48 protein-coding genes (2 of these 48 running past the window's edge) are annotated in these 57,671 nt (G+C 64.5%); 31 read left to right on the top strand and 17 right to left on the bottom strand.

The window, feature by feature from the left end:
• The 5 genes from AC1RB9_RS14460 to AC1RB9_RS14440 all read right to left on the bottom strand — a co-directional run.
• Positions 1 to 68, bottom strand: the 5' portion of a protein-coding gene (locus tag AC1RB9_RS14460; protein ID WP_003089049.1) for a hypothetical protein. It extends 409 nt beyond the left edge of the window; only the first 68 of its 477 coding nucleotides appear in the window; the start codon lies at positions 66 to 68; the stop codon falls past the left edge of the window.
• A gap of 81 nt (positions 69 to 149) precedes the next feature.
• Positions 150 to 1,097 carry a LysR family transcriptional regulator gene (locus AC1RB9_RS14455; RefSeq protein ID WP_003089050.1) on the bottom strand — a complete coding sequence of 316 codons (948 nt, stop codon included), beginning with the start codon at positions 1,095 to 1,097 and terminating at the stop codon, positions 150 to 152.
• Positions 1,098 to 1,164: 67 nt separating this feature from the next.
• The gene (locus tag AC1RB9_RS14450; RefSeq protein ID WP_003450659.1) at positions 1,165 to 2,685 is read right to left on the bottom strand and encodes a tripartite tricarboxylate transporter permease; all 1,521 of its coding nucleotides are present in this window, start codon (positions 2,683 to 2,685) and stop codon (positions 1,165 to 1,167) included.
• On the bottom strand, positions 2,682 to 3,212 hold the full coding sequence (locus tag AC1RB9_RS14445) for a tripartite tricarboxylate transporter TctB family protein (RefSeq protein WP_003123453.1): 531 nt from the start codon (positions 3,210 to 3,212) through the stop codon (positions 2,682 to 2,684). Before AC1RB9_RS14445 ends, AC1RB9_RS14450 begins: the two co-directional genes overlap by 4 nt.
• 27 nt (positions 3,213 to 3,239) lie before the next feature.
• Positions 3,240 to 4,253, bottom strand: a complete 1,014-nt coding sequence (locus AC1RB9_RS14440; RefSeq protein WP_003111000.1) for a Bug family tripartite tricarboxylate transporter substrate binding protein — start codon at positions 4,251 to 4,253, stop codon at positions 3,240 to 3,242.
• A 266-nt stretch (positions 4,254 to 4,519) separates the two neighbouring features.
• Between AC1RB9_RS14440 and AC1RB9_RS14435 the strand changes: the two genes are divergently transcribed.
• From AC1RB9_RS14435 to AC1RB9_RS14385, 11 genes are all read left to right on the top strand, one after another.
• The gene (locus AC1RB9_RS14435; protein ID WP_003111001.1) at positions 4,520 to 5,845 is read left to right on the top strand and encodes an MFS transporter; all 1,326 of its coding nucleotides are present in this window, start codon (positions 4,520 to 4,522) and stop codon (positions 5,843 to 5,845) included.
• Complete coding sequence (locus AC1RB9_RS14430) at positions 5,838 to 6,797, top strand: amidohydrolase family protein (protein ID WP_003123451.1); 960 nt, start codon at positions 5,838 to 5,840, stop codon at positions 6,795 to 6,797. The genes AC1RB9_RS14435 and AC1RB9_RS14430 overlap by 8 nt, the downstream gene beginning before the upstream one ends.
• Complete coding sequence (locus AC1RB9_RS14425) at positions 6,794 to 7,807, top strand: 4-hydroxythreonine-4-phosphate dehydrogenase PdxA (protein WP_003123450.1); 1,014 nt, start codon at positions 6,794 to 6,796, stop codon at positions 7,805 to 7,807. The genes AC1RB9_RS14430 and AC1RB9_RS14425 overlap by 4 nt, the downstream gene beginning before the upstream one ends.
• A 172-nt stretch (positions 7,808 to 7,979) precedes the next feature.
• Positions 7,980 to 9,230, top strand: coding sequence for an OprD family porin (locus AC1RB9_RS14420; RefSeq protein ID WP_003123449.1), 1,251 nt, complete (start codon positions 7,980 to 7,982; stop codon positions 9,228 to 9,230).
• Positions 9,231 to 9,415: 185 nt separating this feature from the next.
• Complete coding sequence (locus tag AC1RB9_RS14415; RefSeq protein ID WP_003123448.1) at positions 9,416 to 10,738, top strand: MFS transporter; 1,323 nt, start codon at positions 9,416 to 9,418, stop codon at positions 10,736 to 10,738.
• 30 nt (positions 10,739 to 10,768) lie between these two features.
• Positions 10,769 to 11,944: an L-lyxonate dehydratase gene (locus tag AC1RB9_RS14410; protein ID WP_003113703.1), complete on the top strand. Its 1,176-nt coding sequence runs from the start codon at positions 10,769 to 10,771 to the stop codon at positions 11,942 to 11,944.
• Positions 11,945 to 11,971: 27 nt separating this feature from the next.
• Positions 11,972 to 12,967: an AraD1 family protein gene (gene araD1 / locus AC1RB9_RS14405; RefSeq protein WP_003123447.1), complete on the top strand. Its 996-nt coding sequence runs from the start codon at positions 11,972 to 11,974 to the stop codon at positions 12,965 to 12,967.
• Between the two features lie 128 nt (positions 12,968 to 13,095).
• Entirely contained in the window at positions 13,096 to 14,679 is a 1,584-nt protein-coding gene (locus tag AC1RB9_RS14400) for an aldehyde dehydrogenase (NADP(+)) (RefSeq protein WP_003144232.1), read from the top strand.
• Positions 14,680 to 15,340: 661 nt separating this feature from the next.
• The gene (locus AC1RB9_RS14395; protein ID WP_003089139.1) at positions 15,341 to 15,961 is read left to right on the top strand and encodes a paraquat-inducible protein A; all 621 of its coding nucleotides are present in this window, start codon (positions 15,341 to 15,343) and stop codon (positions 15,959 to 15,961) included.
• Entirely contained in the window at positions 15,954 to 18,257 is a 2,304-nt protein-coding gene (locus tag AC1RB9_RS14390; RefSeq protein WP_004349721.1) for a PqiB family protein, read from the top strand. The genes AC1RB9_RS14395 and AC1RB9_RS14390 overlap by 8 nt, the downstream gene beginning before the upstream one ends.
• Before the next feature lie 79 nt (positions 18,258 to 18,336).
• Positions 18,337 to 18,819 (top strand): transcriptional regulator, encoded by a 483-nt coding sequence (locus AC1RB9_RS14385; protein ID WP_223309047.1) that lies wholly within the window; start codon positions 18,337 to 18,339, stop codon positions 18,817 to 18,819.
• Between the two features lie 65 nt (positions 18,820 to 18,884).
• On the opposite strand, the gene AC1RB9_RS14380 is transcribed toward AC1RB9_RS14385, so the two are convergent.
• Positions 18,885 to 20,837: a sigma-54-dependent Fis family transcriptional regulator gene (locus tag AC1RB9_RS14380; RefSeq protein WP_003144202.1), complete on the bottom strand. Its 1,953-nt coding sequence runs from the start codon at positions 20,835 to 20,837 to the stop codon at positions 18,885 to 18,887.
• 238 nt (positions 20,838 to 21,075) lie between these two features.
• Between AC1RB9_RS14380 and AC1RB9_RS14375 the strand changes: the two genes are divergently transcribed.
• The 7 genes from AC1RB9_RS14375 (at position 21,076) to AC1RB9_RS14345 (ending at position 28,200) form a co-directional block, all read left to right on the top strand.
• The gene (locus AC1RB9_RS14375; RefSeq protein ID WP_003162813.1) at positions 21,076 to 22,089 is read left to right on the top strand and encodes a phosphotransferase family protein; all 1,014 of its coding nucleotides are present in this window, start codon (positions 21,076 to 21,078) and stop codon (positions 22,087 to 22,089) included.
• Entirely contained in the window at positions 22,086 to 22,442 is a 357-nt protein-coding gene (locus tag AC1RB9_RS14370; RefSeq protein ID WP_003162814.1) for a DUF6285 domain-containing protein, read from the top strand. The genes AC1RB9_RS14375 and AC1RB9_RS14370 overlap by 4 nt, the downstream gene beginning before the upstream one ends.
• A gap of 50 nt (positions 22,443 to 22,492) precedes the next feature.
• Positions 22,493 to 23,665: an acyl-CoA dehydrogenase family protein gene (locus AC1RB9_RS14365; protein ID WP_003123439.1), complete on the top strand. Its 1,173-nt coding sequence runs from the start codon at positions 22,493 to 22,495 to the stop codon at positions 23,663 to 23,665.
• Positions 23,665 to 24,432: an SDR family NAD(P)-dependent oxidoreductase gene (locus AC1RB9_RS14360; RefSeq protein ID WP_003123438.1), complete on the top strand. Its 768-nt coding sequence runs from the start codon at positions 23,665 to 23,667 to the stop codon at positions 24,430 to 24,432. Before AC1RB9_RS14365 ends, AC1RB9_RS14360 begins: the two co-directional genes overlap by 1 nt.
• 86 nt (positions 24,433 to 24,518) lie before the next feature.
• Entirely contained in the window at positions 24,519 to 26,165 is a 1,647-nt protein-coding gene (locus AC1RB9_RS14355) for an acyl-CoA synthetase (RefSeq protein ID WP_011666659.1), read from the top strand.
• A gap of 56 nt (positions 26,166 to 26,221) precedes the next feature.
• On the top strand, positions 26,222 to 26,545 hold the full coding sequence (locus AC1RB9_RS14350; RefSeq protein ID WP_003089157.1) for a DUF485 domain-containing protein: 324 nt from the start codon (positions 26,222 to 26,224) through the stop codon (positions 26,543 to 26,545).
• Positions 26,542 to 28,200, top strand: coding sequence for a cation acetate symporter (locus tag AC1RB9_RS14345; protein ID WP_003158805.1), 1,659 nt, complete (start codon positions 26,542 to 26,544; stop codon positions 28,198 to 28,200). The genes AC1RB9_RS14350 and AC1RB9_RS14345 overlap by 4 nt, the downstream gene beginning before the upstream one ends.
• 303 nt (positions 28,201 to 28,503) lie before the next feature.
• Here the strand turns inward: AC1RB9_RS14345 and AC1RB9_RS14340 are convergent, their stop codons facing one another.
• The 8 genes from AC1RB9_RS14340 to AC1RB9_RS14305 form a co-directional block, all read right to left on the bottom strand.
• Positions 28,504 to 29,424, bottom strand: coding sequence for an NAD(P)-dependent oxidoreductase (locus AC1RB9_RS14340; protein ID WP_003122778.1), 921 nt, complete (start codon positions 29,422 to 29,424; stop codon positions 28,504 to 28,506).
• 88 nt (positions 29,425 to 29,512) lie between these two features.
• Positions 29,513 to 30,766, bottom strand: coding sequence for an aspartate aminotransferase family protein (locus AC1RB9_RS14335; RefSeq protein WP_003089166.1), 1,254 nt, complete (start codon positions 30,764 to 30,766; stop codon positions 29,513 to 29,515).
• 45 nt (positions 30,767 to 30,811) lie between these two features.
• Positions 30,812 to 32,236: a gamma-aminobutyraldehyde dehydrogenase gene (locus AC1RB9_RS14330; protein ID WP_003122777.1), complete on the bottom strand. Its 1,425-nt coding sequence runs from the start codon at positions 32,234 to 32,236 to the stop codon at positions 30,812 to 30,814.
• A gap of 78 nt (positions 32,237 to 32,314) precedes the next feature.
• Positions 32,315 to 33,646 carry an APC family permease gene (locus tag AC1RB9_RS14325; protein WP_003122776.1) on the bottom strand — a complete coding sequence of 444 codons (1,332 nt, stop codon included), beginning with the start codon at positions 33,644 to 33,646 and terminating at the stop codon, positions 32,315 to 32,317.
• Positions 33,647 to 33,658: 12 nt separating this feature from the next.
• Positions 33,659 to 34,816 carry an iron-containing alcohol dehydrogenase gene (locus AC1RB9_RS14320; protein WP_003122775.1) on the bottom strand — a complete coding sequence of 386 codons (1,158 nt, stop codon included), beginning with the start codon at positions 34,814 to 34,816 and terminating at the stop codon, positions 33,659 to 33,661.
• 230 nt (positions 34,817 to 35,046) lie between these two features.
• A complete protein-coding gene (locus AC1RB9_RS14315; protein ID WP_003122774.1) occupies positions 35,047 to 35,922 on the bottom strand; it encodes an alpha/beta fold hydrolase in 876 nt (291 codons plus the stop codon).
• Positions 35,919 to 37,445: a flavin-containing monooxygenase gene (locus AC1RB9_RS14310; protein WP_016253449.1), complete on the bottom strand. Its 1,527-nt coding sequence runs from the start codon at positions 37,443 to 37,445 to the stop codon at positions 35,919 to 35,921. Before AC1RB9_RS14310 ends, AC1RB9_RS14315 begins: the two co-directional genes overlap by 4 nt.
• Positions 37,446 to 37,805: 360 nt before the next feature.
• Positions 37,806 to 38,387, bottom strand: coding sequence for a TetR/AcrR family transcriptional regulator (locus AC1RB9_RS14305; protein ID WP_003122773.1), 582 nt, complete (start codon positions 38,385 to 38,387; stop codon positions 37,806 to 37,808).
• A 448-nt stretch (positions 38,388 to 38,835) separates the two neighbouring features.
• On the opposite strand from AC1RB9_RS14305, the gene AC1RB9_RS14300 reads away from it, so the two are divergent.
• The 7 genes from AC1RB9_RS14300 (at position 38,836) to AC1RB9_RS14270 (ending at position 48,952) form a co-directional block, all read left to right on the top strand.
• Positions 38,836 to 39,723, top strand: coding sequence for a phytanoyl-CoA dioxygenase family protein (locus AC1RB9_RS14300; RefSeq protein WP_003158799.1), 888 nt, complete (start codon positions 38,836 to 38,838; stop codon positions 39,721 to 39,723).
• Positions 39,724 to 39,784: 61 nt separating this feature from the next.
• Entirely contained in the window at positions 39,785 to 41,152 is a 1,368-nt protein-coding gene (locus tag AC1RB9_RS14295) for an NAD(P)/FAD-dependent oxidoreductase (protein WP_003122771.1), read from the top strand.
• Between the two features lie 110 nt (positions 41,153 to 41,262).
• A complete protein-coding gene (locus AC1RB9_RS14290) occupies positions 41,263 to 41,910 on the top strand; it encodes a hypothetical protein (protein WP_003122770.1) in 648 nt (215 codons plus the stop codon).
• Positions 41,911 to 42,464: 554 nt separating this feature from the next.
• Positions 42,465 to 43,889, top strand: coding sequence for a DUF1329 domain-containing protein (locus tag AC1RB9_RS14285; protein ID WP_003089182.1), 1,425 nt, complete (start codon positions 42,465 to 42,467; stop codon positions 43,887 to 43,889).
• Positions 43,890 to 43,912: 23 nt separating this feature from the next.
• The gene (locus AC1RB9_RS14280) at positions 43,913 to 45,559 is read left to right on the top strand and encodes a DUF1302 domain-containing protein (RefSeq protein WP_003089183.1); all 1,647 of its coding nucleotides are present in this window, start codon (positions 43,913 to 43,915) and stop codon (positions 45,557 to 45,559) included.
• 8 nt (positions 45,560 to 45,567) lie between these two features.
• Positions 45,568 to 47,970: an efflux RND transporter permease subunit gene (locus AC1RB9_RS14275; RefSeq protein ID WP_004349754.1), complete on the top strand. Its 2,403-nt coding sequence runs from the start codon at positions 45,568 to 45,570 to the stop codon at positions 47,968 to 47,970.
• A gap of 10 nt (positions 47,971 to 47,980) precedes the next feature.
• Positions 47,981 to 48,952 carry a WD40/YVTN/BNR-like repeat-containing protein gene (locus tag AC1RB9_RS14270; RefSeq protein ID WP_003122767.1) on the top strand — a complete coding sequence of 324 codons (972 nt, stop codon included), beginning with the start codon at positions 47,981 to 47,983 and terminating at the stop codon, positions 48,950 to 48,952.
• Between the two features lie 84 nt (positions 48,953 to 49,036).
• Here the strand turns inward: AC1RB9_RS14270 and AC1RB9_RS14265 are convergent, their stop codons facing one another.
• Positions 49,037 to 49,903, bottom strand: coding sequence for a phytanoyl-CoA dioxygenase family protein (locus AC1RB9_RS14265; protein ID WP_003089190.1), 867 nt, complete (start codon positions 49,901 to 49,903; stop codon positions 49,037 to 49,039).
• 294 nt (positions 49,904 to 50,197) lie between these two features.
• Here AC1RB9_RS14265 and AC1RB9_RS14260 point away from each other — a divergent pair, with 294 nt between their 5' ends.
• Positions 50,198 to 51,397 (top strand): PucR family transcriptional regulator, encoded by a 1,200-nt coding sequence (locus AC1RB9_RS14260; protein WP_003160255.1) that lies wholly within the window; start codon positions 50,198 to 50,200, stop codon positions 51,395 to 51,397.
• A 22-nt stretch (positions 51,398 to 51,419) separates the two neighbouring features.
• Here the strand turns inward: AC1RB9_RS14260 and AC1RB9_RS14255 are convergent, their stop codons facing one another.
• Positions 51,420 to 51,962, bottom strand: coding sequence for a hypothetical protein (locus AC1RB9_RS14255; RefSeq protein WP_003122765.1), 543 nt, complete (start codon positions 51,960 to 51,962; stop codon positions 51,420 to 51,422).
• Positions 51,963 to 52,670: 708 nt separating this feature from the next.
• Entirely contained in the window at positions 52,671 to 53,765 is a 1,095-nt protein-coding gene (locus tag AC1RB9_RS14250) for an MBL fold metallo-hydrolase (protein ID WP_004343548.1), read from the bottom strand.
• Between the two features lie 349 nt (positions 53,766 to 54,114).
• On the opposite strand from AC1RB9_RS14250, the gene AC1RB9_RS14245 reads away from it, so the two are divergent.
• The 5 genes from AC1RB9_RS14245 to AC1RB9_RS14225 form a co-directional block, all read left to right on the top strand.
• Positions 54,115 to 54,477, top strand: a complete 363-nt coding sequence (locus AC1RB9_RS14245) for a hypothetical protein (protein WP_003450803.1) — start codon at positions 54,115 to 54,117, stop codon at positions 54,475 to 54,477.
• Positions 54,478 to 54,526: 49 nt separating this feature from the next.
• On the top strand, positions 54,527 to 55,267 hold the full coding sequence (locus tag AC1RB9_RS14240) for an SDR family NAD(P)-dependent oxidoreductase (protein ID WP_481864887.1): 741 nt from the start codon (positions 54,527 to 54,529) through the stop codon (positions 55,265 to 55,267).
• Positions 55,268 to 55,482: 215 nt separating this feature from the next.
• The gene (locus tag AC1RB9_RS14235; protein WP_003450804.1) at positions 55,483 to 56,202 is read left to right on the top strand and encodes an MOSC domain-containing protein; all 720 of its coding nucleotides are present in this window, start codon (positions 55,483 to 55,485) and stop codon (positions 56,200 to 56,202) included.
• 117 nt (positions 56,203 to 56,319) lie between these two features.
• Positions 56,320 to 56,916, top strand: coding sequence for a transglycosylase SLT domain-containing protein (locus AC1RB9_RS14230; RefSeq protein ID WP_003089218.1), 597 nt, complete (start codon positions 56,320 to 56,322; stop codon positions 56,914 to 56,916).
• 532 nt (positions 56,917 to 57,448) lie between these two features.
• On the top strand, positions 57,449 to 57,671 hold the start of the coding sequence (locus AC1RB9_RS14225) for an undecaprenyl-phosphate glucose phosphotransferase (RefSeq protein WP_003111160.1). The gene runs 1,214 nt beyond the window's last position; 223 of the gene's 1,437 nt are visible here — the first part of the coding sequence; its start codon is at positions 57,449 to 57,451; its stop codon lies beyond the right edge, outside the window.

The following is a 57,671-nucleotide window of genomic DNA, read 5'->3' as shown; positions in this document are numbered from 1 at the left end:
CCGAGGGAGGCGCAGGCGCTGAGACCGAGGACGAGCAGGGCGAGACCGAAGGGCTTGATCGAGGGCATGGCATTCACTCCGTTGAAATGCCGCAGGATGTTAGAGGTCCAGCCGGCTCGCGGCTATTAGCTCATTTGTGCTAGTGCCGCTCACTTCGCCAGGTGCCGCGCCTGTTCGGCATGTACGCTGGCCATGAAGGTCTGCATGGCCGAGGAGTGGACCCGGTTGCGTCGGGTGATCAGGCCGTAGGGCGGCAGGCGCGGCTCCAGCTGGATCGGCAGGATCGCCAGCAGGTGCTTGCCCGGGTAGTCCTCGATCACCGAGCGTGGAGTGATGCCGATCATGTCGGTCTGTTGCAGCAGGGAGAGCAGGGTCATGATCGAGGTGGTCTCGACGATACTGCTCGGCAGGTCGATGCGCGCATTGTGGAAGGCCTGGTTGACGATCCCGCGCATCGGGCTGGGGTGCTGCTGCAACACCCAGGTCAGCTCCTGCAACTCGCCCCAGTCCAGCTTGCGTGCCTGCGACAACGGGTTCTGCGCGCCGACCACCACGCAGAGTTCTTCCTCGCCGAGGCTGTCGAACACCAGGTCGTCGGTGCGCGCGCCGCTGGGGATGCGTCCGAGCACCACGTCCAGCTGGTCCTGTTGCAGGGCCTGGACCAGCACGTCGCTGGTGTCCACCTGGATGCTCATCGACAGCCGTGGATGACTCTGCTTCAGGGTGGCGATGGTGCGCGTCAGCAGGCTCGAGGCCAGCGCCGGGATCGCTCCGACGGTGACCCGGCCGAGGTTGCCGGACTCCAGCGCGACCAGTTCCTCGCGCATCCCGGACAGCTCGGCGAAGATCATCCGCGAGTAATAGATCAGCGTCTCGCCGAAAGGCGTCGCGCGCATGCCGCGCGGCAAACGCTCGAACAACTCGACGCCGAGCAGGTCTTCGGCCTCGTGGAGCATCTTGGTCGCCGCCGGCTGGGTCATGCCGATCTCGTCGGCGGCGCGGCGCAGCGAGCCGAGTTCCTCCAGGGCCAGCATCAGGCGCAACTGGCGCAGGCGCAGGCGGCTGTGGATGATGCTGGCGTCGGGAATCCGGGACATGGCGTATCTCGCTGGCGGCGGGGAGACCCAGGGTGACAAGAAATCCACCCCGCCGCCAGACGCAGGCTCAGGCGGCATGCCGGAGACTCCGCCGGCCACGCCGGAACAGCGCCCCGGCGCACCGCGCCAGCAACGGCCAGAGCAGCATCGCCAGCGCCGCGCCGGTCAGGCCGGCCACCAACGGGTTGGACCAGAACACCGAGAGTTGCCCGTCGGAGAACAGCATCGACTGGCGGAACGCGTCCTCGGCCTTGTCGCCGAGCACCGCGGCGAGCACCAGCGGGGCGATGGGGTAGCCGAGTTTCTTGAACAGGTAGCCGAGCGCGCCGAACAGCAGCATCAGGACCACGTCGAGCATGGCGTTGTGCACCGAGTAGGCCCCGATGGCGCAGACCATGACGATGATCGGTGCGACGATGGCGAACGGAATCCGCAGGATCGAGGCGAACAGCGGCACGGTCGCCAGTACCACGATCAGGCTGACCACGTTGCCCAGGTACATGCTGGCGATCAGGCCCCAGACGAAGTCGTGCTGTTCGACGAACAGCGTCGGCCCGGGATGCAGCCCCCAGATCATCAGGCCACCGAGCATCACCGCGGCGGTCGCCGAGCCGGGGATGCCGAGCGTCAGCATCGGCAGCAGGGCGCTGGTGCCGGCGCTATGGTCGGCTGTCTCCGGAGCGATCACGCCTTCCACCTCGCCCTTGCCGAAGTTCTCGCGGTTCTTCGAGAAGCGCCGCGCCAGGCTGTAGCTCATGAACGAGGCGGCGGTGGGGCCGCCCGGAGTGACGCCCATCCAGCAGCCGACCAGCGCGCTGCGCAGCCAGGTCAGCCAGTAGCGCGGCAGCCTGGCCCAGGTACGCAGGATCACCATCGGCGTGATGTGTGCGCGCTCGCCGCGAAACACCAGGCCTTCCTCCACCGTGCAGAGGATCTCGCCGATGCCGAACAGGCCGATCACCGCCACCTCGAAACTCAGCCCGGAAAGCAGCCAGGGCTGGTCGAAGGTCAGGCGCAGGTCGCCGGACACGGTATCCATGCCCACGGCGGCCATGGCGAAGCCGATGGTCATCGCCACCAGGGTCTTCAATGGCGGGTTGCGGCTCATGCCGATGAAGGTGCAGAACGCCAGCAGGTAGACGGCGAAGAACTCGGGCGAGCTGAACGCCAGGGCGAAGCGAGCGATATGGGTGGACAGGAAGGTCAGCAGCAGCACGCCGACCAGCGCCCCGAGGAGCGCCGAGGTGAAGGCGGCGGTCAGCGCTTCGCCGGCCTGGCCGTTGCGCGCCATCGGGTAGCCGTCGAAGGTGGTGGCCACCGACGACGGCTCGCCGGGGATGTTGAACAGGATCGAGGTGATCGAGCCGCCGAACAACGCGCCCCAATACATGCAGGAAAGCAGGATGATCGCCGACACCGGCGACATGCTGAAGGTCAGCGGCAGCAGCAGCGCCACCCCGTTCGGCGCACCGAGGCCCGGCAGCACGCCGACCAGGATGCCGAGCAGCACGCCGATCACCATCAGGCCGAGGTGATGGGCGCTGAGGACCAGGCTCATGCCCTGCATCAGGGAATCGAATTCGCTCATGGCCTGGCGCTCCCGACGAAGGCCGCGAGGTCGGCCAGTATTCCGGCATCCAGCGGCACCTTGAACCAGACGGCGAAGACCAGGTAGCTGGCCAGCGCCGCGCCGCAGGACAGCGTGACGATCAGCGGCACGCCGTAGGGTTTGTCGCGGCTACGGTCGCGCCACATGAACCAGGCGATGAACAACGCGGAGGCGAGGTAGATCCCGGCGAACGGCATGGCCGCCACGTAGGCGGCGATCGGCAGGAACACCGCAAGCACCCGGCGAAAGGCCGTGCGGGCGACGAACGAGGTACCCAGCGCCCGCCAGCGGCACAGGGCCAAGAGCAGGTTGCCGAGGCTGGCGGCGCTCAGCAGCAGGCCGATGTAGAAGGGGAAATAGCCGGCCTCGGGGCCGCTGTCGCCCCAGCCGATGCCGATATCCTGGCTGCCGTACATGACGATCGCGCCGAGCGCGGCGGTGAACAGCGCCAGGCCGATCTCCACCCAGCGGGTGGCGACCAGCGGCGCATTGGATGAGCTGGACATGTTCGTCTCCTGGTCGCGCTACGCGGGTTACTGGCGAAGCCAGCCGGCTTCCTGGAACAGCGGGATGACGCGCTGGCGGTCCTTCTCGATGTAGCTCACCAGGTCTTCGCCAGCGAGGAAGGTCGGCGCCAGCGCCGAGCGTTCGACATAGTCCCTGAACTCGGCGGTCTGGCTGACCTTGCGCATCAACTCGACGTAGAAGGCGCGCTGCTCGTCGCTGACTCCGCCGGGCAGGAACACGGTGCGCGGGAAGCGGTACTGGTCGATGCCCAGGCCCTGTTCGTGGCAGGTGGGGATGTCCGCCCAGGACTGCTCGGCAGCGACCTTGGCGGTGTAGATCATGCGCTCGTGGCTGAACACGCAGAGCGGCCGGACCTGGCCGCCGCGCCACTGGCTGAGGCTTTCCGCCGGGTTGTTGAGGTTGGCGGCGATGTGCCTGCCGGCCAACTGGATGGACGCCTCGCTGCCGCTCTTGAAGGGGATGTAGGTCAGCTTGCCGCCGACCTGCTTGCCGAGCAGCAGGCTTAGAGTCTGGTCGACGTCCTTCGACTGGCTGCCGCCGAAGCGCATGCCTGCCGCGTCCTTCTTCAGATCGGCGAGGAACGCCGCGGCGTCCGCCCACGGCGCCGCCTGGTAGGTCCAGAGGATGAAGTCGTCCTCGGCCACCGCCGCCACCGGCGTCAGGTCGGTCCATTGGTAGCCCAGCCGGGCCACCAACGGCAGCAGGTAGACATTGTTGGTGCCGATCACCAGCTTGTGCGCGTTGCCCTTGGCCAGCTTCAGGTCGAGGAAAGCTTCGGCGCCGTTGCCGCCGCCCTTGTTCAGCACCACGGTGTTGACGTCGAGCAGCTTGTTCTGGCTGATCGCCGACTGGACCAGGCGGGCGAGTTGGTCGGTGCCGCCACCGGGACCGCCGGCGACGACGATCTCCAGGTTCTCTTCGGGTTTCCAGGCAGCCGCCAGGGCGGGCAGGGCAGTGCAGCAGAGCAGGGCGCAAGCGGCCAGGAAGGAGGGGACGGAGCGCGCATATGCGGTACGCATGGAGGACCTCTGGTTGTCATTGTTGTTATGGGTAGAGCGGAGTGTGCGAAGCGCACCGATAAGCGTCCACTCAAAATAAGGCATACACCGATAGCCTGGGGTTATGAGTGGAAGCGGATGTCGGATACCTGGAGCGATAACCGTAGGAAATGGCCGTATGAGCAGCTTTGATTAGACGGTTATCGATGGAAAGCCGGATAGTGAGCCTGCCGGACCTGCCAACCCAGTTCCGCAGCACAAGAACAACAATAAAAGAGGTACGACCCATGGCTCAGGCACAGACCGCCGTGCTCCAGGCTGATCCTGCCCAGGACAAGGCCACTGCCGCAAAACCCAGCAACGTCCGCTGGCGCATCTTCGCCATCGTCTTCGCCCTGACGGTGATCAACCTGGTCGACCGGGTCTCGCTGTCCATCGCCATGCCCACCATCGCCGGTGAATTCCAGCTCACGCCGAGCATGCAGGGGCTGATCCTCAGCAGCTTCTTCTGGGCCTACGCGCTGTTGCAGATTCCCGGCGGCTGGCTGATCGACCGCTACGGCCCGCGCCGGGTGATCGGCTGGTCCACCGGCCTCTGGGGAGCCTTCCAGACCCTCGCGGCCTTCGCCAGCGGCGGCCTGTCGCTGATGTTCGCCCGGGTCGCCCTGGGCGCGGCGGAAGCGCCGCTGTTCCCCTCCGGCGGCAAGCTCAACTCGCTGTGGCTGGGCTCCAGCGAACGCAGCCGCGGCGCCGTGCTGATGGACTGCGGAGGGCCGCTTGGCGTCGCTCTCGGCGGACTGGTCATCGCCTACCTGATCGCCGTGCTCGGCTCCTGGCGCAGCGCCTTCTTCATCGCCGGCATCGCCACCCTGGCCATGGCCTGGCTGGCCTGGCACTACCTGCGCGACGACCCGGCCGAGCATCCCGGGGTCAACGCCGCCGAGCTGGACCGGATCAACGCCGACCGCACCACCCCGCTCGCCGAAGCGGACTGCCAGGCCGGCGGAAGACTGGGCATCGCCGGCCGCTCCCTGGTCGGTATCGTCCTCGGCCGCGCCAGTTGGGCCATGGTGTTCTTCGGCCTGCTGACCTGGGGTCCTAGCTACCTGGCGCAGGCGCGCGGCTTCGATATCAAGGGTATCGGCGCCGCGACCTTCGTCATCTTCCTCTGCGGCGCCGTCGGTTCCCTGGTCGGCGGCTTCCTCTGCGACCTGCTGATCCGCAAGGGCGTGCGCCGCGGCCTGGCGGCCAAGGGCCTGCTGACGGTCTCGGGCCTCGCGGCGCTGGTCGCCTTCCTGCTGTTGCCGAGCCTGGAAGATGCCTATGCCGCCGTGACCCTGCTGGCGCTGACCGCCTTCTTCCTGATGTGGGGCAGCCTGTACTGGAGCTTTCCGGCCTTGCTCGCCGCTCCGGCCCGGGTCGGCCTGGTCGGCGGGGTGATGAACATGGCCGGCAGCCTCGGCGGCATCGCCGTGCCGATCCTGGTCGGGCTGCTGCTGCAACACCTGGGCGGATATGCCGCGGTGCTGGGCTTCTTCGCCCTCTGCTCGGCAGCCTTCATCGCCGGCACCCTGCTGATTTCCCTGGACAAGACCGAGGCAAAGCATGGCTGAGCTGTACGACGGGCCGATCGTCGACGCCCATCATCATTTCTGGGACCCGCAGGCGAACTACCACCCCTGGCTCGCGGAGGACGCCAAGATTCCGTTCCGCTACGGCGACTACAGCGCGATCAAGCGCCGCTACCTGCCGGCGGACTACTTCGGCGACGTCGGCGCACACCGGGTGGTCGAGACGGTCTACGTGGAAACCGAGTGGGACCCGCGCGATCCGCTCGGCGAAACCCGCTTCGTGCATCACCTCGCCGAACGCCATGGCGCGCCCCACGCGGTGGTGGCGCAGGCCTGGCTGGACGCGCCGGACGCCGCCGAGGTGCTGGCGGCGCAGGCGGGCTTCGCACGGGTCCGCAGCGTCCGCCACAAGCCCGGCGGTCCGCAACGCCCGCAACAGGTCGGCGAGCTGCGCAGCCTGATGAGCGACGAGCGCTGGCGTCGCGGCTATGCCGAGCTGGCCCGGCACGGCCTGCACTTCGACCTGCAGACACCCTGGTGGAACCTCGCCGAGGCCGCATGCCTGGCGCGCGACTTCCCCGATACGCTGATCGTGCTCAACCACGCCGGCCTGCCGTCCGATCGCAGCGAGGAGGGGCTGGCCGCCTGGCAACGGGCCATGGCGCGCTTCGCCGAATGCCCCAACGTGGCGTTGAAGATCTCCGGCATCGGCCAGGCCGGCCGGCGCTGGAGCGTCGAGGACAACGCCTGGATCGTCCGCGAAAGCATCGCCCTGTTCGGCGTCGAGCGGGCGATGTTCGCCAGCAACTTCCCGGTGGACAGCCTGTGCGGCTCGTTCGACGACATCTATGGCGGTTTCAAACGCATCGTCGTCGACCTGCCGTACGCCGACCAGGAACGGCTTTTCCATAGCAACGCGCGGCGCATCTACCGCACCGTACCCGACACCGTGCGCCTGCAGCAGGCGTCGCCCGACCCGAGGACTTCCCCATGAACGCTCCATCCCTACCGCGACTGGCCATGGTCCTGGGCGATCCGGCCGGCATCGGCCCGGAACTGATCGCCCGCCTGCTGGCCGACACTGAGGTGCGCGAGAAGGCGCACATCGTGCTGATCGCCGACGAAGCGGAAATGCGCCGCGGCATGCGCATCGCCGGCTGCGAATTCCCCTACCGACGCATCGACGCGCTGGAGACCCTGGATTTCGCCGACGCCACGCCACTGCTGCATCCCTGGCTCAGCCAGGGCGGGGACGAGTTCCCACGCAGCGAAGCGAGCGCCGTCGGTGGCCGCTACAGCCTGGAAACCCTCGCGCTGGCCCTCGAACTGACCCGCAGCGGCAGGACCGACGCGATCCTCTTCGGCCCGCTGAACAAGACCTCGCTGCACATGGCCGGCATGGACCACAGCGACGAGTTGCACTGGTTCGCCGAGCGCCTGGGGTTCGGCGGCCCGTTCTGCGAGTTCAACGTCCTTGACGACCTCTGGACCTCGCGGGTGACCTCCCACGTAGCCCTGGCCGAGGTGCCGGGCCTGCTCAGCCAGGAGCGGGTAGGGGAGGCGATCCGCCTGATCGACGACGCGCTGCGCCGCAGCGGCCTGGCGCGGCCGCGCATCGGCGTCTGCGGACTGAACCCGCACAACGGCGACAACGGCAGCTTCGGCCGCGAGGAGTTGGACATCATCGCTCCGGCGGTGCAGAAGGCGCGCGAACAGGGGATCGCCGCCGACGGCCCGTATCCCGCCGACACCATTTTCCTCAAAGTGCAAGGCGACGCCCGTGCCTTCGACGCGGTGGTGACCATGTACCACGACCAGGGGCAGATCGCGATCAAGCTGATGGGCTTCTCCCGCGGCGTGACCGTCCAGGGCGGCCTGCCGATCCCCATCGCTACGCCGGCCCACGGTACCGCCTTCGATATCGCCGGGCAGGGAAGGGCCGACGTCGGCGCCACCCGCCAGGCGTTCGAGATCGCCTGCCGGATGGGCAGGCGCAAAGCCTGATCGCCTGCATGCGACGCGACAACCAGAGCGCCGCACCTTCGTAACGCGCTCCCTGGCGCCTCCCTGTACCGTCGCGGCGGGGCAGGAGGCGTCGCACCTTCGACGAGAGACACATCGCCTGGAGCCGCAGCGCTCCACGGCTCGCTTCGGCCTGGGAAAAGGAAAAACAACAATGACCCGTTCCGCTCCGAACCTGCTGAAATCCGCCTCGCTCGCCCCGGTGCTGCTGGCCGGCCTGCCGTCGCTCGCCGGCGCCGAGGGCTTTATCGAAGACGCCAGCGTCAGCCTCGGCCTGCGCAATCTCTATTTCAATCGCGACTTCCGCCAGCCCGGCGCGGCGCAGTCGAAACAGGAGGAGTGGGCCCAAGGCTTTCTCCTACAGGCGAAGTCCGGCTATACCCAGGGCACCCTGGGCCTCGGCGTCGAGCTGCTCGGCCAGCTCGGCCTGAAGCTCGACAGCAGCCCTGATCGTGCCGGCTCCGGGCTGCTGCCACGCCACGCCGACGGACGCGCAGCGGACGACTACGCGCGACTGGGCGTGGCGCCGAAGCTGAAGCTGTCGAATACCGAGCTGAAGCTCGGCGAACTGCTGCCGGAACTGCCAATCCTCCTGCGCAACGACGGCCGCCTGCTGCCACAGACCTTCCAGGGCGGCATGCTGACCTCCAGGGAAATCGCCGGCCTGACCCTGCACGGCGGGCAGATGCGTTCGCTCAGCCAGCGCAACTCCAGCGACCACCAGGACCTTTCGGTGGATGGGCGCGGCGGGGCGTTCTCCGACCGTTTCGACTACCTGGGCGCGGAGTACCGCTTCAATGCCGAGCGCAGCCAGGTCGGGCTGTGGCAGGCGCGACTGCAAGACATCTACCGGCAGGACTACTACAGCTTGAGCCACAAGCAGAGCTTCGGCGGCTGGCGCCTGGGCGCCAGCGTCGGGCTCTTCGACACGCGCGACGAAGGTGCCGCGAAGCTCGGTGAACTGGAGAATCGCGCGCTGACCGGTTTCTTCAGCGCGACCCGCGGCGGCCACAGCCTCGGCGCAGGCTACCAGCGCATGTACGGCGACGACGGGATGCTCTACATCGCCGGCACCAGCACCCCGTTGGTCAACGACATCCAGGTGCGCAACTTCACCAGCGCCGGCGAGCGCTCCTGGCAACTGCGCTACGACTACGACTTCGTCGCCCTGGGCATTCCCGGGCTGACCGCCATGGCCCGCTACGCCAGCGGCGCCCATGCCCGGACGAAGGCGATGGACGACGGCCGCGCCTGGGAACGCGACGTGGACGTCGCCTACGTGATCCAGAGCGGCCCGCTGAAGAACCTCGGCCTGCGTTGGCGCAACGCCATGCTGCGGTCCAACCATGCCGCCGATGTCGACGAGAACCGCCTGATCCTCTCGTATTCCCTGCCGCTGCTCTGAGCGCAGGGCCGCTCTCGCTGCTGCCCGATAACCGGCGATTGGCTGATTGGTGAAAAGGTATTGCCTGGGGTTATCGATGAATGCGCAGAAGTGATTATCCGCGCGGGAGCGGCCTGGCTACAGTCGGCCCAACGCAAGCGGCCATGCCACCTCCGCGTCGAACAACAACAAGAAGGAAGCCCTCCATGAGCGCCATGAACGACCACGCCAGGCTGCTGTCCTCGGCGATCGCCACCAGCCGCCTGCGGCTCCTGCCTTTCCTGGTCCTGATGTATGTACTGGCTTTCATCGACCGGGCCAACGTCGGCTACGCGCGGGCCTTCCTGCAAGCCGACACCGGCCTCGGCGATGCCGCCTTCGCGTTCGGCGCGAGCATCTTCTTCATCGGCTACGCCTGCTTCGAGGTACCCAGCAACCTGATGCTGCACCGCCTCGGCGCCAGGGTCTGGCTGTGCAGGATCATGGTCACCTGGGGCCTGGTCTCGGCGGCGATGATGTTCGCCGACGATGCCATGACTTTCTATGTCCTGCGCTTCCTGCTGGGCGTCGCCGAGGCGGGCTTCTTCCCCGGCATCATCCTCTACCTCACCTACTGGTTCCCGCAGCGCAGCCGTGCCCAGGCGCTCGGCCTGTTCTATTTCGGCCTGCCGCTGGCGCTGGTGCTGGGCGGTCCACTGTCCGGCTGGCTGCTGGAGTTCCACGGCATCTTCGGCCTGGCCAACTGGCAGTGGCTGTTCGTCACCGAGGGCCTGCTGGCCTCGCTGGTCGGCATTGCCGCCTACTTCTACCTGGTCGACCGCCCGCGCGATGCCGGCTGGCTGAGCGACGAGCAGAAGCGGGCGCTGGAAGGCGAGTTGGCCGAAGAAGACACCCGCAAACAGGCACGCGGCCCGCACGGCTTCCTCAGCGCTCTGCGCAGCGGCCAGGTGCTGAAGTTCTGCCTGGTCTACTTCACCATCCAGATGAGCGTGTACGGCGTGGTGTTCTACCTGCCGACCCGCATCGCCAGCTTCCTCGACGGCCAGGTCGGCCTGAACGTCGGCCTGATCACCGCGATTCCCTGGGCTTGCGCCCTGGTGGTAACGCGCCTGGTGACCCGCCAGGCCGACCGCAGCGGCCAGCATCGCCAGCTCGCGGTGGCCATGCTGGGCATGGCCGCAGCCGGTATCGCCGCCTCGGCGCTGGCCGGCAACCTGGGCCTGGCGGTGATCGCCTTCTGCTTCGCCGCGTCCGGCTTCGTCTCGGTGCAGCCGCTGTTCTGGACCCTTCCCACCGGCTACCTGAGCGGTGCGGCCGCGGCCAGCGGCATCGCCCTGATCAACTCCCTGGGCAACCTCGGCGGCTTCGTCGCGCCGAACCTCAAGACCCTCATGGAAAGCCAGTTCGCCGACCCGCGCGCCGGCATGTTCGCCCTGGCCGCCGTCGGCCTGCTCGGCGCCTGCCTGCTGGCCCGGCTGAAGACCTCCGGATCGTCGTCCGTCCCGCTGCGAGCGCGGCAGGCCGGCTGACCCACACTACGCACCGATAGGAGCTGCGACATGAAAATCAAATCCGTCCGTACCCGCGTCTTCGAATGGAAGGGCAAGGTCGTCCCGCCGCAGGCGCACTTCTGCACCAATGCCAGCGACATCCTGTTCGAGAAGGGAGACGCCATGGGCTCGTTCCGCTTCCACGGCTGGCTGGTGGTGGAGATCGAGACCGACGACGGCCTCGTCGGCATCGGCAACTGCGCCCTGGCGCCGCGCGTGGCGAAGGAAATCGTCGACCTCTACCTGGCGCCGATCTGCATCGGCGAAGACCCGTTCGACAACGAGTACATCTGGCAGAAGATGTATCGCCGCACCCACGCCTGGGGCCGCAAGGGCATCGGCATGGCAGCCATCTCGGCGGTGGACCTGGCGATCTGGGACATCATGGGCAAGGCGGTGAACAAGCCGGTGTTCAAGCTGCTCGGCGGCCGCACCAAGGAGAAGATCTGGACCTACGCCTCGAAGCTCTACGCCAACGACAACCTCGACGCCTTCCTCGAAGAGGCCCAGGGCTACCTGAACCAGGGCTTCACCGCGCTGAAGATGCGCTTCGGCTATGGCCCCAAGGACGGCCCGACGGGCATGCGCAGGAACATCGAGCAGGTCCGCGCGCTACGCGAACTGGCCGGGCCGGACATCGACATCATGCTCGAATGCTACATGGGCTGGACCCTGGAATACGCCCGGCGGATGCTGCCGAAGCTCGCCGAGTTCGAACCGCGCTGGCTGGAGGAGCCGGTGATCGCCGATGACATCGAGGGCTACGTCGAGCTGAAGAAGATGGGGATCATGCCGATCTCCGGCGGCGAGCACGAATTCACCGGCCACGGCTTCAAGGACCTGCTGGAGCGCCGCGCGGTGGACGTCATCCAGTACGACACCAACCGCGTAGGCGGGATCACCGCCGCGCGCAAGATCAACGCCATGGCCGAGGCCTGGTCAGTGCCGGTGATCCCGCACGCCGGACAGTTGCACAACTATCACCTGACCATGGCCAGCACCGCCTCGCCGATGGCCGAGTTCTTCCCGGTGTTCGACGTCGAGGTCGGCAACGAGCTGTTCTACTACGTGTTCAAGGGCGAGCCGCAGCCGGTCGACGGCTATATCCAGCTGGACGACCACAAGCCCGGCCTGGGCCTGGAGATATCCGAAGAGCACCTCAAGGATTTCATCATCATCGAGTGATAGTCGGAGCCCACAGGAGGAGCCGAGATGCGGCTGATTCAATTCGAGGACCGGGCAGGGCAGCGCCGGGTCGGCGTCGTCGAAGGCGCCGGGATACAGGTGCTGCGCGGCGTGCGCAGCACGCGCGAACTGGGGCTGGCGGCGATTCGCGCGGGCAGCGGCCTGCAAGACGAGGTGCTGCGCCGAGGCAGCGAGCCAGGCCCGGACTATGCCGGGTTGCTGGAGGAGGGAAGGGTGCTGCCGCCGCTGGATCATGACGACCCGGCCCATTGCCTGGTCAGCGGCACCGGCCTGACCCACCTGGGCAGCGCCGCGACGCGCGACCGCATGCACCAGCAGAACCAGGGCGACGAGACCGCGCTGACCGACACCATGCGCATCTTCAGGTGGGGCCTGGAGGGCGGCAAGCCACCGGCGGGCCAGGTCGGCGCGCAGCCCGAATGGTTCTACAAGGGCGACGGCGGCATCGTCGTGCGCCCCGGCGCGGACTTCCCGCTACCGGCCTTCGCCGAGGACGCCGGCGAGGAACCGGAGCTGGTCGGGCTCTACCTGATCGGCGATGACCGCCGGCCTTACCGGCTCGGCTACGCCCTGGGCAACGAGTTCTCCGACCACCTGATGGAGCGCCGCAACTACCTGTACCTGGCGCATTCCAAGCTACGCGCCTGCTGCTACGGGCCGGAGCTGCGAGTCGGCGAACTGCCGCGCCACCTGCAGGGCGAGAGCCGGATCCTGCGCGACGGCGAAGTGCTCTGGCAGCAGGCGTTCCTTTCCGGCGAGGACAACATGTGCCACAGCCTGGAGAACCTCGAGTACCACCATTTCAAGTACGCGCAGTTCCTCCGTCCGGGCGACGTCCACGTGCATTACTTCGGTACCGCCACGCTGTCCTTCGCCGACGGGATCAAGGCTGCTCCGGGGGATGTCTTCGAGATCGCCATGGCCGAGTTCGGCGCGCCGCTGCGCAATGGCATCGCCGCCGTCGAGACCGCACTGACGCCGGGGCGGGTGGTAGCGCTCTGAAGCCCCACCGCCGTGCATAGGCCGGAGCTCCACGAGAGACCCGCGGCACGGTTTCCTTCATTCCTGCGGAGCCTTGGCTCCAACCCCGCCGGCCATCCCCGGCGGGGCTTCCCCTGTATGAGGTCGACATGACAGCCATCCTCGGACACAACTTCATCGGCGGCGCCCGCAGCGCGGCCGGCACGCTCTTCCTGCAAAGCCTCGACGCCGCCAGCGGTGAGGCGCTGCCGTACCGCTTCGTGCAAGCCACCCCGGAAGAAGTGGACGCCGCCGCCGAAGCCGCCGCCAGCGCCTACCCGCACTACCGGCAACTGCCGGCCAGCCGCCGCGCGGAATTCCTCGATACCATCGCCGCCGAACTCGACGCGCTGGACGCTGATTTCGTCGCCATCGTCTGCCGTGAAACCGCGCTACCGGCCACGCGCATCCAGGGCGAACGCAGCCGCACCAGCGGCCAGCTGCGCCTGTTCGCCGAAGTCCTGCGGCGCGGCGACTTCCATGGCGCGCGCATCGACCGCGCCCGGCCCGAACGCAAGCCGCTGCCACGCGTCGACCTGCGCCAGTGCCGGATCGGCCTCGGCCCGGTGGCGGTGTTCGGCGCGAGCAACTTCCCCCTGGCGTTCTCCACCGCCGGCGGCGATACCGCCGCGGCCCTGGCCGCCGGCTGCCCGGTGGTGTTCAAGGCGCACAGCGGACACATGGCCACCGCCGAACGGGTCGCCGCAGCGATCCTCCGCGCGGCCGAGCGCACCGGCATGCCGGCGGGCGTGTTCAACATGATCTACGGCGGCGGAGTAGGGGAGCGGCTGGTCCGCCACCCCGCGATCCAGGCGGTCGGCTTCACCGGTTCGCTGAAGGGCGGCCGCGCCCTCTGCGACATGGCGGCCGCCCGGGCGCAACCGATCCCGGTGTTCGCCGAGATGAGCAGCATCAACCCGGTGGTGCTGCTGCCGGCGGCGCTGAAGAAGCGCGGCGAGGCCGTGGCCGACGAACTGAGCGCCTCGGTGGTACTCGGCTGCGGCCAGTTCTGTACCAATCCGGGCCTGGTCATCGGCATCCGCTCTGCGCAATTCTCGGCGTTCCTCGAACGCTTCGCCGCCCGCATGGACGACCAGCCGGCGCAGACCATGCTCAACGCCGGCACGCTGGCCAGCTATGAAAAAGGCCTGGCGGCGCTGCACGCCCACCCGCGCGTCCGCCATCTCGCCGGGCAACCGCAGGAGGGCCGCCAGGCCCGGCCGCAACTGTTCCAGGCGGACGTCAGCCTGCTGCTGGAGGGCGACGAGTTGCTGCAGGAAGAAGTCTTCGGCCCGGCCAGCGTGGTCGTCGAGGTCGCCGACCACGCCGAACTGAAGCGCGCGCTGCATGGGCTGCACGGGCAGCTCACCGCGACCCTGATCGCCGAAGCGGAAGACCTGGCGTCCTTCGCCGACCTGGTACCGCTCCTGGAACAGAAGGCAGGACGCCTGCTGCTCAACGGCTACCCGACCGGCGTGGAAGTCTGCGACGCGATGGTCCACGGCGGCCCGTACCCGGCCACTTCGGACGCCCGCGGCACCTCGGTGGGCACCCTGGCCATCGACCGTTTCCTGCGCCCGGTGTGCTACCAGAACTACCCGGACGCGTGGCTGCCGGAAGCGCTGAAGGATGGCAACCCATTGGGGATTGCGCGGTTGGTGGACGGGGTTGAGACGCGGGCGGCGATTGACTGAAAGAGGAACCGGGCAAAGACGAGGTTCGGAGGATATCGAAGCCTCAGAGGTGTGCAGCAGGACACTGGAGGAGCCCCGGAAGAGGCCCGCCGGTGTTCCTGCCTGTACCCCGAATGAGCAAAGCGAGTATCGATCCAGGGCTACCCGAGCGCTCCTATCGTCCCATGCCTGGACGCGGAAAAGCCGCTTCTCGGTGTCGAGGGATTCTCGTCCGATACCGCCACTTGCATCGGCATGAGACAGGAGGCGCGCCACAATCTCTCCGGGGGTCCTTCCTTCCGTGGCGAATGCCATGATGCCTCCCTGGCAGGATCGCCGCTTGGCTCCGTATAGCGCGATGGTGAAAAACACATGAGACAATATTGACTCATGTGAACTATATAAGCATCATGCGATCCCAGCGCTCGATCGTCGTCCAAGCGGCATGAATAGCGAGTCCGGCCCAGCCTGGCCAGATCGAGCCGAGCGGACAACTGATGCGCGTGAGTGGCCGAACCCATGCCATCGCTGTAACGCCCCGAACAGAATCGTCTTCCGACGGCAGCCTCCCCCGACAGGTGGTTTCCCCGTGCCCATTCCCTGCCGGGCAAGGCACAGGTTGGCCGCCGTGCTGGATGACGACAAACCATCACCGTCCCGGCAGAGATCCTGGAGAACGACAATGCGTGCGATCGATGCCGGCATTCTGGTCTGCGGCGAGTGCCACCAGTTGAATCGCGCCGACGGGAACGAGCATCCGCGTTGCAGTCGCTGCGGCGCGAAGCTGCATCCTCGGCGGCCGAACAGCATTGCCCGTACCTGGGCGTTGCTGATCTCGGCGATGATTCTCTACGTTCCCGCCAACCTGTTGCCGATCATGACCGTCAACATGCTCGGCAAGGGCTCCCCGGCGACCATCATGGGCGGGGTCGTGACCCTGATCCAGGCCGACATGTTTCCCATCGCTCTGGTGGTGTTCGTCGCCAGTATCGTCGTCCCCACCTTCAAGCTGGTCGGCATCGCCCTGTTGCTCTATTCGGTGCAGCGGCACCAGCCGATGTCGGCCCGCCAGCGAATCATGATGTACCGCTTCATCGAATGGGTCGGGCGCTGGTCGATGCTCGATATCTTCGTCATCGCCATCCTCGTGGCGCTGGTCAATTTCGGCAACCTGGCGAGCATCGAGGCCAATCTCGGCGCCGCCGCCTTCGCCAGCGTGGTGGTGCTCACCATGCTCGCCGCCGTGACGTTCGACCCCCGGCTTATCTGGGACAACACCAATCTGGACGACGAGAATGAGTGATTTGCCAAGCCCGAAGAAACACAAGACCTCGAACTGGTCGGCGATCTGGGTGCTGCCGCTGGTGGCCCTGGCTATCGGGGCCTGGCTGGGCTGGCGCGCCTACGACCAGGCAGGGGTGCTGATCCAGGTGCGCTTCGAGAGCAGCGATGGCATCCAGGCGAAGAAGACCGAGGTGCTGTACAAGGGCATCGCGGTCGGCAAGGTCGTCGCGCTGGATGTCAGCGAAGATATCAAGGGCGTGGTGGCCACCATCGAAATGGATAAGGAGGCGCGCCAGTACCTGAGCAAGGGTACTCGCTTCTGGCTGGTCAAGCCGCGGGTTTCCCTGGCTGGCGTCACCGGCCTGGAAACCCTGGTATCCGGCGTCTACATCGCGGTCGATCCGGTGAAGGGCGAGAAGGAAGAACGCAACTTCACCGCGCTGAAGCAGCCGCCCCCCCTTTCCGACAGGCTGCCCGGCCTGCACCTGACCCTCAAGGCCGATCGCCTGGGCTCCCTGGAGCAGGGCAGCCCGGTGTTCTACCGGCAGATCCAGGTCGGCCAGGTGAAGAGCTTCCAGTTGGGCGATGACCAGAGGACCATCGAGATCAAGGTGCACATCGAGCCGGCCTACGCCGACCTGGTGCGCAAGCACACGCGATTCTGGAACGCCAGCGGCATCTCCATTTCCGGCGGCCTGTCCGGCTTCAAGGTGCGTAGCGAATCGTTGCTGACCCTGGCGGCCGGCGGCATCGCTTTCGCTACTTCCGATAGTCGAGGCGACAGCCCGCCGACCGATCCGAGCAAGCCGTTCCGTCTGTACGACGACTACGACGCGGCCCAGGCCGGTCTGCGCGTGAAGCTGAAGATGAACGACGTCAGTGGTATCGATCCGGGCCGCACCCCGGTGATGTTCAACGGCGTGCAGGTCGGCCTGGTCAAGTCGATCGACATGGGCAAGGACTACAGCAGCGCCACTGCCGACCTGGCGATGGATCCGCGGGTCGAGGACATGCTGCTGGAAGGCACCGAGTTCTGGACCGTCAAGCCAAGCATCTCCCTGGCCGGCATCACCGGCCTCGAGGCCCTGGTGAAAGGTAACTACATCGACGTGCGCTTCGCCAAGAGCGGCGCGCCGAGTCGCGAGTTCACCATCCGCCCGAAAGCGCCGCCGCTGAACACCGACGCGCCCGGCCTGCACCTGGTGCTGACCAGCGACAAGCTCGGCTCGATCGATATCGGCGCGCCGATCCTCTACCGCCAGGTCCGCGTCGGCAGCGTGCAGAGCTACCAGCTGTCGCGCGACCGCCAGCGAGTGGTGGTGGGTGTGCACATCGAGCCGGAGTACGCGCACCTGGTGAATACCTCGACGCGCTTCTGGAACTCCAGCGGGATCACCCTGACCGGCAACCTCAGCGGCGTGCAGGTGAAGAGCGAGTCGCTACAGACCCTGATCACCGGCGGGATTTCCTTCGACACCCTCGATCCGAAGGCGCCGACCGTGACCAAGGTGCGGCGCTTCACCCTCTTCGACAGCGAGGAGGCGGCGATGGCCCGTGGCGTGGAGATCCAGCTGAGCATCGACAATGCCGACGGCCTGCGCGAAGGCACGCCGATCCGTTTCAAGGGCCTGGACATCGGCAAGATCGAAAGCGTCGAGCTGAACCCGGACCTCTCCGGGGTACTGATGAAGGCCCGCCTGACTTCCGCCGGCGAGCGCGTCGCCCGCAGCGGAACCCGCTTCTGGGTGGTGCGTCCGGCGCTCGGCCTGCTGCGTACCGAGAACCTCGGAACCCTGGTCAGCGGCCCCTATATCGAGGCGCTGCCGTCGAGCACGCCGGGCGAGCGCCAGGCACGCTTCCAGACTCTCGCCGAAGCGCCCAACCTGCTGGGTCGGGAAAACGGCCTGCGGCTGACCCTCAGCGCGCCGCGCAAGGGCTCGATCAAGCCGGGCAACCTGGTGACCTACCGGCAGATCCCGGTGGGCAAGGTCGTCGACCTGGCCTTGGGCGAACAGGCCGACCGGGTGCTGATCAGCATCCTCATCGAACCGCGCTACGTACCGCTGGTGCGTACCGGCAGCCGTTTCTGGAATGCCAGCGGCTTCGGCGTCGACGCCAGCCTGTTCAAGGGCTTGTCGCTACGCACCGAGTCGATGGAGGCGCTGATGGAGGGCGGCATTGCCTTCGCCACCCCGAACAATGCGCAGATGGGCGAGCCCGCCAAGCCGGGGCAGACCTTCGCCCTGTTCGATTCGGCCAATGACGAATGGCTGGAGTGGGCGCCCAGGATCGCCCTGAGGAGCGGGGCCCGTTGATGTCGCATCGCACCGCGGCAGCATGAATCCATTCGATCAACCCAGAAGGAGAACGCCGATGTCCAGGCGCTTGCTTTTCGTGGCCACCCTGGTCGCGACCCTTTCCCTTGCCGCTCATGCCGACGAACCCCTGCCATCGGTCGAGCAGGTGATGAACGAGCACAAGGAAAAGATCAGGAACCAGCTGGAAACCATCAACTACAAGCGCAAACGGATGGTCGAGGCAAACATGGCGCTGGACGGCACCGAAGCCGAGACGTTCTGGCCGATCTATTCACGCTACCGAGGCGAGACGGACAGCCTGCACAAGGAGACATTCCAGCTCCTGCTCGAATATGCCCGCGCCTATGGTTCCGGCAGCATTACCGACGCGGAAGCTTCGAGGATGGTCGACCTCTATCGGGGATTGCAGGAGAAACAGCTGGCCGTGCTGCACCGGTACGTGCAGGAAGTGGCCGAGAAGATGTCACCTCGGCGGGCCATGCGCTTCCTGCAGATCGAAGCGCAGCTGGACGCGCTGGAGGCGTTGCAGATCGGCAAGCAGGTTCCGCTGATCAATTGAGTTTCACGGCACCGGCCGCGTCCATGCCTGGGCGAGTTCCGCATCGCCCAGGCGCATCGTTTTGCTCAGCGTGCCGAGCGAAGCCGCCGCCACAGCGTGGTCCGGCTGATCCCGAGCCGACGCGCAGCCTCGTCAAGGCTGCCCTGGCAGCTGTCCAGCGTCTCCTGTATGTAGCGCAACTGCGCGGTTTTGCCGATGGCGTGCAAATCCTTTGTGCGCGATGGCTCTTTCCGGGACCTGGGCTGAGGCTGGCCTTCGAATAGCTCGGGCAGCACGCGAGCCAGGTAATGCTCATCCACGCCGTGCTCATGGAAGATTTCGCTGGCGGAGAGCATCGCCCGTTCGATGACATTCTCCAGTTCCCTGACGTTTCCGGGCCAGGAATGGCGGACGAGGTAGGGTAGCAGGAGCGTCGTTATGCCTGCGGCACCCGGTGGCTGGCCCTGGACCAGCAGGCGCTGGCTGATTCCCTGGCAAATCAGAGGAATGTCCTCGGGCCGCTCGCGCAGGGGAGTGGTCTGCAAGCGCAGGATATTCAGCCGGTAATACAGGTCGGTGCGAAACTCGCGATCCTTCATGGCGGCCCCCAGGTCCTTGTGGGTGGCGGCGACGATGCGCACGTCGATGGAGATCGGCTCGGTGCCGCCCAGGCGCAAGACCTCTCGCTCCTGCAATACACGAAGGAGGCGAGTCTGCAGCGACACAGGCATGTCGCCGATCTCGTCGAGGAACAGCGTGCCACGGTGCGCCGCCTCGAACAGGCCGGGCTTGCCGCCTTTGCGCGAACCGCTGAAGGCGCCTTCCTCGTAGCCGAACAGTTCGCTTTCCAGTAGCGACTCGGGAAACGCCGCGCAGTTGATGGCGACGAAAGGCCCGTGCCGGCGAGGGCTCTCGTTATGGATCCCTTGGGCGAGCAGTTCCTTGCCGGTGCCGCTTTCGCCAGTGATCAGGATGGTCGAATGGCTGGCGGCAAAGCGCTTGGCCAGCTGCAACATCTCACGGTTGGCCTTGCTCGCGCCGTTGAGTTGTTCGAGCCGGTAACGCGCGGTGAAGGCACCTGGACGGCGAGTGGAGCGGATGCGTTGATCCGCGCGCTGCACGGCGGTGATGTCCTGGCAGGTGAGCACCAGGCCGGTACGCTCGCCATTCTCCAGGATCGGCAGGAGATTGCTGACCACGGCGTGCGAGCCCAGCCGGATCACCCGGTTTTCCTCGCCACCGCCATCCTCTAGCGCCTGTTGCAGGTCAAGCTCCGGGCATAGCTGCTGTAACGGTCGACCCAGAGCCGAGCTGACCGGCAACTCCAGCAACTGGGCAAGGGCAGGGTTGAGCGATTGCACCACACCCTGGTTGTCGACCGCTGCCACACCGCTTGGAATGTGTTGCAGCACCGCGTCCAGATGCCGCCGCTTGGCGATCTCCAGGCGCTGGCTGTCGAGGACTCCCATGGCTTCCTCGAGCGCCTTGCGCGCAGTGTCTTCGCTCAGCGACAGCACGCCGTGCAGGCCTGCCTGTTCCGCCAGCTCCACCACCGTCGACGAACCGATGATGCTGCGGCAACCCAGCCGGGCTACCTCCAGGACAGCCTGGCGAGCCTCTTCCAGGGTGGTGTAGGCGACCTGGTGAACCTGCACCGTGAACAGCGTTCGCATGGCTTGCAGGTCCCGGTCGATGCGGTTGTAGCTGAGCAGGGCGACATGGGAGGAGTGTTCGCGGGCTTGCTCCAGCGCACGCAACAGGTCTCCGCCGCCAACGCGCATCGTCAGAACCGGACGTGCCAGGTGTCTACGCAGGTAGGCGGCAGTGGCGCCAGCACAGACGAACACGTCGGCCTTGCCGCGCTGTTCGAGATCGCGGGCGGTTTGCAGGGCTTCGGATACCGAGGTGTCGAGCACCTCGATATGGACGTCCGGGTAGCCCGCCGCCAGGCCGGCCACCAGGCTGGCGAGGCGACTGCGCTGCCGAGGTCGTTGAAGGTGACTGACCAGCACGACGACCTGGGAAAGGGGAGGACGCATGTCGAGACCTGTTCAGGATTGAATTGTTTCGATACTGAATCAGTTCGTTGCAAAAGTGAAACCCGGATTGCTTCGTCGAGCGCCATGGAAAAACCTGGCGCCAGAGAGCGCGCGGGTTACAGGCATATCCCGAAAATTGGCCCAGGCGTTGCTAAAGCTGTCTGACAACATGACTACAGGCAGGCCCTACAACCCCATGAGCACTCCTCCTACGACCGTACGGGACGGCGAGACATTCGTGGCCCCGGACGACCAGCCACTGGTCGAGTTCATCCGCGAGCACGCCGCAGCTAAGCGGTTGGTCATCCAGGCACGCCAGCGCCTGAGCGGCGGCGCCATCCAGGAAAACTGGCTGCTGGACCTGCTGATCGAAGGCGGCCCCTGGGCTGGCGCCCGGCGTTGGGTGCTGCGCAGCGATGCGCTTTCCGCGCTACCCGCCAGCCTTGACCGAGAACAGGAGTTCGCGGTGCTGCAAGTGGTTCATCAGGCCGGTGTGAAAGTACCGCGCCCGCTGTGGCTGTGCCGCGATATGCGCGTGCATGGGCGGGTGTTCTTCCTGATGGAGTACGTGCCGGGTGTCGCCGCCGGTCGCTTGCTCAGCGCTGGCGCCGGCACCCAGGGCCGGGCGCAGCTGGCGGCGCAGCTTGGCGCCAACCTGGCGCGCCTGCATCAGGTTCGCCCGCCGTGCGCCGCGCTGGATTTCCTGCCGATGCCAACCCGCTCACCGGCCTTGGCGACCATCGACGCCTATCGCCACTACCTCAACACCCTCGCCGATGCCTATCCGGTGCTGGAGTGGGGCCTGCGCTGGTGCGAGCTGCACGCACCGCGCAACAGCATCCTGTGTCTGTTGCACCGTGACTACCGCACCGGCAACTACCTGGCCAGCGAACAGGGACTCGAAGCCGTACTCGACTGGGAGTTCACCGGCTGGGGCGACCCGTGCGAAGACCTCGGCTGGTTCACCGCCCGCTGCTGGCGCTTCACCCGCCCAGACCTCGAGGCCGGCGGTATCGGCCAACTGGAGGACTTCCTGGGGGGCTACCACGAGGTGTCTCCGCTGCGTATCGAGCGCAGCCAACTGCACTACTGGCAGGTCATGGCCACCCTGCGCTGGGCGGTGATCGCCCTGCAGCAAGGCCAGCGCCACCTGTCCGGCGAAGAGCCGTCCATTGAGCTGGCACTGACCGCACGACTGCTGCCGGAGCTTGAGCTCGACATCCTGCACATGACCGGAGCCGAAGCGCCATGACCCAGCCCGATGCCCATGAACTGCTCGACATCGCTCGCTCGACGCTTCTGGAGCAACTGCTGCCAGCGCTGCCCGGCGAGCTGCGTTACCCGGCCCTGATGATCGCCAATGCCATGGCCATCGCAGCCCGCGAAAGCCGCCTGGGGGCTCTGGCCGAGGACCAGGAGCGGACACGTCTGGCCGCCTTGGTCGACGAGGCGCCCGCAGCCTTGCCCGACCTGCGCCGCCAACTGGCACGGGCCATTCGCCTGGGCAGCCATGACGCCCCGCAAAACCATAGAACCCTGCTCGAGACATTGCGCCAGGTCACCCTCGCCCGATTGGCCATCAGCAATCCCAAGGCCTTGCCCTGAACGGCGTCAGCCATCTCATTCCCGACAGACAAGCACCCAGAAGGACAACCATGAACTTCACCCTCCCGGACGAACTGCTCGCCTTGCAGGCCAAGACCCGAGACTTCATCGCCGAACAGGTCATCCCGCTCGAGAACGACCCCCGCCAGGACAGCCACGGCCCCAGCGACGCCCTGCGCCAGGATCTGGTGGCCCGCGCCCGCGCGGCCGGCTTGCTGACGCCCCACGCCAGCCGCGAAATGGGTGGCCTGGCGCTGAGCCACGTGGCCAAGGCGATCGTCTTCGAAGAGGCCGGCTACTCGCCGCTGGGCCCGGTGGCGCTGAACATCCATGCCCCGGACGAAGGCAACATCCACCTGATGGACGTGGTCGCCACCGAGGCGCAGAAAGACCGCTGGTTGCGCCCGCTGGTCCAGGGCCATGCCCGTTCCTGCTTCGCCATGACCGAGCCTGCGCCAGGCTCCGGCTCGGACCCCTCGATGCTGCGCACCACCGCCACCCGCGATGGCGACGACTACCTGATCAATGGCCGCAAGTGGCTGATCACCGGCGCAGAAGGCGCCGACTTCGGCATCGTCATGGCGCGCATGGAGGATGGTACGGCGACCATGTTCCTGACCGACATGAAACGCGACGGCATCATCCATGAGCGTCAGCTGGACTCGCTGGACAGCTGCTTCACCGGTGGCCACGGGCAGCTGCGTTTCGACAACCTGCGTATTCCGGCGAGCGATGTGCTCGGCGAGATCGGCAAGGGGTTCCGGTATGCCCAGGTGCGCCTGGCGCCGGCGCGGCTCACCCACTGCATGCGCTGGCTGGGCGCCGCGCGTCGCGCCCACGACATCGCCTGCGACTATGCGCGCACCCGCGACGCCTTCGGCAAGCCGCTGGGCGAGCACCAGGGTGTGGGCTTCATGCTGGCCGACAACATGATGGACCTGCACGTGGTGCGCCTGGCGGTGTGGCACTGCGCCTGGGTGCTCGACCAGGGCCGGCGGGCCAATGTCGACTCCAGCATGGCCAAGGTGATCAGCGCCGAGGCGTTGTGGCGGGTGGTCGATCGTTGCGTCCAGGTACTGGGCGGGCGCGGGGTGACCGGAGACACCGTGGTGGAGCGGATCTTCCGCGACATTCGCCCGTTCCGCATCTATGACGGCCCGAGCGAGGTGCACCGCATGAGCCTGGCGAAGAAACTGCTCGACCAGCGCCTGGAGGCCCGCTGATGCAGCCGAACCTGACCCGACTGTTCGCCCTCGACGGGCGCCGCGCCCTGGTGACCGGAGCCTCCAGCGGCCTGGGCCGCCACTTCGCCATGACCCTGGCCGCCGCAGGCGCCGAGGTGGTGGTGACTGCCAGGCGCCAGGCGCCGCTGCAGGCACTGGTGGAGGCCATCGAGGTGGCGGGAGGGCGGGCGCAGGCCTTTGCCCTCGATGTGACCTGCCGTGAGGATATCTGCCGGGTGCTCGATGCCGCCGGCCCGCTGGATGTGCTGGTCAACAATGCGGGGGTGAGCGACAGCCAGCCCTTGCTGGCCTGCGACGATCAAAGCTGGGACCGCGTGCTCGACACCAACCTCAAGGGCGCCTGGGCGGTGGCCCAGGAAAGCGCCAGGCGCATGGTCGCGGCGGGGAAGGGCGGCAGCCTGATCAATGTCACTTCGATCCTCGCCAGCCGTGTGGCCGGCGCCGTCGGCCCCTACCTGGCGGCCAAGGCCGGCCTGGCCCACCTGACCCGCGCCATGGCGCTGGAGTTGGCGCGCCATGGCATCCGGGTGAACGCCCTGGCGCCCGGCTACGTGATGACCGACCTGAACGAGGCCTTCCTGGCCAGCGAGGCCGGCGACAAGTTGCGCTCGCGTATCCCCAGCCGCCGCTTCAGCGTGCCGGCGGACCTGGACGGCGCCTTGCTGCTGCTCGCCAGCGATGCCGGGCGGGCCATGAGCGGCGCCGAGATCGTGGTCGATGGCGGCCACCTGTGCAGCAGCCTGTAACGCGCCCTGGCGCAATAACAACAAGAACAGGAGGTATGTATGTGCGTGCAAGACCCGAGCAATGTGTCGATGAGGTGGCTGCCATGATGGTTCCGACCCTCGAGCACGAGCTTGCTCCCAACGAAGCCAACCATGTCCCGCTGTCGCCGCTGTCGTTCCTCAAGCGTGCCGCGCAGGTGTACCCGCAGCGCGATGCGGTGGTCTATGGCGCAAGGCGCTACAGCTACCGCCAGTTGCACGAGCGCAGTTGCGCCCTGGCCAGTGCCCTGGAGCGGGTCGGCGTACAAGCGGGCGAGCGGGTGGCGATACTGGCGCCGAATATCCCGGAAATGCTCGAGGCCCACTATGGCGTACCCGGTGCCGGGGCGGTGCTGGTATGCATCAACATTCGCCTGGAGGCACGCAGCATCGCCTTCATCCTGCGCCACTGCGCGGCCAGGGTGCTGATCTGCGACCGTGAGTTCGGTGCCGTGGCCCAGCAGGCGCTGGCCATGCTCGATGCGCCGCCCTTGCTGGTGGGCATCGACGATGATCAGGCCGAGCGCGCCGACCTCGCCCACGACCTGGACTATGAGGCGTTTCTGGCCCAGGGCGACCCGGGGCGGCCGCTGAGTGCGCCGCAGAACGAATGGCAGTCGATCGCCATCAACTACACCTCCGGCACCACGGGGGATCCCAAGGGCGTGGTCCTGCATCACCGCGGCGCCTACCTCAACGCCTGCGCCGGCGCGCTGATCTTCCAGTTGGGGCCGCGCAGCGTCTACCTGTGGACCTTGCCGATGTTCCACTGCAACGGCTGGAGCCATACCTGGGCGGTGACGCTGTCCGGTGGCACGCACGTATGCCTGCGCAAGGTCCAGCCAGATGCGATCCACGCCGCCATTGCCGAGCATGCGGTGACCCACCTGAGCGCCGCGCCGGTGGTGATGTCGATGCTGATCCATGCCGAGCATGCCAGCGTCCCTGCCGTGCCGGTATCGGTGATCACCGGCGGCGCCGCGCCGCCCAGCGCGGTCATCGCCGCCATGGAAGCACGCGGCTTCAGCATCACCCACGCCTACGGCATGACCGAAAGCTACGGCCCCAGCACCCTGTGCCTGTGGCAGCCGGGGGTCGACGAATTGCCGCTGGAGGCCCGGGCCCAGTTCATGAGCCGCCAGGGCGTCGCCCACCCGATGCTCGAGGAGGCCACGGTGCTGGATACCGACACCGGCCGTCCGGTCCCGGCCGACGGCCGCACCCTTGGCGAACTGGTAGTGCGGGGCAACACCGTGATGAAAGGCTACCTGCACAACCCCGAGGCCACCCGTGCCGCGTTGGCCGACGGCTGGCTGCACACCGGCGACCTGGCCGTGCTGCATCCGGACGGCTACGTGGAAATCAAGGACCGGGCCAAGGACATCATCATTTCCGGCGGCGAGAACATCAGCTCGCTGGAGATCGAGGAAGTGCTCTACCAGCACCCCGAGGTGGTCGAGGCCGCGGTGGTGGCGCGCCCGGATTCGCGCTGGGGCGAGACACCCCACGCGTTCGTCGCCTTGCGGGCGGATGCCTTACCCAGAACCACGGGTGACGATCTGGTCCGCTGGTGCCGCGAGCGCCTGGCGCACTTCAAGGCACCGCGGCATGTGACGCTTACCGAACTGCCCAAGACCGCCACCGGCAAGATCCAGAAGTTCGTCCTGCGCGAGTGGGCCCGGCAGGAGGAGGAGGCCGGCGACGCCGGCCGCTGATGGCGCTGCCGCACCCGCATATTCCATAACAATAACTAGGTTGCCCGAGGTGTCCCATGTCCAGCCTGCTATACGCGCGTATCCGCGCCAGTGCCCGGTTCCAGCAACTGGTGGCGCGCCGAAACCGTTTCACCCTGAGCCTGCTCCTGCTGATCCTGGCCACGTTCCACGGCTACATCGCGCTGGTATCGTTCTGCCCCGAGCTGATTGCCAGGCGTCTGGCGCAGGGCTCGAACATGACCTTCGGCGTCGCGGCCGGCGTGTTCCTGTTCGTGTTTTTCTGTGCCTTGTCGGCGCTCTATGTGTACCGCGCCAACGGCGAATTCGATCGCCTGACCCAGGCTCTGGTCGCTGGGCTGGAAGAGGAGCAGGGCGCATGAAGAAGCTCCTTCCCCTGGCGTTGTCGCTGCACTCCGGCCTGCTGTTGGCCTCGCCCGCGTTGGACGCTGGCCAGCGCCAGCCGCTCAACCTGCATGCCATCGGCATGTTCATGGTGTTCGTGCTGTTCACCCTGTGCATCACCTGGTGGGCGGCGCGACGGACCCATTCGACGGCGGATTTCTATAGCGCCGGTGGCGGTATCCGGGGCTGGCAGAACGGCCTGGCGCTGGCCGGCGACTACATGTCCGCCTCCACGCTGCTGGGAATCACCGCGCTCATCTACAGCTCCGGGATGGATGGCTACATCTATCTCATCGCCTTCTTCGCGGGCTGGCCGGTACTGCTGCTATTGATGACCGAGCGGCTGCGCAACCTGGGCCGCTTCACCTTCGCCGACATCACCTCGTACCGTCTCGACCAGGGCAAGGTGCGCACCATGGCCGCCATCGGATCGCTGACCGTGGTGTGTTTCTACCTGGTGGCGCAGATGGTCGGGGCCGGGCAGTTGATCAGGCTGCTGTTCGGCCTGGACTACCAGATCGCCCTGGTGATCGTCGGTGCGCTGATGATGCTGTATGTGACCTTCGGCGGTATGGTGGCAACCACCTGGGTGCAGATCGTCAAGGCATTCCTGCTGCTGGTCGGCGGCTCGCTGGTGCTGTTCCTAGCGATGCGCGAATTCGACTTCAGCTATGACAGGCTGGTCAGCCAGGCGATGGATAGCCATGCCCTGGGCGAACGCCTGCTGGCCCCTGGTGGCTTGCTGGCCGACCCGTTGACCGCGCTATCGCTGAGCCTGGGGCTGGTGTTCGGCACCGCCGGGCTGCCGCACATCCTGATGCGTTTCTTCACCGTCGGCGATGCCCGGGAGGCGCGCAAGTCGGTGCTCTACGCCACCGGGTTCATCGGCTACTTCTTCAATGTCATTTTCCTGCTGGGCCTGGCGTCGATCGTGATCGTCAGCCAGCAGCCCCGGTTCTTCGAGGGCGGGGAAGCGGGAGGCAAGCTGCTGGGCGGGGGCAACATGGTGGTCATGCACCTGGCCCAGGCAGTGGGAGGCAACCTGCTGCTGGGCTTCCTCTCCGCCGTGACCTTCGCCACCATCCTGGCCGTGGTGTCAGGCCTGGCCCTGGCCGGGGCGTCCGCCATCGCCCATGACCTGTATGCGCGGGTGATCATGAAGGGCGCGGCCAGCGAGGCGCAGGAGCTGCGGGTAACCAAGCTGGCAACCCTGGGCCTTGGCTTGGTGGCGATAGCCCTGGGCATCGTGTTCGAGAACATCAACGTGGCCTTCATGGTCGCCCTGGCCTTTGGCATCGCCGCTTCGGCCAACTTCCCGGTGCTGTTCCTGTCGATGTTCTGGTCGGGGCTGACCACCCGTGGCGCGTTGGCCGGTGGCTACGTCGGGTTGTTCAGCGCCATGGGCTTCGTGGTTTTCTCCAGGCTGGTGTGGGTGGATGTGTTGCACTTCGCCGAGCCGCTGTTCCCCTATACCCAGCCTGCGCTGTTCTCCATGCCGTTGGCGTTCCTGGTGGCGTATGGCGTTTCCCGCCTGGACCGGACCAAGCGGGCCATGGCGGAAAGGGCAGCCTTCGCCGACCAATACGTACGAGGCCAGACCGGCCTTGGCGCCAGCGGAGCCATAGACCACTGAGGCGCACACGGTCGCTGTCGAACGGGTGGCAGCGACCGCATGGCAGGCTTTGAGGCTGTCTGTCGCCCGAGGCCTGGCTAGTGCCCCCGGAAGATGTCTCCGATACCGACGGTGGGGTAGTGCTCCATGCGCTGAGCCGTCCCGCGGTTGACGACGGAAGGCTTCGAAAACAGTGCACTCAGGAAGATGACCAGTACAAGGACAGCCAGTAGAAAACCGAATCGGCGCATATGATTCTCCAGCGATTTTTTATAGTTGTTGTCTTCGGGCGCTATCCACGAGGACCTTAGAAGCGCAGCGCAGTCACTGTCCCGCCGCGCTTGCGGTGTCGCATTCGCGGGCGAACAGGCGGGTGACGGCTACGATGTCCTGGTCGCCATAGCCCATGGCTGCCGCGCGTTGCACGGCCTGGCACAGCGCGTCGAAGACCGGCGTCCAGGCCCCTTGTGCGTGCAGGGCTCCGGCGATATGGGCGAAGGCCTGGGCATGCACATCGAGCCTCGCCTGATCGCCTGCGAAATCCTGCGCTTCCAGCCGACGGACCGCTTCCTCGAGTGCATCGGCGACGAAAAAGCGCGACGTGTCGAGCATGAGCCGAGCGGTCTTCGAAGGCGGCAGGCCGAAGTGGACACCAGCCCCCACGGCCTCGAAGAAAGCCACCATCGCGGCAAACGCATGCGCGTGGAGCACGGTGGCGAAGGCCAATGCTTCGTCCCAGGGGAGGAACGTCGTATGACCGGCAAGCCCCTCAAGCAGCGCCCGATGCCGTTCGAAGGCCTCAGGATCACCGGTATGAATGCTGTGGCTTTCGCGACGACCAACGTTGCGCGGGTAGGCCACGATCATCCCTTTGACGTAATGGCCGCCCGCGCGGTTGACGAGACTCTGAAGCGCCAGGCCCTCGTCCCGGGCGTTGGTCGTGTAATCGACGATCGTACGGTTGGCCAGCGCCTGCATCACACCTGGCATCCCGAGCACCTCGTGGGTCGCCTGGTTGTCCAGGAGCACGAAGATCGTGGCCGGGCTTGCAGCCAGCGCGGCTTCGGCGCTCTCGCACAGGTGAGCGCCAGCGGCGACGAGCGCCGCGGCCTTGCCGGGTGAGCGGTTCCAGATCGCCACGCGCCTGCCTTGCCTGAGCAACGCTTGGGCCATGATGGTTCCCATGGCTCCGAGCCCGATCACGGACACTTCGAACTCGAAGCTTTCATCATTGTGTTCACGCACGCTCGAGGTCTCCTGATTATTGTTCTGGCTGATGTCCAACAGGTCTCCGGCCTGCGCTTCAACACAGGCCGAAGGGTGACCCTGGCAGCTATTCGCCCAGCGCTGCCGCGACCGATTCGCCGAAGGCCCTGAGGCCGTCTTCGAGTTGGTCGGTCGGAGTGTTCAGCGGTGGCATCAGCTTGATGATTTCGCCATTCGGGCCGCAGCGGTCGACCAGCACGCCCGCTTGCAGCACGCGCTGCTGGGCGTCCTTGGCGACCTCGACGTTGCCGCGGCCGAAATCGATGCCGGCGATCATGCCGCGACAACGCGCGGACGCGACGCCTGGAATTTCCGCAAAGCCGGCAACTGCGCGCTCCATGGCCGCGCAGTTGTCGGCCAGCAATTTCAGGAACTGCTCATCGTGCCAATAGCTGAGCGCGATGCGGGCGGTCAGGAACGCCAACTGGTTGCCGCGGAAGGTGCCGATGTGATCGCCCGGTTGCCATACATCCAGCCCGGCACGAAGCAACACGATCGCCATCGGCAGGCCGAAGCCGCCGATCGATTTGGCGCAGGTGATCAGGTCCGGCACCACCCCGGAGCGCTCGAAGCCGAAGAAGTCGCCGGTGCGGCCGCAACCGGCCTGGATCTCGTCGCAGATAAGCAGCACGCCGTGGTCGGTGGTCCACTTGCGCAAGCGTTGCAGCCATTGGTTGGAAGCCGGGTAGACGCCGGCCTGGATCTGCACCGACTCGACGATCACCGCCGCCGGCAGCTCCGAGCCGCTGCCCTGGTCGTTGGCCAGGCGCTCGAGGAAGCCAATGCTGTCGAATTCGCCATAGGGGCTGTCTTCGTAGGGCACGAACACCACGTCGGTGGAAAGCCCGGGGCCACGGCGAGTGCGGTTGCCGGTGACGGCCAGGGCGCCGGCGGTCATGCCGTGGTAAGCCCCGTAGAACGATACGACCTTGGTACGCCCGGTCGCCTTGCGCGCCAGCTTCAACGCCGCCTCGACGGCGTCGGCACCGGTCGGGCCGGTGAACTGGACCTTGTAGTCCCAGCCGCGTGGCTTGAACAGGTCGCGCTCGATCGCTTCCAGGAACTGGCGCTTGGTGGTGGTGTGCAGGTCGAGGGCGTGGGTCACGCCGTTGGCCGACAGATACGCGATCAGCGCATCGCGCATGCGCGGGTCGTTGTGGCCATAGTTCAGGGCGCCGGCGCCGGCGAAGAAGTCCAGGTATTCGCGGCCATCTTCGCCGCGGATCCTGCTGCCTTGGGCGGTATCGAACACCAGGGGCAAGTCGCGGCAGTACATCCGCACGTTGGACTCGAGCCTTTCGAACGTCTCGATGTTGTTCATGCAAACCTCTTGAAAAATGATCTGGGTAGTCCGGGGTGTGGGCGGTCAGTGCTTGAACATCACGTGGCGCACCACGGTGTAGTCTTCCAGGCCGTACATCGACAGGTCCTTGCCGTAGCCGGACAGCTTGACCCCGCCGTGGGGCATTTCGCTGACCAGCATGAAGTGGGTGTTGACCCAGGTGCAGCCGTATTGCAGGCGGGCGGCCAGGCGATGAGCGCGCCCCACATCGGCGGTCCATACCGAAGACGCCAGGCCGTAATCGGAGTCGTTCGCCCAAGCCAGCGCCTGGGCTTCATCCTCGAACGGCGAGACGGTCACCACCGGGCCGAAGATCTCGCGGCGCACCACCTCATCCTCCTGCGTAGCGCCGGCCAGGACCGTCGGCTCGAAGAAGAAGCCGGCACCCTCGGCGCGCTTGCCGCCGGTGACCACTTCGATGTGCGGCAACTCCCTGGCCCGGTTCACGAACCCCTCGACACGCTCCAGATGCTCCTTGGTGATCAGCGGTCCCATCTCGGTCGCCGGATCGTCCGGCAGCCCGCACCGGATGCTGGATACGGCCTCGCCGAGCTTGCGAACGAACTCCTGGTAGACCCCTTTCTGCACATAGAGGCGGCACGCGGCGGTACAGTCCTGGCCGGCGTTGTAGAAGCCGAAGGCGCGGATGCCTTCGACGGCGGCATCGATGTCGGCATCGTCGAAGATCAGTACAGGAGCCTTGCCCCCCAACTCCATGTGCATGCGTTTCACGCTCTCGGCCGTACCTTCGATGATCCGGCTGCCGGTGCGCACGGAGCCGGTCAGCGACACCATGCGCACCTGGGCATGGCTGGTCAGCGGCTCACCCACCGAGGCACCTCGACCGTGGACGATGTTGACCACGCCGGCGGGGAAGATCTCGGCAAGCAGCTCGCCCAGTTTCAAGGTACTCAGCGGCGTGTGCTCCGACGGTTTCAGCACCACGGTGTTGCCGCCGGCCAATGCCGGGCCGAGTTTCCACGCTGCCATCAACAACGGATAGTTCCACGGCGCGATGGAGGCGACCACGCCCACCGCGTCGCGGCGGATCATCGAGGTATGCCCCGCGACGTACTCTCCCGCCGCCGAGCCCTGCAGGCAGCGTACGGCGCCGGCGAAGAAACGGAACACGTCCGATACGGCGGGCAGTTCGTCCAGCAGCACGGCGTTGAAAGGCTTGCCGCAGTTGTCCGCCTCCAGGCGAGCGAACACGTGCGCCTGGGCATCGATGCGCTCGGCGAGCTTGAGCAGCAGGGCCGCGCGATCCTTGGGCGGCGTTTGCGACCAGGCGTCGAAGGCCGCATCCGCGCTCTGCACCGCGGCATGGACCTGGGCACCGCTGGCCTCGGTAATTCGCACCAGGACGTTGCCCTGGGACGGGTTGTACACCGCGTGGCTCTCGCCTTCGCCGGCCACCAGAGCACCATTGATCAGAAGTTTGGTTTGCATATCGATTCTCGCCATTGAAGGGCAGGCTCGAAGCCGGCCTTGTGGTTGTTGTCAGAGCGTTCGATAGAAGGGTGGTCACTACGCCAGCGCGTCGGGCACCGGGTTGCGGAAGAAGCTGGTCCGGCAAGCGAGATAGACCGCCCCCAGGCCCAGCCAGCTACAGCCCATGATCAGCGCGTCTTTATCCAGGCTGACCAGCATCCACCCGGCCGTGACCAGGCCAACGAGCGGGCAGAGCACCCCGCGCAACAAGCCCGCCCCGTCTCCGAGGCGGGTATCGAAGGAGAGCCGCAACGCGCAAAGGTTGACTGCGCTGAAGGCGAGAAACGCGCCGAAATTGACCAGGGACGTCGCGGTGGCGATCGTCAGGGCAAAACCCGCGCAGCCGAAAATGCCGCAGAGCAGAATGTTGAAGGCCGGGGTCTTGTAGCGAGGATGCAGGACACCGAACAGCTTGCGCGGCAGTTGGTTGTCCCGCCCCAGGGCGTACAGCAGCCGGCCCACGCTGGCCTGGAACGACATGCCTGCGGCGAAGTGGGCGATGATGATCCCCGCCAGGACCACGGCGAAGAACAGGTCGCCGCCGATCATGCGGGCGATCTCGAAGGCGGCGCCGTCCACATGCTCGAAGGCGGGGGAGGGGTGCGCCAGGTACATGAAGTACGACGAGCCGACGTAGACCGAACCGCCGATCAATGCGACCAGCAGGATCGCGCGCGGCAGTGTCCGGCCCGGGTCGCGGGTCTCCTCGCTGAGCGTGGACAGCGCGTCGAAGCCCAGGAACGAGTACGCGGCAATGGCAGCGCCGGCCATGCTGGTGGCGAAGGACACGTCCGGGTTGAAGAACGGCTTGGCCGACAGCAGCCCGCCAGGGCCGTTGGCCGCGACGATGTAGTGCACGCACAGGCCGATGAACACGACGATGATGGCCAGTTGCGCGACCATCAACAGCACGTTGAAGCGGTTGGCGACCTGGATGCCCAGGATATTAAGCAGCGAGGTGGAGACGATGAAGCCGATGATCCACACCCATTGCGGCACCTCTGGAAAGGCCATGTTGAGGTAGCTGGCGCCGAGCAGCCAGATCAGCATCGGGATGAAGAAGTAATCGAGCAGGGCGGCCCAGCCCACCATGAAGCCGAGGTTCGCGCTCAGCATCTTGCGAGTATAGGTGTAGGCCGAACCGGCGACCGGGAACACCCTGACCAGCCGGCCATAGCTCAAGGCCGTGAACACCACGCCGATTGCCGCGATCAGGTAGGCCATCGCCGTGGTGTTGCCGCTGGCCTGCGTGATCACGCCATAGGTGCCGAACACGATCAACGGAGCGAGGAACGCCAGACCGAACAGCAGAACGGAAAACGGACCCAGCGTGCGCTTCAATGAAGCGCCGGCGATTGATTCGCTCATGACTGGCCTCCTTCACGCTACGTAGTGGTAAGCGGCGGCGACGATTTCACGGTAGGTTTCCACCGTCATTTGCTTGGCATTGCTGCCGTCGGAGAAATTCTTCTTCGACTTTTCGGCGATGCTCAGGAAGTCTTCCTCGCGCACGCCTTTCACCTCGGCGAAGCGGGGGATGCCCAGGTCCTTGCTCATCTGGAACAGGTAGCCGACAGCGGCCTCGGCGGCCTCGGCCGGCGAGAGGTTGGGGTCGATACCCAGTGCATAGGCGACCTGCGCGTGGCGGGTGATGTCGGCGTCACGGTTATGGCCGAACACGAAGGGCAGGAAGATCGCGTTGCCCACGCCGTGTGGCGTGTCGTACATGCCTCCGATGGCTTCGGAAATGCAGTGCACGCTGCCGACGTCCGCGTTACCGAAGGCCATGCCGGCGATCAGGCTGGCCACCAGCATTTGCTCGCGTGCATGCAGGTTGCCCGGCTCCAGTACGGCGGGCCTGAGGTATTGGCTGATCAGGCGGATGGCATGCAGCGCCAGCCCGTCGCTGATCGGATTCGACACACGGCAGGTGTAGGCTTCGATGGCGTGGGTGAGGGCATCCATGCCGGTTGCGGCGGCAATCGATGCAGGCAGCGTGTCGAGAATGCGGGAGTCGAGCAATGCCAGAACGGGGCCCACCCGGTAGTCCTGGACGCTCATCTTGAAATGCCGGGCGGTATCGGTGATCACCGAGAAACAGGTCACTTCGCTGCCGGTTCCGGCGGTGGTCGGGATGGCGACGATAGGCGGGATGGCGTGCCTGAGGGTGAAAGAGCCCTCGTAGTCTTCGATCCGACCCTCGTGGGTCAGCAGCAGGCTGATCGCCTTGGCCGCGTCCATCGCGCTGCCGCCGCCGATGGCCAGCAGGCCTTGGATACCTTTGCCGCGATACAGCTGCGCCGCCTGGTTGATGTCTTCGCTGCGAGGGTTTGCCTTGACCTCCGATATCTCGTCGAACGCGATCTCCCACTCATTCAGGCTGGCATACACGCCATTCAACAGGCCTGCGGCCTTTACCCCGGCGTCCGTCACGATCAGCACATGCGCCATGCCGAGTTCCCGCAGGTATTCGCCGGTGCGCTCGCGCAGGCCGGGTCCCATCACGACTTTGGCGGGGAGTAAGAACTTGAATTCCATACGTACCTCTTGCTCGATTTTTGTCGTTGTTGAACGGCAGTGGAGGAATTCACGCGCAGGGCGAACCAACGGCTCCGGCGTGTGATGCATGGCTCTGCGGTCGAGAATCAACCGGGAACCTTTTTGTCTTATGTGGGCCTGGATAAGCACGAACTTCGAAAAGCCCCATGCAAGTCCCGAGGTGTAAAAAGAGGGGCGGCACCCACCCGCCCCTGAAGGGATGCTCCGTACTAATGCATTTGGCCTGCGAGCAGGGAAAGCAGTGTTCCTGTCAGGCAGGCGGGGAAGTCATGCCCCATTCCCGGCAACAGCACCAAGCGCGCCCTGGGAATGGCCGCCGCCGTGGCGAAGCCTCCGCTGGTGGCGACCATGAGGTCTTTCTCAGCATGGATGACCAGCGTGTTGCAGCGAATTCGCTGGAGTTCCTGCGTTCGGTCGCCCGAGTTGATGATGGCGCCGATCTGCCTCGCCATCCCGAGGTTGCTCGCTTCCCCGCCGCCTCGCTCCCAGGCTTGCATGGCGTAGTCGCGATGGGCCTGCTCGTCCCATTCCAGCGTCGTACCGACGGAACGCATGATCTCCACATAGTCGCGAACGCTCTCCCGCTGGTTCCGGGGAGGACGCCGGAGAAGCTGCAAGATGGTCTTGAACGCTGGCTGGCCTACTCGAAGCGATCCTGTCGTCGAGAAGATGGACGCCAGGCTCATGACTCGCTGCGGATAACGAGCGGCAAGTGTCTGGGCGATCATGCCGCCCATCGACATCCCTACGACGTGCGCCGCACCCAGGCGCAGGCCATCCATGAGGCCGATCACATCGTCGGCCATGTCGCCCAGGTCATACCCCGCAGTCGGTTTGCGGAAGAACTGTTGCAGGGTCGTGGGCGGGGTGACCTCGGTGAAGAAAGACCTGCCCGAGTCACGGTTGTCCAGCGTGATCACGCGCAGGCCCCGCTCGACCAGGCCGACGATGAGCGCTTCAGGCCAGTAGATCAATTGCAGCCCCAGGCCGACGATGAGGATGACCGCAGGCGCGGTTTCCGGACCGTGGCTGCGATAGCAGAGGCTACGCTTGCCCGGTAGCTCGCAGAACCGATCCGCAGTCATCGCCCGCCGCCCTGAGTCTGAAGCGCCACGCTTCTGTGCAGGTAGGCGTCAGGCACCGTGCTGAACCGGAGGCATTCGTCGGCGACCTTCCCTCGGCGCAAAAGCTTGATGTCACGGAAGTAATCCATCGACATCACCCAGGGCTCACGAGGCCCCTGGCGCGGCATACTATCCAATGCCCGCTGGACATATCCGGCCCCGAAATCCAGCAGGGGACGGGTTTCGACACCATCCGGCGCCTTCGGCTCGCAGACGTTATGGCCCTGGCTGTCCATGAAGCCCAGCAAGCGACAGAAGTGGTCGCACAGCAGGCATACTTTCAGCGTCCAGGATGAGTTGGTATAGCCCACCGCAAAGGCAAAATTGGGTACGCCGGAAAGCATCGTGCCCTTGTACGCCAGCGTCTGGCTCAACACTACCGGCTCGCCATCCTTGTGCAGGGCGATACCGCCGAACAACTGCACGTTCAGACCGGTGGCCGTGATGATGATATCGGCCTTCAGTTCCGTGCCGGACTTGAGCAAGACACCGGACTCGGTAAAGCGCTCGATATGGTCGGTAACGACCGAGGCTTTACCTGCACTGATGGCCTTGAAAAGATCGCCTTCGGGAACCGAGCACAAGCGTTGGTCCCAGGGCTTGTAGGGCGGGTTGAAATGAACGTCGACCGGATAGCCCTTCGGTAATTCTCTACGGGTCAGCCATATGAGCAGCTTGCGGGCGAGCCCGGGGAAGCGCTGGCAGAATCGCCAGAAGACCAGGGTGATCTTGGCATTCTTGTAGCGCGTCAGTGAGTAGGCGGTTTGCGCCGGCAGAATCTTGCGAAGAAAAGCGGCAACGGAATCGTTGGCGGGCTGGTTGACGATATAGGAGGGCGTCCGCTGCAACATGGTGATGCTGGCGACCTCGTCGGCCATGGCGGGAATCAGGGTCACCGCCGTTGCGCCGCTGCCGATGACCACCACATGCTTGCCCCGATAGTCCAAGCGCTCGGGCCAGTGTTGCGGGTGGATGATTTGCCCCTTGAACTGCTCCGCGCCCTCGAAGCGTGGGCTGAAGCCTTGGTCATAACGGTAGTAGCCGCCTGCGCTGAACAGCCAGCGGCATTCGATGGTGCGGGTTTCTGCCGTGTGGCCGTCCTCGACGCATACCGCCCACAGCCCTTTGTCGCTCTGCCAATTCGCCGAGACCACTTTCTGCCGGTACTGGATGAAGGGGTCCAACTGGTATTCAGCGACGGCTTCTCGCAGGTATTCGAGAATGTCGGCGGCATCCGCCAGAGATTTCGCCTTGGTCCAAGGCTTGAAGTCGAAGCCGAAGGTGTACAGGTCCGAGTCGGAGCGTATGCCGGGATAGCGGAACAGGTCCCAGGTGCCGCCCATTCGCTCCCGGGACTCGAGAATCGCAAACACCTTGTTCGGTTGGTGACGTCGAAGGTAAGCCGCAGCGCCGATGCCAGACACACCGGCTCCTATGATCAGAACATCGAGCGGCTCAATTGGAAGAGCAGTGTGAGAGGACATGTCGCCTCCTATTGTTGTGTTATAGAGACTTGATCTTTTGACTTGATCGTTTGACCAGAATAGACGCGAGCGAGTTGCTGGTACAAGGTGCGAAATGCACCAGGTTTCCATCGGTTTGGGTTTATTTGCACCTAGGTGCCGCACCAGGCCATGGCGGAAGCCTGATCCATGGACGAGAAGCGCACAGTCAGCTTGCAGGACTACAAGGAGGAGACCTCCAGGATTCCGCTGGAGGCGGGGAGAGGAGAGGAGAGGAGAGCTAGAAGAGGCGCCGCACCTGAACTGGCAAGAGGCCCGAAGAGCAGGGGCACGGCGAACCGTGTCACCATGCCCCTCTCTAGAGATGCGCCTTCGAAAAGATCAGAAGCTGGCCACCAACAGCTTCACAGCCTGGCAGGCGGCTTCGGTCTCGGCATTCAGCCGCTCCTGGTCACCATGGGCGGACCAGGCCAGAAGCAAGCCATCGAACAGGTTGATGAGCAAGCGACTGACAGTGGCCAGCGCTTCCTGGTCCAGCACCGAGCCAGCGACCTGTTCAATGGCCTGCTTCGTCGCTTCGACGGAATCGGTGTAGATCTTGCTCGCCATAGCGGGGTTGTTACGCAGATTCCAGAAAAACAGCTCGAACTGCGTGGTCGCCAGTTCCGGATGCGTGGTGAACCACCCGACCAACTGGCGCAATATCTCTGCCACCGAGTCTGCCGCCGTGGCTCCCGCCGTAACATGCAGCAAGGACTGCTGTGGCTTGTCTATCAGGGACTCATAGACCGCGTCGAACAATTCGTCCTTGGTGTGGAAGACATAGTGCAGGGAGGCCAATGGAGAATTCGCCGCGGCCGCGATGCGACGGGTAGTGGCATTCGCCACACCATATTCCGCGATCACCTTCACGGCGGCCTCAATAAAGTCTTGCCTGCGCACTTCGGCGCCCACTCGAGCCATTCAGCTTCTCCTTCTTCGGTGTTGCCGCCAGGCGACTGGTCCGCTGTCGACCGGGACGAATGCTAACGCATGGCCGTCCCCCAATCCATGAGTCGACACGCTTGAGGACCGAGGCAGCGACCCTTTGTCTCTCCAGATGTTTCGCTCCGACCGCCGGCGATGCGTAGCCGAAGCGAAACAGGATCGAGCCTGGGCAATCCGCTATCGCCAGCGCGAACCCGCGTAGAGCCGGATCTTGATTCGGCTGGACTTTCCTGAGCGCTGAGATGCCACGCAGAATTATTAATCGTTTGACTTGATCACATGATCATGTCGTATGATCAAACTTCCTTTCCGCGCCAGGCGCAAGGAGAGGGCGGTCTGACCGCATGAGAGTGAACGCTCATGGGCTGAGGTTGATTGCGGAAGCCCTGCAGAACAATGACAACACCACACAGGTAGGCATCAGATGAGTACGCGAAGATTGACGACAGTCAGCTGCGACACCCCGATCGAGCAGGTAGTGGAAATCATCAGGCGTGATGGCGCTGTCGCTATTTGCAACTTCGTCTCGGAAGAAACCTTGAAGTCTCTTACCGAGGACCTGGACAGCTATCTGGGCGTTACCCCCTGCGGCATGGACCCTTACTTCGCCGGCACCCAGACTCGACGTACCGCGCGGATCCTGGCGAAAAGCGACTCCGCCGTGGAAGTGGCACTGAACCCCCTGTTCCTCGAGACGGCAAAGCAGGTATTGCAGACTCCCACCCATGTCTGGGTAGGGAACGATCGGGTCGAGATCACGCCCGATATCCAACTGAGCATGACCCAGGCGATACAGATCGGGCCTGGACAAGGTCTTCAACCCCTGCATCGCGACGATGCCACTTCGCTCTGGCGGCATCCGCAGTATGGTCGCGAGGCTCGCTTGCAGCTCATGCTGGCGATTACCGACTTCACCGAAGAGAACGGCGCGACGCGGGTCATTCCTGGCAGTCATCAATGGGATGACGAACGGATGCCCACCCAGGAAGAAACCATCGGCGCAGAAATGAAGGCAGGCACTGCGCTTCTCTGGCTGGGATCGGTATATCACGGCGGTGGCGCCAACAGATCCGACGCTCCTCGCACAGGCCTGACCATGGCCTATGACCTGGCCTTCCTGCGCCTGGAAGAAAACCACTTCCTTTCCATACCCGTCGAGCGCGTTCGGCAGCTCCCCTCGCAAATGCAGCGTCTGCTGGGATGGAGTGCCAGTTCCACGCTACTGGGTTGGGTGGAGATCGATGGTCAGATGCGTGACCCGCAAGAGCTGTTGGGCATGCCCTCCTTTTCCGAGGCGGGGAAGGGGTTCTAGCGGCACTGCCATGGATCGGCCCATGAGAGGAACAACGTCCGGCAACCCGGGAGTGATGTGAATGAATGCCTTCAACGGAGCGGCACGCAACAATGCCGAACCCATGAGATTCCGCAGCCTTGGCGGATGGGTGGAGCAGCCAGACGACCTGCAGCCGGCGCTGAAAGGCCACGAGCACGCAGACGTCGTCGTGGTCGGCGCCGGGTTCGCCGGCCTGTCAACGGCGCTGGAACTAAGGGCGCGTGGAGCGAACGTCATCGTTCTGGAACAGCAGTTCGCAGGCTTCGGGGCCAGCGGGCGCAATGCCGGCTATCTGCTCGGCAGCATGGGCATAGAATGCGAGGTTTTCGTCAAGCGAGTGGGGCTTGAGCAGGCACGTAAGTTCGTCGGTTTCTATGACGAGGCCGTCACCTATGTGGAAGAGCGTTTGGCTGCGCTGGACATCGATTGCGATTACACGCCCTCGGGAATCATCCGGGCCGCCGTCCATCCCAGCCAGGAAAAGCGACTGCGAGCGAACATGGAGCTTGGCCACGCGCTGGGCTCTGTCACGCGCTTCGTGGATAGCGCCGAGATGCGCGCGCGAGGCATACCGCCCGCATTCCTGTTTGGCAGCGAGCAGCGTGGCGGCACCTTGAATCCGGGAAAGTACGTCAACGGCCTGCGTCGTGCGGCAATCAAGGCTGGCGTGAAATTGTACGAACGCACGCCGGTGCTTTCCTACTGTGAAGGGCAGGTGATTACCTGCAATACGGCCCAGGGTATCGCCACCGCCCCTGTAATGGTTCTGGCGACCAACGCCTACACGCCTCAGCTGGGAGTGCTCCGCAACAAGGTTGCACCGATCCGGGTTTCGGCAATCGAAACCCAGCCGCTATCGGCGGAGCAACTGGCGTCCCTGGGTTGGCAAGAGCGTGAAGGCCTCATTACGCCGCACTACACCATGGAAAGTCATCGCCTGACGGCCCATGACACCCTGCTGCTGACCGTGAAGCAATTGGGTTATGCCTACGGCTCGAAGACACCCAATGTTCCGGACCACGCCGCCTACGCCGCGTTGTCGAGAGTGTTGCGCGAGCGTTTTCCTTCCTTGCAGGGCCTTGCCATTCGGCATTGCTGGAGCGGGTATATCAGCGGGGCCTACGACTTCCTCCCCGTGGTCGGGGTGACAGGGGCCAGGCAGAACATCTTCTATACGGCGGGATGTTCAGGGCATGGCCTTGCCACTCAATCGCTCATGGGCGCGCTTTTCGCCGAGCGAATCGGCGGTGGAGAGCCTCCGCTGCTAGCGGCGCTGGAACACAAGACGCCATCCATGCTACCCGAGCCACTTCAATGGTGCGCCATAAAGACGGCCTTTGCGGCCGCCAGGCTACTGGATGCATGGACCGACAAGAAAGTGCGCAAAGACAAAGCCTTGAACGGCTGATAACGATGCGGGGAGTTAATGGGGTTATGCCCGTACTCCCTTGCACCGATTAGACACAAGGCATCGATACAACTCTATCTGAAGGGGCAGTTAACGTGGAACCGAGAGACTTGTTCGCTCTGCTCTCATGTATTCTCCTGGTGATTTCCGGATTGTTTTATGGCGCTGCATTCATCAGGCGGAAAAACTATTTGCTTGGCCTGGAGTTCTTGATCGTAGGTATCTCGGCATCGAACTTCACTACATTCATAGCCACCGGCTGGCAAGCCAACTACAACATCGCGATCTTTCTCGACGCCTTTTCGCGAGGGGTGGGAGTGCCAGTTATCGCTACGCTCGGGCTAATGGCAGTTACCCACGATTACAAACCGTCGCCCGCCAAGGACATCCTCATTTTTGTAGCTGGCTTTGCCGCTACCGGCGTCTATTTCCTGTCTGGAATCATCGAGGGATTCCTCCCTTATTTCTATGTATTCATGTGGTCAGCCTATACCTTGTATCTTTGCTACTTCACCTTGCAACTGGCCCGTGCAGGCGAAGCCCTCCATACTCTGGCCACCATCGCTGGCGGGCTGGCGGGCCTGGTAGTAGCGCTCAGATATGACTTCTTCCCGATTCCGGGAGACGACACGAAGATGGTCTTCATGACCATGGCCTTCCTGGCTTGGTCCTATTCCATGGTGCAGTTGTACTATGCCTATGGTGCGCTGGAGCGTTCGAACAAGGTATACGGCCAAGCGTTTCCTCGTCCACGATAAACAATACGGCGCGACAAGTTTTTCTTTCTGACCCGATAACCTGGCAGAACTGTTCTGCTGTAACTCCATGGCAGGCCCTGGCCCTGCCTTTTACCGCCCTTCGGGGCGGTTTTTTTTGCAGGCATTACATCCGCTATAGTCCCGCTCCGCCGCGGAGCTTGCATTGTCGGATAAAGTTGCTCGATTCATGACCGGTCATATCCGATCGCTCCCTCTGACCCGAGGCGAAACGACAATTAAAAATGCCCGAGCCGATATCTACGAAAGTTCCCCTCAAGCTCTCTTGCGCCCTGTTACCAAGCATCTCCAGGTAACACATGTTTCTTTACTTCCCAAGGTGGTGCACAGGGCACTGGGCCTGGAACAGAACTTTTTCCATAACCGCCTGATTTATAACAATTAAAAAAACAAGAAAGAGAACTGGCATATGGTTTGCCTCATGATCGTCCGACATGGTCAATTGATCAGGTCAAATGATCATTATCGACAGGAGCCGACTTCTTCCCCTTGGGAGGTCGAGCAACCGGTCCATGCCCTGTGTGAGGAGCCATCCAATGAAAGATGTAACTGAACGGCTGGAAGGTGAAGCGCCCACCCGTCGTGTTTTCCAGCAGCAGTTGTTCATGACCCTCGCGGTATCGACCGTGCTCTGTTCGGTCCAGGCTGCGCCCCAGGGCCCCGAGGCGCTGGGGTCGAAACTAACCCCCTTGGGCGGGGAGATCGCAGCGAGTGCAAGCGGGGATATTCCTGCCTGGACGCAGCCTGGACAGCAGGACGAGGGATGGAGCTACGGCCAGGTGCGAGGAGAGCACTGGAAGTTCAAGGGCGACAAGCCGCTCTACAGCATCGACGCGAACAATCTCGCGCAACACTCGAGCAAGCTGTCCCCCGGACAGGTCGAGCTGTTCAAGAGGATTCCCGGCTATCGCATGGATGTGTATCCGACCCGTCGGACCTGTAGCGCTCCGGACTTCGTGGTCGAGAACACCCGGCAGAACGTTGGTTTCGCCAAGCTCGATGCTGCCGGCCTCGCTCTGGACGAGGCTCACGTTCCGGGCATCCCGTTCCCCATGCCGAGTACCGGTGCCGAGGTGATGTGGAACATGAAGATGCGCTACCGCGGCGTTGGCGTCGAAATTCCCCGGACCATTTCCGGAATTTCTCCACGCAAGGGGGGGGAATGGTTACGTCAGTCGACAGATACCTTCTTCTTCACGCCCTGGGGGAAAAAGGGGAGTGCGCTCTTCTCGTCAGTTGGCCGCCTGGAGAATGCGACCTTCTTCAACTACCTCGAGCCGGCTGCTCTGGCCGGCCAGTCCGCGGTACAGACTGCCGTGGCCGGCGAACAGGCCACGACCTTCTACTACTTCCCCGGCCAGCGCCGCGTGCGGCGAATGCCGTCGTACTCCTACGATGCGCCACAGATCGGCCTGGATAACCAGTACACCGTCGACGAGGCGAACGTCTTCTTCGGCACCATGGACCGTTTCGACTGGAAGCTGATCGGCAAGCAGGAGTTGCTGGTGCCTTACAACGATTTCGGTGCCTACGACACTGGCGCCAAGGTGGAGACGTTTGCCGGCAACGACTCGATCGCGCCGCAGTCGCGTCGCTATGAGCTGCATCGGGTCTGGGTCGTCGAGGCCAATGTCCGTCAAGGCATGCGCCATCAGGCGCCGAAGCGCATGTTCTACATCGACGAGGACAGCTGGAACCCGTTGCTGGCGGTGGACTACGACAAGCAAGGGCAGATCTGGAAAGTGCGCGAAGGGTTCTCGATTCCCGTGTACGAGACAGGCGCCTGCGACGTCCAGGCCCAGGTCCAGTACAACCTGGCGGATGGCCGCTACCTCTTCGACATGACCTCGATCGGTGCGGGCAAGAACGATATTCGCTGGCTCACCGAAGACAACGGCTCCCCCCGCCTGAAGCGTGACTTCTTCACCTCCGACAATCTGCGAGCCATCAGCGAGCGCTAACCGACGCCAGATCGAGAGCCAGCATGAAAAAAATAATTACGAAAGCCTCAGGCCTTGTCATCGCGTGCACAACCCCACTGGCAATGGGATTCACGTTCGAAACCGAAACCCTCAATGGCTCCTTCGACTCCACGATCACCGCAGGCATGGGTCTGCGTACCGAGTCACGGGGCTGCAACCTGATCAACCAGGGACCGACCGGGCACAACGCGCCCTCCGGCTGCCTGGCGCAGAGCTCCGGCGTGGCCGACCAGGGCGACCTGAACTACGACCGCGGCGACATGTTCACCAACTACCTCAAGGGCACCCATGAGCTGTTGCTGAAGATGCCCGAGGACATCACCTTCATGGCGCGCGGCACCTGGATCCGCGACTTCGCTGCCACCGATACCACCGGCACGCTGTCGTTCAACACCCCGGAGAGCGTCGGCAGCAACGGGCTGAGCGACGACGCTCGCGACGACCTCGCGTTCAAGGCCCGCCTGCTGGACCTGTGGGTGAGCAAAGGCTTCGACGTGGGCGGGCAGCGGGTCCGCGCACGCCTGGGCAACCAGGTGATCAACTGGGGCGAAAGCCTGTTCGTGGCCGGTGGCATCAACAATACCAACGCCTACGATTACCAGGCCTTGGCGCGCCCCGGCGTGCAGCTCAAGGAGGCCGTGCTGCCGGCGCCGATGCTCAGTGTCGCGTCGGGCCTGGGCTCGGGTGTCAACGTCGAGGCCTACTATCAATTCCGCTGGAACAAGAGCGAATTGCCGCCGGTAGGCAGCTACTGGTCCACCACCAACGCGCTGGGTGAGGGCAGGGGGGACTATGGATTCTCCGAAAAGGACGCCCGCGACAGCGGCCAGTGGGGCCTTTCGCTGCGCTGGCAGCCGGAGGACAGCGACGTCGCCTATGGCTTCTACGTAATGCGTTATCACGACAAGTTGCCATCGTTGCGTGTCGCCATTCTCGACCCGAACACCTTCGCGGCGGCACCGACCTGGGAGTACCAGGAAGACCGGATGATGTACGGCATCAGTGCCAACATGCCGATCGGTGACTGGGCCGTCGGTACGGAGCTGTCGTACCGGCCGAAGGACTCGGTCATGCTCAACCCGGTCATCGACCTGTGTACCGGCAACGGCGGCAAATGCTGGAAGGACGAAAAGAAATTCCAGTGGCACCTGACAGGCCTGTACAGCTTCACGCCGTCCAATTCCCCGACGCTTCTGGATTTCAGCGGGGCCAGCACGGGCAGCTTGCTGACCGAACTGGTGGTCATCAAGTACCCGGGGCTGCATGACGAGGTCAATGGCGAACCGCTCGCCGCGGGACTCAATGCCTGGCAGCTGGATCCTGCCAGAGCGCCGAAGTCCCGTGGCGACAAGACCTCTTCAGGGATCAACCTGGACTTCAGCCTGACCTATGACGGCACCTTGTTGCCGGGCTGGCAGGTCACGCCGGGCGTCTTCTATGCACGGTCGCTGGGAGGACGGACACCGAACCTCAGCGCAACCTTCACCGAGGACGCGAGCAGCATGAACCTGTACCTGAACTTCGTGCGGAACCCGGCCAGTTGGCAGATTTCCCTCAACTACGCGAAGTTCATGGGCGGTGAGACGCCCTACGACCAGCTTTATCGTGACCGCGATTATGTCGGCATCGCGATCTCCCGCACCTTGTGAGGCTTGCCGTGAACGGTTCTGTAAAGCTACCTGAGGCCCCGACACGTGGCCTGTTGTCATATGTCGAAGGTGTGTTGTTCAGGCATCGCCGGCTGGTGCTGGCGAGCCTGGCGGTATTCACGCTGATCATGGGCTGGTTCGCCGTACAGCTGCGCATGGATGCCGGCTTCGAAAAGCAATTGCCGGTAGGCCACGAATACATCGAGACATTCGAGGCCTACCGCAATGACCTGCTGGGGGCGAACCGACTGACCATCGTGGTCAAGGCCCGAGAGGGCGATATCTGGAGCGCCCCGGGCCTGAAGCGGCTGTATGACGTCACCCAGGCGGTGACCTTCCTCCCGGGAGTATCGCGCAGCAGCGTGCGCTCCCTGTGGACGCCCAACGCCTTCGTCAACGAAATCACCGAGGAAGGTTTTCGTGCTGATCCGCTGGTACCCGGAACGGTTTCTCCCGAGCACCTGGATGACCGGATCATCGCGAAGATCGCCAATTCCACTGCCCAGGGCGGCTTCATCGGTACGCTGGTTTCCCGGGACCAGAGCAGCGCGATGATCACGGTGGAACTCAACGAGTACGATAGCCAGGACGCCCATCTGGACTACGTAACCTTCAACCATCGGCTGGAGAAAGAGATCCGCCAGCGCTTCGAAGACGGCGATTTCGAAATCCAGATCATCGGTTTCGCCAAGCAGATCGGCGACATCGCCGACGGAGCTTCAGCCGTGCTGGAGTTCTGTTTGCTGGCGTTGCTGCTGACGGCGGGGGCGGTGTACTGGTATTGCCACTCGCTGCGTTTCACCTTGCTGGCACTGGTCTGTTCGCTGGCCTCGCTGGTCTGGCAGTTCGGCAGCCTGCGCCTGTTGGGCTACGGGCTCGATCCGCTGGCAGTGCTGGTGCCCTTCCTGGTGTTCGCCATCGGGGTTTCCCATGGCGTGCAGCAAATCAACTTCATCGTGCGCGAGATCGCCATCGGCAAGAGCGCCGAAGAGGCGGCACGCTCGAGCTTCACCGGGTTGCTGGTTCCCGGGACGCTGGCGCTGGTGACCGCGCTGGTTTCCTTCGTGACGCTGCTGTTGATCCCGATCCCGATGGTGCGGGAACTGGCGATCACGGCTTCGCTTGGCGTGGCCTACAAGATCGTCACCAACCTGGTGATGTTGCCGTTGATGGCGTCGTTGCTGCGCGTCGACGACAAGTACGCAGCCGCCCAGGAGGTTTCCCGGCAGCGTCGCAGCCGTTGGCTGCGGGGCCTGGCCCGGCTCGCCGAGCCACGCAAGGCGCAGTGGGTGCTCGGCGCAGCCTTGGCGGTGTTCCTGGCGGCGATCTGGCAAAGCCATGACCGCGTCGTCGGCACGCTGCAGGCGGGTGCGCCGGAGTTGCGCGAGGACTCGCGCTTCAATCGCGACGCGGTCTCCATCGCCAGCAACTACGACATTGGCCTGGACTGGCTCAGCGTGGTGTTCGAAGTCGACAAGGCTCCTTCCGAGGTGGCCTGCGAGGATGTCGCCCTGGGCCAGTACCAGGATCGTTTCGTGTGGGCCATGCAGGGGGTGCCCGGCGTCCTCTCGGTCGCGTCCTTTTCCACCACCATGCGTCAGTTCAACGAGGGCTACAACGAAGGCAACCCGAAGATGGCGGCGGTGCCCATCGACCCGATGAACTACGCCGCGCTGGCCACCGAGGTTGCGCGAACCCCCGGGCTGATGCGCACCGATTGCAGCATGTCGGCCGTGCACCTGTACCTGGCCGATCACAAGGCCACGACCATCAACCGAGTGGTGGACGCCGCCAAGGCGTTCCGCAGCGAGTATCCGATGTCAGGCATTTCGATTCGCCTCGCCTCCGGCAACGCCGGCGTCCTGGCAGCGATCAACGAAGAGGTGGAGAAGAGCGAAACCCCCATGCTGCTTTACGTCTATGCCGCCATCGCCTTGCTGGTGTTCGTGGTCTATCGCGACTTGCGGGCAGTCCTGGTGTGTTGCCTGCCGCTGACCATCGGCACCTTCATTGGCTACTGGTTCATGAAGGAGCTGCAGATCGGCCTGACCATCGCCACCTTGCCGGTGATGGTGCTGGCAGTGGGCATTGGCGTCGATTACGCCTTCTACATCTACAACCGCCTGCAACTGCACCTGGCCCATGGCCAGACGATCACCAAGGCGGTGGAGTACGCGCTGCTCGAGGTGGGCGTCGCCACCATTTTCACCGCCATCACCCTGGCCGTTGGCGTGGCCACCTGGGCCTTCTCGGAGCTCAAGTTCCAGGCCGACATGGGCAAGCTGCTGGCCTTCATGTTCGTCGTCAACATGGTCATGGCCATGACCGTGCTGCCGGCCTTCGCCGTATGGCTGGAGCGGGCGTTCCCGCGCAAACGTCCCGTGCGCATGATCGGCGCGCTGGTGCACTGAGGAGAGAAGTATGAAGTTCAGGGTTTCATTCACCGCGGCCTTGCTCGCAGCAGGATTGCCGCTGATGTCTCTCCAGGCCGCGCCGTTGCAGGCCGTGCCGGCCGTGCCGGCCGTGCAGGCGGGCAATGCCACGCAGGCCACCATGCTGGCCGCCGGCTGGGCCGGAGAGCGGGTGGTTGCCGTGGGCGACCACGGTGTCGTGTTGTTGTCCGACGACCAGGGCAGGCAGTGGCGCCAGGCACGCTCGGTCCCACTATCCACGCCATTGACGGGTGTGTCCTTCGTGGATGCCAGGCACGGCTGGGCGGTGGGTCACTGGGGGGCGATCCTGTCCACCGCCGACGGCGGGGAATCCTGGCAGGTCCAGCGCCTGTCGAGCGAAGAAGACCGGCCGCTGTTCGCCGTGCACTTTTTCGATGCCCGGCAGGGCGTTGCGGTAGGGCTCTGGTCGTTGGTGCTGACCACCGAGGATGGCGGCAAGACATGGACGGAGCAGCCGTTGCAAGCGCCTCCAGGAGCCAAGCGGGCCGACCTCAACCTGATGGGGCTGTTTGCCGACAACCACGGCACCCTGTACGCCACGGCCGAGCATGGGCAGGTGCTGCGCTCCGACGACCAGGGGAAGAACTGGCGTTACCTGGATACCGGCTATGAGGGCACCCTGTGGTCTGGCGCGGTGCTGGCCGATGGGCGTCTGCTGCTGGGTGGTCAGCGTGGCACCCTGTTGCAGGGCTCTGCCGATGGCAAGGCTTTTCGCAGAGTGCCAACGCAAGGCAAGGGCTCGGTCACATCCATAGCAGTGGCTGGCGCTCGGGTACTGGCGGTCGGGCTTGACGGACTGAAGGTACGGAGCAGGGATGGTGGAAACAGTTTCCAGGAAGCACCGTCGGCTGACGGCCTTTCGCTGACGGCGGCGCTGTTCAACGCCGACGGCACGCCGCTGCTGTTTTCACGTCGCGGAGTAATGCCCCGCCAGGAATGAAAGTGTTCACCGGCCTCTTTGCTTGTCCGGGGACGCGGTTGGGCCTGGCGCCTTCGGGGCCAGGCCGGCCAGCGTGGAAGGCTTCTAGAGCTGGAGATAGTCGGCCAGGTCTGCGTAGTTATGTTGCCACAGGCCTGGGCTGCCATTGGGGTACTGGGAGCGGAAGCCGAGGATCTTCTGAACGCGCGGAGCAAGCGTTCTGACCAGTTCGAGCGGCACGATCAACGGGTAGGCCTCTTCAGGCGTGATGATCGAAGCCTGCATCGGGATGGTCAGCCCGCGACGGTAGAAGTCAGCGGTCACGTTGGCCCCGCCGCCATGAACGACTTTCCCGCCGAACAGCACGGCATCTCCTGCTTTCAACAGGGCAGGGATCGTCATTTCTGGGGTTCCTACATCGTCGAAGTCATCCCAGTCCTGGCTCCCGGGGATCAAGCGCGTGGCACCGTTTTCCTCGGTGAAATCGGTCAGCGCCAGCATCAGGTTGGTGATGGTGCGCGGCGCATGTTTATTCATGGCCACGAACGGTTGGTACTGCGCCATGTCGCGGTGCAGCATTTGCGCTTTGTTGCCTGGGCCGATCTCGATCAACTGGGCCGTGGTCAGCCACCAGTCACCGCACTCCGCGGCGTAGAGCACATTCCCCAGGTCGTGAAAGAGGTCGTCATCGAGGATCTCCTCGCGAAAGGTCTTGCTGTGGGTGACGAGGTTGGTGAGCCGTTTGGTCTGGCGGCCATGGAACTCGGCGATCAGCTCGTGCTGGTGCTTGGAGCCGGCCTCGAGCGCGGCCAGGGGAGCGTCCAGTTCGTTGTTGATCCGTGCGACTTGTTCGGGGGTCATGAAGTTGCGGATGATCACCGCACCTGCCTGGTCGCTCAGCAGTGCAATCTCTTGCGCTGGAGTCGAGCGGGTTACGACGGGCAGGCTGAAGGTATCGCGAGAGGCTGACATTGAAAGAACTCCGGATTGAAGGAACGGTTGGCGCAGGCGGGTCGCTGCCCGGGCAACGGGCACCGGCGAACAAGCCCGCTTGCCACTGCGCTAAACCCCAAAAAAAGAACATGGAGCGTCACGGCGCCTCCTTGTATTTTTTTGTTCAGGCAGTGAGTTCATGCTAGGTTTCCCCCAACCTTGCGCCAAGGTACGAACTGCACCATTTCCTCTGTGATTTTTGAGTGTTTTGCACCGCCCATGACCAGTACGCCATCCTCCTGGCCACGCCCATCGGAAGCCGTTCGTGAACTCATGCGCAAAGGCGCCGAGCTCGCTCAGACGCTGCCGCCGGAGTGGGTCGAGCGCCTCAATCAGGCGCTGTTCTCTTCACCGGAAGATGCCAAGCTGCTGGAGGACCCGGTCATCCTCGCGGCGTGCCGGCGCGCCAACCGCGCAGAGTTGCTGCATTGGGCGAACGCCAATCTGCAGCGCCCCGGAGAACCGGTGCAACCCTACGTCTCGGCCGACATGGTGGACACGGCCAGGGAACTCGCCCGCAGAGGGCTGTCCGAGCTGCTGATGAATGTCGCGAGGTCGACACAGAACACCGCCTGGGAGCTATGGATGAAGATGGCCTTCAACCTGACGCAGGATCCCAGGGTGCTCGAGGAGTTCCTGGAGGTCTCGTCGCGGTCCATCTCGGAGTTCATCGACAGCAACATGCGTGTGGTGACCCAGATCATCCTCGAAGAAAAGAGCGCCCAGGCCCATGACGACCCGATCGACAAACGAAGCCTGGTCAGTCGGCTGCTCGAGGGCAGGGATGTGGATACGGAGCAATTCGGCAGACGGCTGGGCTACAGCCTTTTCCAGAAGCACTACGCCGGCCTGGTCTGGTGCGAAAGCCCGGACGCCGAGATCCGCCTTCTGGAGGATGTGGCGCGTACCCTGGCGCAACTCACGGGCACGGCGGCGCCGTTGATCGTATTCGCCGGCCCCGCGACCCTGTGGGTCTGGAGCCATGCGGCGAAACCGCTGGACCTGAACCTGCTGCAAGGCATCGCACTGCGGTTTTCAGGGATTCGCGCGGCAATCGGCTCGCCGGGCACGGGAGTCAATGGCTTCCGTCGCTCGCATCTGGAGGCCCTGACGACGCAAAGGCTGATGGGCCGCCTGGCGGGCGCACCCGCCGTTGCCACCATCGACCAGGTGAGGATGGTGTCGCTGATGACCCAGGACGACCGCGCGGCCAGGCAGTTCGTCTTGAGCACCCTGGGGCGGCTGGCGACGGAGCCTTCGGTGCTTCAGCGCTCGCTGCACGCCTTCCTGGCCAATGGCTGCAATGTCACCCAGACCGCAGAAGCGCTGGGCACGCATCGCAACACATTGCTGCGCCGGCTGGAGCGTGCCCAGGACCTGTTGCCCGTCCGGCTTGCCGATCATCGCATTCAGATCGCCGCGGCCCTTGAACTGGTGATCTGGAGTACTCCCCTGATCGATGATGATAAATAACCATAAAGACCGAACGCGCTCTTCACAGTAAAAAGGATGCCCCGGTCAGGAAAAGACCGCCAATAAGGAAGAGGGTGATCAGACGAGTGCTGAGCCTGAGAGGAGGCTGATGCTCGACAGTCTTGTCCAGGGCGAAATAAAGCTTTCTGAGTATTTGCCGCTCATCGATATCGTCTGCATCGAATATTGAATCGATCACCGAGTCCGCGCTTGGAAATGGGTTATGCAAGAGCGGAGCGACATCGAATGCACTTTTCTGGAGCGCACGCGCGGAAAGCAGAGCCGAAGTGACCAGGGCCGCAAGCGCTGCGATAGCAAGAACCACCTCCAGGGGAGTAATCATGCTGATACTGGCCGAAGTGCCAAAGCGAAGCATGGTCCCATATAGAGTTATCACGCCGGCGAGGGCACCGAGTGACAACGTGAACATGAGGCGAAGGTAGACCGTCACCAGGTTCCTTGAGGAAGAAACCTGCTCAAGATAGATTTTCACCAGTGCTTCAATGGTCAGTCGGCGCGCTTCGAATACAAGCCGACGCTCGTCGGGGGAGGGGCTAGGTGACATCCGTCGTCCTTCTACTATGGTTGCCTGCTCGTTTCATCTTCGAATAGAAAGATGAGTCCCGCCAGAACACTTTTTGAATATTCAATGCAGGACGGCGCTTGCCGCAGCAGCGCCGTCATCGTCAATGGAACATACCTACAATTTCATCTTCATGTCATGTTCCGGTTTCGACTCAAGACAGCGGACGTCGTCCCAATGCATTCAACGTCGATCTATCCATTCGACTGTTGATTGCCAATCCATTGTCCAGACGGAGTGCCAGAGCAGCCGGCAGGCTGCGAGTACGTGGCACAGGGTGAAAATGGGGCCAATGAGCCGCGGTACAGATGCAGCTTCATGGCTGCGCGATATTCAGCGTGCGGACGGGCATTTGCTCATGTCGGGTCCGTGTCGGGCGATACCGCATTGTTGCAATCGGCTCCGTGCGAAGGAGGTAGCAGAGGTCTTGTGCGGGTGCTGCCAAATCTGTCCGGGATTTAACCTGGGCAGCAAGCCGTCGAGGTGTGGGACTCGACTGAAGGCTTCAAACCAAGCATGGAAGCGGGAACGGAGCGCAAAAGAGCAAGGGTCTAATAAACGATTTACATAATTTAACATAATATACATTATGCGAATCTACAGGTTCACAGGACCTAGGGCAGCATCACGCATTTCGAAGCGACTCCATGGCGGCTTCCGTCTGGAGCCCTCGTGCGATCGCTCGCCGACCTAGCTTCTGCAACAGCCGTAACCCTGCACCTGCGTTTCGCTGTCGACCACTTCGCGCCACCAGCGTCGGCCGGCATGCGGTGCTTGCAGGTCGATCCGCTCGCCCATCATCGGCGTGGAAACCCGCACGCCGTGTTCGGTGGCCAGTTCGAGTATCCGTTCGAACGGCTCGTACCAGGCATGCATGGCCAGGTCGAAGGTGCCGTTGTGGATCGGCAGCAGCCAGCGCCCGCCAAGATCCCGGTGAGCCTGGAGGGTCTGCTGCGGGTGCATGTGCACGTACGGCCAATGTTCGTTGTAGGCGCCGGTTTCCAGCATGGTCAGATCGAACGGTCCGTAGCGGCGGCCGATTTCGGCGAAACCATCGAAGTAACCGCTGTCTCCGCTGAAGAACAGCTTCAGTTCGGCGCTTTCGATCACCCAGGAACACCACAGCGTACGGTTCCCATCATGTAGCCCACGGCCTGAGAAGTGCTGTGCCGGCGTGGCAGTCAGGCGCAAACCGCCAGCCTCGATACCTTGCCACCAGTCCAGTTGGCGCACCTTGCCTGGCGGTACGCCCCAGGCCAGCAGGCGGTCGCCTACGCCGAGCGGCGCCAGGAACAGTTCGACGAGCGGGACCAGGGCCTTGATCGCGGCGCGGTCCAGGTGGTCGTAGTGATCGTGGGAAAGAATTACCCCACGGATCGGCGGGAGATCCGCCAATGCCACCGGCGGCGCATGGAAACGCTTCGGCCCGGCGAACGGCAACGGCGAGGCGCGCTCGGAAAATACCGGGTCGGTCAACCACCAGCTACCGGCCAGTTTCAGCAGCAAGGTCGAATGACCCAGGCGGAACAGACTGCCATCGACGGTCGCATCGAGCTCGGCACGACTCGGGCTGAGCACGGGTAAAGGCTGCCGCGGGACGGTGCTTCTCGGCTTGTTGAAAAGCGCGTTCCAGAGCACCCGGGCACCGGGTGCCGGCATGTCCGCCGGCCTGGGGCTGAGATTGTGGAAACGCCCCTGGCGCAATTGCGGGGAATCGTGATGTCCGCCGATGGCGGCTCGCCGTATCGAGGGAAGTTTCAAAGCGTCATTATTCCTGTCTGGCATTTCGACAACCGTAGCGCAGCCGCCGACATTCGTTCGCGGTCACTATTGGGCATCCTCCCCTCCTCGTCATTGCCTATTCCTCGGGAGTCCTTGCCCGATCGTGCGGGCCTGCTCAAACGGCCGAATGCCCCGCTCGCCCCGATCGTTGAGCGTCATCGACGAGGCCGTTCCGAAGCGCCCGAAACTGTCATCGGCGCAGAGTCAAACCGACTACATGCGGGTCATTACGACCGCAAAAAGATCGTGTCAATATGACTCATAAACCTTCAAATCATTGATCTATATCAATAAAAAACCTGGCATGGGAAATGGAAAGCCAATGGCGACTCCTTCCCATTCAGGATTTCCCATGAAACCCATGCTCCCCCTCATCGCACTGGCCCTGGCAACCACGACTCCCCTCGCCCACTCCGCCGAAGTGATTTCCGCAGATAGGGACCGAACGGTCGGCTACGGCGCCGGCGGCGTGGTTGGCGTCATGGTCGGCGCGGCCCTCGGCGGTCCCCTGGGCGCTATCGCCGGGGCCGCGCTGGGAGCCCTGGGAGGCGCCTCCGTCCAGCAGGCAACCGGTCTGAGCGAAAATGCCTACACCGTTCGCTACGAGGACGGCACGACCGAACGCTTCCGCTCTCCCAACGCCCGGTTCGACGCCGGCGACCAGGTGCAGGTACAAGGCATCCGCCTCATCCCTGCCCCGTCGCTCTCGCGTTGATCCATCCCTATCGAAGACCCGTATCTCCATCACCCCACGAGGGATTCCCATGAGTGAATTCAACGACCGGTTCGCCGTCGTCACCGGCGCGAGTTCCGGCATCGGCCTGAAACTGACCGAAACGTTGCTCGGGCACGGCGCGACTGTCCTGGCGATGGCAAGGCGCGAAGGACCGCCGGAAAGCCTGCACGCCCACTCCGGCAAGCGTCTGCACTGGCTGGCGGGCGACGTCACCCGCGAACGGGACCTGGACGCCCTGGCTTCGCGTGCCGCGTCCATCGGCCCCGTCGATTACCTGGTACCCAACTCCGGCATCGCCCAGCTCGCCGACGGCCTGGACAGCCTGGCGTTCGAGCAGCAGTGGCGGGTCAACGGCGCCGGGGCGCTGAACACCTTTTCCGTGCTCAGCCGGCAAACGAGCAAACCGGCCAGCGTAGTCTTCATCGGTACCTTCCTCAGCCAAGTGACCTTCCCCGGGCTCGCCGCCTACATCGCTTCCAAGGCGGCCCTGATCGCCCAGGCCAGGACGCTGGCGGTGGAATGGGCGGAAAAAGGCGTGCGGATCAACCTCGTCTCCCCCGGCCCTACCGCCACCCCGATATGGGCGTCACTGGGCCTGAGCGATGCCCAGGCGGAGTCTGTCACCCGGAGCATCAACCAGCGCCTGGTCGACGGCAGCTTCCTCAGCCCCGGGGAAATCGTCGACGTGGTGATGTTCCTGCTGTCGTCGAAATCCGCCGGGCTCTACGGCCAGGAGTTGATCGTCGACAAGGGCTACGGGCTGCGCTGAGGGCCGCCGATGCCGGACGTCGTATCGCGACGTCCGGCGCCTTTGCGGTTTCCTGTCGGGACCCCACGGCAGCTCAACTAGGGGGCCTGGATGCCCCCGGCCCGCCGAGGCTATCGACGCATCCGGAGGGTCTGGCGGCTTGACAGCGGGCGAAGGCTTGGCGGACTCTATATTGTATTTAGTCGATACCATCTTGCATCTTAGAGAACCCTCCCATGCCCCTGCCTGCCCTACCCCTGGATGCCCTTCTCACCGGCCGCGCCCGGCCCTTCACCCGCCCCGGCTCGCGCAGCGGCATCGCCAAGTCTCCGCGCGACGGCGCGCTCAGGGTCACCCCTGTCGGCCTGGAGGGTGACGAACAAGGCGACCTGCGCGTCCATGGCGGCATCGAGAAGGCGATCCACCATTATCCGCGCGAACACTACGCCGCCTGGATCGCCGAACTGGGCGAACACCCCCTGCTGATGCAGGCGGGCGCCTTCGGCGAGAACTTCAGCACCAGCGGCTGGAGCGAAGCCGACGTCTGCCTCGGCGACCGCGTGCGGGCCGGGACCGCGCTGCTGGAAGTGTCCCAGGGGCGCATGCCCTGCTGGAAGCTCAACGACCGCTTCGAGGTCGCCGGGATGTCCCTGAGGGTGCAGGAGTCCGGGCGCACCGGCTGGTACTACCGGGTGCTGGAGGAAGGCGTGGTGGCGGCTGGCGATATCCTGCAACTGGTCGAACGGCGCCATCCGGACTGGTCGTTGTTGCGCCTGTCCGAGGTGCTGTTCGACAGGCGGGCCGACGCCGAGCTGCTGCGCCAGTGCCTGGCGCTGCCGCTGACGCCATCCTGGCGGCGCACCCTGGAGCGGCGCCTGGAAAAAGGCCAGGTCGAGGACTGGGGGCCGCGCCTGGAGGGAGCCCCCAGCCAGGCCGAGACGCCCAGGCCGACCTGAGGAAGCGCCGACGCCCCCCGCAGGCAGGGAATCGGCCTGGGGATGCATGGAGTGCCGGAAAGCGGGTATAAAGCGCCAGCGTTAAGCGACCCAGACGTCTGCCAAAGGACCCCTTTCATGCTGCGGCTCTCGATGCCGGCCCTGCTCCTGGCTCTTGCCGGCTGCGCCACCAAGCCCCCCGCCAATCCCGACAACCTCTGCGAGATCTTCCGCGAAAAACCGAAATGGCACGAGGCGGCGCTGAAGATGCAGCAGCGCTGGGGCGCGCCGGTCCAGGTGCCGATGGCGATGATGTACCAGGAATCTTCCTTCAAGCATGACGCCCTGCCGCCGCGCTACTACTTCCTCGGTTTCATCCCCTGGGGCCGGGTCAGCTCCGCCTACGGCTACGCCCAGGCCAAGGACGAGACCTGGGCCGACTACAAGCGCGAGGCCGGCGGCTGGGGCGCCAGCCGCGACGACTTCGCCGACGCCCTGGACTTCATGGGCTGGTACATCCAGAAGAGCCAGCGGGTCAACGGCGTCTCCAAGTGGGACGCCTACGGCCAGTACCTGAACTACCACGAGGGCTGGGGCGGCTACCGCAACCGCAGCTACGACGCCAAGCCATGGCTGAAGAACGTCTCGCAGAAGGTCCAGTCCCGCGCCTCGCTGTTCGGCGCCCAGTACCGCAGTTGCCAGCAGGAGCTGTCGCGCGGCGGCTGGTTCTGGTAGAGCCGTCCGCGCACGCCGCGGGCCCGAACCTATTCCGCCTTCGACGAGGGCAACGGACAACGTCCGCCAAGCCCCCCAGGTCGGACCGGCACGCTCGAACGGCCAACCTGCGTCATGGAACCGCAGGCGCATCCTGCCCAGGCAGCCCGCAGCGCCAGTGGACAGGCGGGTCTTCGAACCGGCGGCTAGCCACCTGACCGAGCGGCCTGCCCTCACCTTTCACCCCGCTTCGCTTCCCAGGCCAGAGCGCTCGCGGATTGGCGGCGTCAGATTTCCTCGTCTACTGTTTGGATAAAAGTTTGGCGCCAGAAATACGTCAATAAATTGACTAAAAAAACTTACCCAGACTACGGATATTTCCCTGGGAATGCTAAGATAGCTATCACAAAGCCACTATCGACGAATGAACCTATTCGACGGGAAAATGACTAAACCGCGTGGCAAATGAAAAATAGTCACTAAATTGACGCTTCACCGCCTTGCTCTTCCCTATCCACTCAATGGACTGCCCGTGATCGGCAGAGCAAACAACATGCATTCGAAGTCGGTAGATAGCCTGTCGCTGACACGGGCTGGATTCATCGAGTACTTCCTGGTCGCGACCAAACTGGTACACGCGCTCACCGCCATCGCCCCGGCGCTGTTCCTGCTGTACTACCCCGGCCTGGTTCCCGTGGAGCTGCGCAGCAACATGCTCGGGCTGCTGCTGTTCTTCGGCGCGCTCACGGTGATCATGTTCCAGGCACTGGACGTCT

It is taken from the genome of Pseudomonas sp. 20-5 (assembly GCF_056782835.1).
This window is presented reverse-complemented; position numbering and strand designations above follow the sequence as displayed.

Excerpts from the sequence above, each read along its gene's own strand:
- AC1RB9_RS14415 (WP_003123448.1), top strand. The coding sequence starts at position 9,416 with ATGAGCGCCATGAACGACCACGCCAGGCTGCTGTCCTCGGCGATCGCC.
- AC1RB9_RS14330 (WP_003122777.1), bottom strand. The coding sequence starts at position 32,236 with ATGCAAACCAAACTTCTGATCAATGGTGCTCTGGTGGCCGGCGAAGGC.
- AC1RB9_RS14445 (WP_003123453.1), bottom strand. The coding sequence starts at position 3,212 with ATGTCCAGCTCATCCAATGCGCCGCTGGTCGCCACCCGCTGGGTGGAG.
- AC1RB9_RS14440 (WP_003111000.1), bottom strand. The coding sequence starts at position 4,253 with ATGCGTACCGCATATGCGCGCTCCGTCCCCTCCTTCCTGGCCGCTTGC.
- AC1RB9_RS14395 (WP_003089139.1), top strand. The coding sequence starts at position 15,341 with ATGCGTGCGATCGATGCCGGCATTCTGGTCTGCGGCGAGTGCCACCAG.
- AC1RB9_RS14335 (WP_003089166.1), bottom strand. The coding sequence starts at position 30,766 with ATGAACAACATCGAGACGTTCGAAAGGCTCGAGTCCAACGTGCGGATG.
- AC1RB9_RS14265 (WP_003089190.1), bottom strand. The coding sequence starts at position 49,903 with ATGTCAGCCTCTCGCGATACCTTCAGCCTGCCCGTCGTAACCCGCTCG.
- AC1RB9_RS14310 (WP_016253449.1), bottom strand. The coding sequence starts at position 37,445 with ATGTCCTCTCACACTGCTCTTCCAATTGAGCCGCTCGATGTTCTGATC.
- AC1RB9_RS14450 (WP_003450659.1), bottom strand. The coding sequence starts at position 2,685 with ATGAGCGAATTCGATTCCCTGATGCAGGGCATGAGCCTGGTCCTCAGC.
- AC1RB9_RS14425 (WP_003123450.1), top strand. The coding sequence starts at position 6,794 with ATGAACGCTCCATCCCTACCGCGACTGGCCATGGTCCTGGGCGATCCG.
- AC1RB9_RS14285 (WP_003089182.1), top strand. The coding sequence starts at position 42,465 with ATGAAAGATGTAACTGAACGGCTGGAAGGTGAAGCGCCCACCCGTCGT.
- AC1RB9_RS14300 (WP_003158799.1), top strand. The coding sequence starts at position 38,836 with ATGAGTACGCGAAGATTGACGACAGTCAGCTGCGACACCCCGATCGAG.
- AC1RB9_RS14270 (WP_003122767.1), top strand. The coding sequence starts at position 47,981 with ATGAAGTTCAGGGTTTCATTCACCGCGGCCTTGCTCGCAGCAGGATTG.
- AC1RB9_RS14260 (WP_003160255.1), top strand. The coding sequence starts at position 50,198 with ATGCGCAAAGGCGCCGAGCTCGCTCAGACGCTGCCGCCGGAGTGGGTC.
- AC1RB9_RS14320 (WP_003122775.1), bottom strand. The coding sequence starts at position 34,816 with ATGGAATTCAAGTTCTTACTCCCCGCCAAAGTCGTGATGGGACCCGGC.
- AC1RB9_RS14455 (WP_003089050.1), bottom strand. The coding sequence starts at position 1,097 with ATGTCCCGGATTCCCGACGCCAGCATCATCCACAGCCGCCTGCGCCTG.
- AC1RB9_RS14360 (WP_003123438.1), top strand. The coding sequence starts at position 23,665 with ATGCAGCCGAACCTGACCCGACTGTTCGCCCTCGACGGGCGCCGCGCC.
- AC1RB9_RS14420 (WP_003123449.1), top strand. The coding sequence starts at position 7,980 with ATGACCCGTTCCGCTCCGAACCTGCTGAAATCCGCCTCGCTCGCCCCG.
- AC1RB9_RS14365 (WP_003123439.1), top strand. The coding sequence starts at position 22,493 with ATGAACTTCACCCTCCCGGACGAACTGCTCGCCTTGCAGGCCAAGACC.
- AC1RB9_RS14230 (WP_003089218.1), top strand. The coding sequence starts at position 56,320 with ATGCTGCGGCTCTCGATGCCGGCCCTGCTCCTGGCTCTTGCCGGCTGC.
- AC1RB9_RS14280 (WP_003089183.1), top strand. The coding sequence starts at position 43,913 with ATGAAAAAAATAATTACGAAAGCCTCAGGCCTTGTCATCGCGTGCACA.
- AC1RB9_RS14325 (WP_003122776.1), bottom strand. The coding sequence starts at position 33,646 with ATGAGCGAATCAATCGCCGGCGCTTCATTGAAGCGCACGCTGGGTCCG.
- AC1RB9_RS14410 (WP_003113703.1), top strand. The coding sequence starts at position 10,769 with ATGAAAATCAAATCCGTCCGTACCCGCGTCTTCGAATGGAAGGGCAAG.
- AC1RB9_RS14400 (WP_003144232.1), top strand. The coding sequence starts at position 13,096 with ATGACAGCCATCCTCGGACACAACTTCATCGGCGGCGCCCGCAGCGCG.
- AC1RB9_RS14435 (WP_003111001.1), top strand. The coding sequence starts at position 4,520 with ATGGCTCAGGCACAGACCGCCGTGCTCCAGGCTGATCCTGCCCAGGAC.
- AC1RB9_RS14380 (WP_003144202.1), bottom strand. The coding sequence starts at position 20,837 with ATGCGTCCTCCCCTTTCCCAGGTCGTCGTGCTGGTCAGTCACCTTCAA.
- AC1RB9_RS14240 (WP_481864887.1), top strand. The coding sequence starts at position 54,527 with ATGAGTGAATTCAACGACCGGTTCGCCGTCGTCACCGGCGCGAGTTCC.
- AC1RB9_RS14430 (WP_003123451.1), top strand. The coding sequence starts at position 5,838 with ATGGCTGAGCTGTACGACGGGCCGATCGTCGACGCCCATCATCATTTC.
- AC1RB9_RS14345 (WP_003158805.1), top strand. The coding sequence starts at position 26,542 with ATGAAGAAGCTCCTTCCCCTGGCGTTGTCGCTGCACTCCGGCCTGCTG.
- AC1RB9_RS14355 (WP_011666659.1), top strand. The coding sequence starts at position 24,519 with ATGGTTCCGACCCTCGAGCACGAGCTTGCTCCCAACGAAGCCAACCAT.
- AC1RB9_RS14350 (WP_003089157.1), top strand. The coding sequence starts at position 26,222 with ATGTCCAGCCTGCTATACGCGCGTATCCGCGCCAGTGCCCGGTTCCAG.
- AC1RB9_RS14295 (WP_003122771.1), top strand. The coding sequence starts at position 39,785 with ATGAATGCCTTCAACGGAGCGGCACGCAACAATGCCGAACCCATGAGA.
- AC1RB9_RS14235 (WP_003450804.1), top strand. The coding sequence starts at position 55,483 with ATGCCCCTGCCTGCCCTACCCCTGGATGCCCTTCTCACCGGCCGCGCC.
- AC1RB9_RS14390 (WP_004349721.1), top strand. The coding sequence starts at position 15,954 with ATGAGTGATTTGCCAAGCCCGAAGAAACACAAGACCTCGAACTGGTCG.
- AC1RB9_RS14370 (WP_003162814.1), top strand. The coding sequence starts at position 22,086 with ATGACCCAGCCCGATGCCCATGAACTGCTCGACATCGCTCGCTCGACG.
- AC1RB9_RS14305 (WP_003122773.1), bottom strand. The coding sequence starts at position 38,387 with ATGGCTCGAGTGGGCGCCGAAGTGCGCAGGCAAGACTTTATTGAGGCC.
- AC1RB9_RS14250 (WP_004343548.1), bottom strand. The coding sequence starts at position 53,765 with ATGCCAGACAGGAATAATGACGCTTTGAAACTTCCCTCGATACGGCGA.
- AC1RB9_RS14315 (WP_003122774.1), bottom strand. The coding sequence starts at position 35,922 with ATGACTGCGGATCGGTTCTGCGAGCTACCGGGCAAGCGTAGCCTCTGC.
- AC1RB9_RS14245 (WP_003450803.1), top strand. The coding sequence starts at position 54,115 with ATGAAACCCATGCTCCCCCTCATCGCACTGGCCCTGGCAACCACGACT.
- araD1 (WP_003123447.1), top strand. The coding sequence starts at position 11,972 with ATGCGGCTGATTCAATTCGAGGACCGGGCAGGGCAGCGCCGGGTCGGC.
- AC1RB9_RS14255 (WP_003122765.1), bottom strand. The coding sequence starts at position 51,962 with ATGTCACCTAGCCCCTCCCCCGACGAGCGTCGGCTTGTATTCGAAGCG.